The 56012-nt window shown below is 68.3% G+C and carries 58 protein-coding genes and 2 pseudogenes (1 of these 60 running past the window's edge); 37 read left to right on the top strand and 23 right to left on the bottom strand.

Features of this window, described 5'->3' with window-relative positions; genetic code table 11:
• From V5A19_RS06255 to V5A19_RS06240, 4 genes and pseudogenes are all read left to right on the top strand, one after another.
• Positions 1–1040, top strand: the 3' end of a protein-coding gene (locus tag V5A19_RS06255) for an FAD-dependent oxidoreductase (protein WP_332318418.1). It extends 1648 nt beyond the left edge of the window; the window shows 1040 of its 2688 coding nt (coding positions 1649–2688); its start codon lies beyond the left edge, outside the window; its stop codon occupies positions 1038–1040.
• Positions 1041–1212: 172 nt separating this feature from the next.
• Positions 1213–1713 (top strand): Crp/Fnr family transcriptional regulator, encoded by a 501-nt coding sequence (locus tag V5A19_RS06250; protein WP_332318417.1) that lies wholly within the window; start codon positions 1213–1215, stop codon positions 1711–1713.
• Between the two features lie 54 nt (positions 1714–1767).
• Positions 1768–3252 (top strand): conjugal transfer protein TraF, encoded by a 1485-nt coding sequence (traF, locus tag V5A19_RS06245; RefSeq protein ID WP_332318416.1) that lies wholly within the window; start codon positions 1768–1770, stop codon positions 3250–3252.
• A 110-nt stretch (positions 3253–3362) separates the two neighbouring features.
• Positions 3363–3782 (top strand): annotated as a pseudogene (locus tag V5A19_RS06240) (peroxiredoxin); the annotation flags it as partial.
• Positions 3783–3812: 30 nt separating this feature from the next.
• Here V5A19_RS06240 and V5A19_RS06235 read toward each other — a convergent pair.
• Both V5A19_RS06235 and V5A19_RS06230 read right to left on the bottom strand, forming a co-directional pair.
• Positions 3813–4589 carry an ABC transporter permease gene (locus tag V5A19_RS06235; RefSeq protein WP_332318415.1) on the bottom strand — a complete coding sequence of 259 codons (777 nt, stop codon included), beginning with the start codon at positions 4587–4589 and terminating at the stop codon, positions 3813–3815.
• A 205-nt stretch (positions 4590–4794) separates the two neighbouring features.
• Positions 4795–5652, bottom strand: a complete 858-nt coding sequence (locus tag V5A19_RS06230) for an ATP-binding cassette domain-containing protein (RefSeq protein WP_443081427.1) — start codon at positions 5650–5652, stop codon at positions 4795–4797.
• Positions 5653–5847: 195 nt separating this feature from the next.
• On the opposite strand from V5A19_RS06230, the gene V5A19_RS06225 reads away from it, so the two are divergent.
• Positions 5848–7140: a TraB/GumN family protein gene (locus tag V5A19_RS06225; protein WP_332318413.1), complete on the top strand. Its 1293-nt coding sequence runs from the start codon at positions 5848–5850 to the stop codon at positions 7138–7140.
• A 118-nt stretch (positions 7141–7258) separates the two neighbouring features.
• On the opposite strand, the gene V5A19_RS06220 is transcribed toward V5A19_RS06225, so the two are convergent.
• From V5A19_RS06220 to V5A19_RS06190, 7 genes are all read right to left on the bottom strand, one after another.
• Positions 7259–8425 carry a GNAT family N-acetyltransferase gene (locus V5A19_RS06220; protein WP_332318412.1) on the bottom strand — a complete coding sequence of 389 codons (1167 nt, stop codon included), beginning with the start codon at positions 8423–8425 and terminating at the stop codon, positions 7259–7261.
• A 197-nt stretch (positions 8426–8622) separates the two neighbouring features.
• The gene (locus V5A19_RS06215) at positions 8623–9345 is read right to left on the bottom strand and encodes a lysophospholipid acyltransferase family protein (protein WP_332318411.1); all 723 of its coding nucleotides are present in this window, start codon (positions 9343–9345) and stop codon (positions 8623–8625) included.
• Complete coding sequence (gene gmhB, locus V5A19_RS06210; protein WP_332318410.1) at positions 9342–9896, bottom strand: D-glycero-beta-D-manno-heptose 1,7-bisphosphate 7-phosphatase; 555 nt, start codon at positions 9894–9896, stop codon at positions 9342–9344. Before gmhB ends, V5A19_RS06215 begins: the two co-directional genes overlap by 4 nt.
• Complete coding sequence (gene glyS, locus V5A19_RS06205; protein WP_332327738.1) at positions 9893–12088, bottom strand: glycine--tRNA ligase subunit beta; 2196 nt, start codon at positions 12086–12088, stop codon at positions 9893–9895. Before glyS ends, gmhB begins: the two co-directional genes overlap by 4 nt.
• Positions 12085–12963, bottom strand: a complete 879-nt coding sequence (gene glyQ / locus V5A19_RS06200) for a glycine--tRNA ligase subunit alpha (RefSeq protein WP_332318408.1) — start codon at positions 12961–12963, stop codon at positions 12085–12087. The genes glyS and glyQ overlap by 4 nt, the downstream gene beginning before the upstream one ends.
• Before the next feature lie 292 nt (positions 12964–13255).
• Positions 13256–14197, bottom strand: a complete 942-nt coding sequence (locus V5A19_RS06195) for a prenyltransferase (RefSeq protein WP_332318407.1) — start codon at positions 14195–14197, stop codon at positions 13256–13258.
• 152 nt (positions 14198–14349) lie between these two features.
• Positions 14350–16605: a primosomal protein N' gene (locus V5A19_RS06190; RefSeq protein WP_332318406.1), complete on the bottom strand. Its 2256-nt coding sequence runs from the start codon at positions 16603–16605 to the stop codon at positions 14350–14352.
• Between the two features lie 66 nt (positions 16606–16671).
• Between V5A19_RS06190 and V5A19_RS06185 the strand changes: the two genes are divergently transcribed.
• Entirely contained in the window at positions 16672–17262 is a 591-nt protein-coding gene (locus tag V5A19_RS06185; RefSeq protein WP_332318405.1) for a DUF1054 family protein, read from the top strand.
• Positions 17263–17372: 110 nt separating this feature from the next.
• Complete coding sequence (locus tag V5A19_RS06180) at positions 17373–18746, top strand: glutamate--cysteine ligase (RefSeq protein WP_332318404.1); 1374 nt, start codon at positions 17373–17375, stop codon at positions 18744–18746.
• A gap of 52 nt (positions 18747–18798) precedes the next feature.
• Here V5A19_RS06180 and dinB read toward each other — a convergent pair whose 3' ends face one another.
• Positions 18799–19875, bottom strand: a complete 1077-nt coding sequence (dinB, locus tag V5A19_RS06175) for a DNA polymerase IV (protein ID WP_332318403.1) — start codon at positions 19873–19875, stop codon at positions 18799–18801.
• Between the two features lie 87 nt (positions 19876–19962).
• On the opposite strand from dinB, the gene rimI reads away from it, so the two are divergent.
• Positions 19963–20829, top strand: a complete 867-nt coding sequence (gene rimI / locus V5A19_RS06170; RefSeq protein ID WP_332318402.1) for a ribosomal protein S18-alanine N-acetyltransferase — start codon at positions 19963–19965, stop codon at positions 20827–20829.
• Between the two features lie 345 nt (positions 20830–21174).
• Here rimI and V5A19_RS06165 read toward each other — a convergent pair whose 3' ends face one another.
• Entirely contained in the window at positions 21175–21837 is a 663-nt protein-coding gene (locus V5A19_RS06165) for a class I SAM-dependent methyltransferase (RefSeq protein ID WP_332318401.1), read from the bottom strand.
• Between the two features lie 113 nt (positions 21838–21950).
• Between V5A19_RS06165 and V5A19_RS06160 the strand changes: the two genes are divergently transcribed.
• The 3 genes from V5A19_RS06160 (at position 21951) to V5A19_RS06150 (ending at position 24438) form a co-directional block, all read left to right on the top strand.
• The gene (locus V5A19_RS06160) at positions 21951–22685 is read left to right on the top strand and encodes a TIGR04219 family outer membrane beta-barrel protein (protein WP_332318400.1); all 735 of its coding nucleotides are present in this window, start codon (positions 21951–21953) and stop codon (positions 22683–22685) included.
• A gap of 44 nt (positions 22686–22729) precedes the next feature.
• Complete coding sequence (locus tag V5A19_RS06155) at positions 22730–23587, top strand: patatin-like phospholipase family protein (RefSeq protein ID WP_332318399.1); 858 nt, start codon at positions 22730–22732, stop codon at positions 23585–23587.
• 131 nt (positions 23588–23718) lie between these two features.
• Entirely contained in the window at positions 23719–24438 is a 720-nt protein-coding gene (locus V5A19_RS06150; RefSeq protein WP_332318398.1) for a hypothetical protein, read from the top strand.
• Positions 24439–24555: 117 nt separating this feature from the next.
• Here V5A19_RS06150 and V5A19_RS06145 read toward each other — a convergent pair whose 3' ends face one another.
• The gene (locus V5A19_RS06145) at positions 24556–24693 is read right to left on the bottom strand and encodes a hypothetical protein (protein WP_332318397.1); all 138 of its coding nucleotides are present in this window, start codon (positions 24691–24693) and stop codon (positions 24556–24558) included.
• A gap of 103 nt (positions 24694–24796) precedes the next feature.
• Here V5A19_RS06145 and V5A19_RS06140 point away from each other — a divergent pair, with 103 nt between their 5' ends.
• Positions 24797–26080, top strand: a complete 1284-nt coding sequence (locus V5A19_RS06140) for an aminopeptidase P N-terminal domain-containing protein (RefSeq protein ID WP_332318396.1) — start codon at positions 24797–24799, stop codon at positions 26078–26080.
• 155 nt (positions 26081–26235) lie between these two features.
• Here the strand turns inward: V5A19_RS06140 and V5A19_RS06135 are convergent, their stop codons facing one another.
• From V5A19_RS06135 to V5A19_RS06115, 5 genes are all read right to left on the bottom strand, one after another.
• Positions 26236–26367: a hypothetical protein gene (locus V5A19_RS06135; RefSeq protein WP_332318395.1), complete on the bottom strand. Its 132-nt coding sequence runs from the start codon at positions 26365–26367 to the stop codon at positions 26236–26238.
• A 509-nt stretch (positions 26368–26876) separates the two neighbouring features.
• On the bottom strand, positions 26877–27740 hold the full coding sequence (locus tag V5A19_RS06130) for an excisionase family DNA-binding protein (protein WP_332318394.1): 864 nt from the start codon (positions 27738–27740) through the stop codon (positions 26877–26879).
• 156 nt (positions 27741–27896) lie between these two features.
• Positions 27897–29267 carry an NAD(P)(+) transhydrogenase (Re/Si-specific) subunit beta gene (locus V5A19_RS06125; protein ID WP_332318393.1) on the bottom strand — a complete coding sequence of 457 codons (1371 nt, stop codon included), beginning with the start codon at positions 29265–29267 and terminating at the stop codon, positions 27897–27899.
• On the bottom strand, positions 29264–29569 hold the full coding sequence (locus V5A19_RS06120; protein ID WP_332318392.1) for an NAD(P) transhydrogenase subunit alpha: 306 nt from the start codon (positions 29567–29569) through the stop codon (positions 29264–29266). Before V5A19_RS06120 ends, V5A19_RS06125 begins: the two co-directional genes overlap by 4 nt.
• Positions 29566–30699, bottom strand: coding sequence for a Re/Si-specific NAD(P)(+) transhydrogenase subunit alpha (locus tag V5A19_RS06115; protein ID WP_332318391.1), 1134 nt, complete (start codon positions 30697–30699; stop codon positions 29566–29568). Before V5A19_RS06115 ends, V5A19_RS06120 begins: the two co-directional genes overlap by 4 nt.
• A 159-nt stretch (positions 30700–30858) precedes the next feature.
• On the opposite strand from V5A19_RS06115, the gene V5A19_RS06110 reads away from it, so the two are divergent.
• The gene (locus tag V5A19_RS06110; RefSeq protein WP_332318390.1) at positions 30859–31293 is read left to right on the top strand and encodes a hypothetical protein; all 435 of its coding nucleotides are present in this window, start codon (positions 30859–30861) and stop codon (positions 31291–31293) included.
• Between the two features lie 24 nt (positions 31294–31317).
• On the opposite strand, the gene V5A19_RS06105 is transcribed toward V5A19_RS06110, so the two are convergent.
• Positions 31318–34821, bottom strand: a complete 3504-nt coding sequence (locus V5A19_RS06105) for a hypothetical protein (RefSeq protein WP_332318389.1) — start codon at positions 34819–34821, stop codon at positions 31318–31320.
• A 142-nt stretch (positions 34822–34963) separates the two neighbouring features.
• On the opposite strand from V5A19_RS06105, the gene V5A19_RS06100 reads away from it, so the two are divergent.
• Positions 34964–35629, top strand: a complete 666-nt coding sequence (locus tag V5A19_RS06100) for a SagB/ThcOx family dehydrogenase (RefSeq protein ID WP_332318388.1) — start codon at positions 34964–34966, stop codon at positions 35627–35629.
• A 7-nt stretch (positions 35630–35636) separates the two neighbouring features.
• Here V5A19_RS06100 and V5A19_RS06095 read toward each other — a convergent pair whose 3' ends face one another.
• Positions 35637–35876, bottom strand: a complete 240-nt coding sequence (locus V5A19_RS06095; protein ID WP_332318387.1) for an SHOCT domain-containing protein — start codon at positions 35874–35876, stop codon at positions 35637–35639.
• A gap of 211 nt (positions 35877–36087) precedes the next feature.
• Between V5A19_RS06095 and V5A19_RS06090 the strand changes: the two genes are divergently transcribed.
• The 9 genes and pseudogenes from V5A19_RS06090 (at position 36088) to V5A19_RS06045 (ending at position 44392) form a co-directional block, all read left to right on the top strand.
• Positions 36088–36480, top strand: coding sequence for a hypothetical protein (locus tag V5A19_RS06090; protein WP_332318386.1), 393 nt, complete (start codon positions 36088–36090; stop codon positions 36478–36480).
• 175 nt (positions 36481–36655) lie between these two features.
• Positions 36656–38464: a copper resistance system multicopper oxidase gene (locus V5A19_RS06085; RefSeq protein WP_332318385.1), complete on the top strand. Its 1809-nt coding sequence runs from the start codon at positions 36656–36658 to the stop codon at positions 38462–38464.
• A gap of 19 nt (positions 38465–38483) precedes the next feature.
• A complete protein-coding gene (locus V5A19_RS06080) occupies positions 38484–39272 on the top strand; it encodes a copper resistance protein B (RefSeq protein WP_332318384.1) in 789 nt (262 codons plus the stop codon).
• Positions 39273–39329: 57 nt separating this feature from the next.
• Positions 39330–39566, top strand: a complete 237-nt coding sequence (locus tag V5A19_RS06075; protein ID WP_332318383.1) for an SHOCT domain-containing protein — start codon at positions 39330–39332, stop codon at positions 39564–39566.
• Positions 39567–39632: 66 nt separating this feature from the next.
• On the top strand, positions 39633–39821 hold the full coding sequence (locus tag V5A19_RS06070; RefSeq protein WP_332318382.1) for a hypothetical protein: 189 nt from the start codon (positions 39633–39635) through the stop codon (positions 39819–39821).
• A 271-nt stretch (positions 39822–40092) separates the two neighbouring features.
• Positions 40093–40896, top strand: coding sequence for a YVTN family beta-propeller repeat protein (locus tag V5A19_RS06065; RefSeq protein WP_332318381.1), 804 nt, complete (start codon positions 40093–40095; stop codon positions 40894–40896).
• 301 nt (positions 40897–41197) lie between these two features.
• Positions 41198–43272: pseudogene (locus V5A19_RS14325) on the top strand (copper-translocating P-type ATPase).
• A 27-nt stretch (positions 43273–43299) separates the two neighbouring features.
• Positions 43300–43689, top strand: coding sequence for a DUF302 domain-containing protein (locus tag V5A19_RS06050; protein WP_332318379.1), 390 nt, complete (start codon positions 43300–43302; stop codon positions 43687–43689).
• Positions 43690–43789: 100 nt separating this feature from the next.
• Positions 43790–44392 (top strand): Spy/CpxP family protein refolding chaperone, encoded by a 603-nt coding sequence (locus tag V5A19_RS06045; RefSeq protein WP_332318378.1) that lies wholly within the window; start codon positions 43790–43792, stop codon positions 44390–44392.
• Between the two features lie 43 nt (positions 44393–44435).
• Here the strand turns inward: V5A19_RS06045 and V5A19_RS06040 are convergent, their stop codons facing one another.
• Positions 44436–45128 carry an ArsR/SmtB family transcription factor gene (locus V5A19_RS06040; RefSeq protein WP_332318377.1) on the bottom strand — a complete coding sequence of 231 codons (693 nt, stop codon included), beginning with the start codon at positions 45126–45128 and terminating at the stop codon, positions 44436–44438.
• Between the two features lie 96 nt (positions 45129–45224).
• Here V5A19_RS06040 and V5A19_RS06035 point away from each other — a divergent pair, with 96 nt between their 5' ends.
• The 6 genes from V5A19_RS06035 to V5A19_RS06010 all read left to right on the top strand — a co-directional run bounded on the left by V5A19_RS06035 (position 45225) and on the right by V5A19_RS06010 (position 49662).
• Positions 45225–46091 carry a sterol desaturase family protein gene (locus tag V5A19_RS06035; RefSeq protein ID WP_443081426.1) on the top strand — a complete coding sequence of 289 codons (867 nt, stop codon included), beginning with the start codon at positions 45225–45227 and terminating at the stop codon, positions 46089–46091.
• Positions 46081–47085, top strand: a complete 1005-nt coding sequence (locus tag V5A19_RS06030) for a VTT domain-containing protein (protein WP_332318375.1) — start codon at positions 46081–46083, stop codon at positions 47083–47085. The genes V5A19_RS06035 and V5A19_RS06030 overlap by 11 nt, the downstream gene beginning before the upstream one ends.
• On the top strand, positions 47048–47479 hold the full coding sequence (locus V5A19_RS06025) for a DsrE family protein (RefSeq protein ID WP_332318435.1): 432 nt from the start codon (positions 47048–47050) through the stop codon (positions 47477–47479). The genes V5A19_RS06030 and V5A19_RS06025 overlap by 38 nt, the downstream gene beginning before the upstream one ends.
• A gap of 47 nt (positions 47480–47526) precedes the next feature.
• Positions 47527–48081, top strand: coding sequence for a rhodanese-like domain-containing protein (locus V5A19_RS06020; RefSeq protein ID WP_332318374.1), 555 nt, complete (start codon positions 47527–47529; stop codon positions 48079–48081).
• Positions 48082–48318: 237 nt separating this feature from the next.
• Positions 48319–48810 carry a DsrE family protein gene (locus V5A19_RS06015; RefSeq protein WP_332318434.1) on the top strand — a complete coding sequence of 164 codons (492 nt, stop codon included), beginning with the start codon at positions 48319–48321 and terminating at the stop codon, positions 48808–48810.
• 117 nt (positions 48811–48927) lie between these two features.
• Entirely contained in the window at positions 48928–49662 is a 735-nt protein-coding gene (locus V5A19_RS06010) for a hypothetical protein (protein WP_332318372.1), read from the top strand.
• Here V5A19_RS06010 and V5A19_RS14320 read toward each other — a convergent pair.
• Positions 49553–49831 (bottom strand): sensor histidine kinase, encoded by a 279-nt coding sequence (locus tag V5A19_RS14320; RefSeq protein ID WP_443081425.1) that lies wholly within the window; start codon positions 49829–49831, stop codon positions 49553–49555. The two genes, V5A19_RS06010 and V5A19_RS14320, sit on opposite strands and share 110 nt — an antisense overlap.
• 60 nt (positions 49832–49891) lie before the next feature.
• Here V5A19_RS14320 and V5A19_RS06005 point away from each other — a divergent pair, with 60 nt between their 5' ends.
• The 8 genes from V5A19_RS06005 (at position 49892) to V5A19_RS05970 (ending at position 55280) form a co-directional block, all read left to right on the top strand.
• Positions 49892–50062, top strand: a complete 171-nt coding sequence (locus tag V5A19_RS06005) for a hypothetical protein (RefSeq protein ID WP_332318371.1) — start codon at positions 49892–49894, stop codon at positions 50060–50062.
• 246 nt (positions 50063–50308) lie between these two features.
• On the top strand, positions 50309–51454 hold the full coding sequence (locus tag V5A19_RS06000; RefSeq protein ID WP_332318370.1) for an efflux RND transporter periplasmic adaptor subunit: 1146 nt from the start codon (positions 50309–50311) through the stop codon (positions 51452–51454).
• Positions 51455–52648, top strand: a complete 1194-nt coding sequence (locus V5A19_RS05995; protein ID WP_332318369.1) for an ABC transporter permease — start codon at positions 51455–51457, stop codon at positions 52646–52648.
• A gap of 4 nt (positions 52649–52652) precedes the next feature.
• Positions 52653–53420, top strand: a complete 768-nt coding sequence (locus V5A19_RS05990; protein ID WP_332327737.1) for an ABC transporter ATP-binding protein — start codon at positions 52653–52655, stop codon at positions 53418–53420.
• Positions 53417–53791, top strand: a complete 375-nt coding sequence (locus V5A19_RS05985) for a sulfite exporter TauE/SafE family protein (protein WP_332318367.1) — start codon at positions 53417–53419, stop codon at positions 53789–53791. Before V5A19_RS05990 ends, V5A19_RS05985 begins: the two co-directional genes overlap by 4 nt.
• 92 nt (positions 53792–53883) lie before the next feature.
• Positions 53884–54165, top strand: coding sequence for a TSUP family transporter (locus V5A19_RS05980; protein WP_332318433.1), 282 nt, complete (start codon positions 53884–53886; stop codon positions 54163–54165).
• Between the two features lie 87 nt (positions 54166–54252).
• A complete protein-coding gene (locus tag V5A19_RS05975; protein WP_332318366.1) occupies positions 54253–54672 on the top strand; it encodes a hypothetical protein in 420 nt (139 codons plus the stop codon).
• Entirely contained in the window at positions 54669–55280 is a 612-nt protein-coding gene (locus V5A19_RS05970; RefSeq protein WP_332318365.1) for a class I SAM-dependent methyltransferase, read from the top strand. The genes V5A19_RS05975 and V5A19_RS05970 overlap by 4 nt, the downstream gene beginning before the upstream one ends.
• A gap of 4 nt (positions 55281–55284) precedes the next feature.
• On the opposite strand, the gene V5A19_RS05965 is transcribed toward V5A19_RS05970, so the two are convergent.
• Both V5A19_RS05965 and merB read right to left on the bottom strand, forming a co-directional pair.
• Positions 55285–55713, bottom strand: a complete 429-nt coding sequence (locus V5A19_RS05965) for a MerR family DNA-binding protein (protein ID WP_443081424.1) — start codon at positions 55711–55713, stop codon at positions 55285–55287.
• Positions 55680–56012, bottom strand: a 333-nt coding sequence (gene merB / locus V5A19_RS05960; protein ID WP_332318363.1) for an organomercurial lyase, incomplete at its 5' end; no start/stop codon positions are given. The genes V5A19_RS05965 and merB, both read right to left, overlap by 34 nt.

Raw genomic sequence — 56012 nt, 5'->3', positions numbered from 1 at the left:
CCGAGGGCAACGAGCAGACCCTCACCTTCGGCGCCGCCATCATCGCCACCGGCGCACCGCCGTTCGTGCCACCCATTCCGGGCGCGGATCTGGACGGCGTGGAGACCTCCAACACCATCTGGGACCTGGCCGAGCCGCCCAAGCGCCTGGCGGTCCTGGGCGCCGGCGCCATCGGCCTGGAGATGGCCCAGATCTTCCGCGATTTCGGCGCCAAGGTCACCACCTTCGAAGTCCAAAACCGGGTCCTGCCGGAGGTCGATGGCGAGGTGGCCAAGGAGCTGGGCAAGCTGCTCGAGGACGAAGACGACCTGACTCTCCACTTGGGCAGCAAAGTGACCAAGATCGAGGGGGCACCCGGCAACCTTACCGTCCATTTCTCCGACAGCGAGGGCAAGGACCACCAGGTGACCGTGGACCGCGTCCTCATGGCCACTGGCAAGCGGCCCCAGCTGGACGGTCTGGGCCTGGAGGCCGCGGGGGTAGATACCGAGGACGGCTTCATCCAGGTGGACGCCCGCGGCGCCACCTCCGCCGGCCATATTTTCGCCGTGGGCGACGTCGTACCGGGGCTGATGCTTGCCCACACCGCCGCCACCCAGGGCCGCATAGCCGCTTCCAACCTTTTGGGCGAGCGCACCAAGTACGACCAGGCACGGGACTGCGGCGTCATCTTCACCCGCCCCGAGTCAGCCTTTGCCGGGCTGACCGAGGAGCAGGCCAAGGAGCGCGGCTTCGATCCGGTGGCCGCCAAAACCCTAGTCAAGATCGATGCCATGGCCATGATCGAGGGCGAGGAAGACGGCCTTATCAAGATGGTGGTGGACAAGACCACCCACCGGATCCTGGGCGTTCATATCCTCGCCGACCACGCCGATACCCTGCTCGGCGAGGCTGTGATGATGGTTTCCGGGCGCCTCACGGTGGATCAGGTCGCCGAGGCCATCCATCCCCACCCCACCCAGACCGAGCTGTTCGGCGACCTCGCGCGGCGCCTGCTAGGCCGTTTGAAGCGGGCGGCCAAGAAAAAGGCCAGGGCGTAGTGTAGGTTACCTCGCCTAGGCCGAAACATTTCACACGGGCGGGGCTACCCCGTCCGTTATCTTTTGATAGGGTGGAAACGCGCTAGCTGCCAACATGGTACTAATAGGCCTTCCTTGCCCAACGTACCTTGGCGGCGGCCTCCAAAAGACGCTTTAACGGGAGTTGTTGGCGATGACCGGGAACCAGAAAATCGAGCTCCAGGACTTCCTCAAGCACCAGCATATCTGTCAGTCCATGACCCTGCAGGAGATTGACACCCTACTGGATTTCCTCGCCTACGAGGAATTCGACCGGGACGAGGTCATCGCCGAGATCGGCCAAGTGGGCGAGAACCTCTATTTGGTGGTCTCCGGGGAGGTCAAGCTGGAGCATCAGGACAGCCAGGGCAACGAGGTGGAGTCTGGGCGTCTGTACGATGGCGAACTCGCCGGAGAGATGTCCTTCTTCGACAAGCAGCCGCGCTCGGTGCGCATGACCTCCGGCCCCGGCACCACCAAGGTGCTCAGGCTGTCACGGGAGATGTACAAGCGCCTGCGGGTGGAGCATCCCTACATTGCGGTGAACCTGCTCGAGCACGCCCTGATCAGTCTCGACCACCTCTTCCGGCGCATCAGCAGCGAATACAGCCAGGTCACCGAGTACATCGTGGGCGCCGGTACGGCCAAGAGCTAGCTTGGATCGGATCAGCAGCGCCCCAACGAGTGTTACCGCCACGGGGAGTTCGCTTTGAGCCAGCCCGAACGCCGTCTCCGCCACATTCTCCTTGGCGCTACCGCGGTGGCGGCTTTCGCCATCGCCACCCCGGCAACCGCCCTGGACAGCTTTTTCGTGGGCGGGCGAGGTCAGGCCATGGGCGGCGCGCTAACTGCCGCCACCGACGACCGCAACGCCCAGTACTACAACCCGGCCGCCTTCGGCTTTTTCGGTATACGGGGCGCCACCGGCGACCAGCTCGCCGTGGACAACAACAATCTTGGCCGGAAGGACTGGGGCGTGGGCCTTGACGGCGGCGGCGGCTATCGGCTCCACGGCAAGGCCGCCTATTATGTGGACCGTCTCGCCGGCGCTGACCTGAACACCCTTACCGACGGCATCAAGAACCAGAGTGAGTTGGAGCGCGTAGTCCAGTTGACTAACGACTTGGCCGGCATCGACGACCCGGGTAACGCCTTCAGCGCCGACGCCACCGCCGGGACCGCCCTGCGCTTCGGCAACTGGGGTCTAGGGGTCCGCGGCATGGCTCAAGCCACTGGACGGGTCGATCAATTGGATTCCAGCAATTTAGGTATCTCTGGTTCCTTTGATCCCTCCTCTGAGTATTCGGGCAGTACTAGTCCCGGCCGGGATGTTCTCACCCAGAATCAATACGACACCATAAAAAATACTAGCGGGTGGGATACCGGCGATGCGGACGCCATAGATGATCTACTTAAAAACTCGAACGTCCAGGTTGATTCCAAAAACCTGGACCAAGCCGTTAAGCTCCTTTCCGATGCCCGATCAGGCACTGGCAACCTTAACCAAAATGATACCCAAGTCACCTTCCGCGGCTTCGGCGTCATGGAGGTGCCGCTGACCTACGGCTACGCCATCAACGAGACCTGGTCGGTGGGCGGCAATCTCAAGTTCATGAAAGGCCGTGTCTACGGCAACCAGGTTGTCATCTTCGACGACGACTCCGACGACGTCGTCGCCAAGACCGACGAGCGCTACGAGGAGACCACCAACGTCGGCGTGGACGTCGGCATCATGGGCCGCTGGGAGATGTTCCAGGTCGGTTTCATGGGGCGCAATCTCAACAGCCCCTCCTTCGATGGCTTCCGCGATCCGGAAACCAATTACAAATACGACGATGTCACCCTGGACCCCCAGGCCCGCGCCGGGTTTGCCTTCATCCCCTTCAACACCCTGACCCTGGAGGTGGACTACGAACTCACCGCCCAGGAGACGGTGCGCAACAACTACGAAACCCAGTACCTCTCCGCCGGCCTCGAGTGGGACGCTTTCCGCTTCCTGGCACTGCGCGCCGGCAGCTACAACAACATGGCCGAGGACGACATCGGCACCGTGTACACCGCCGGGCTGGGCCTGAACCTGTGGGCCGTCCGCCTGGACGTTGCCGGCGCCATGTCTGCTGACGAGACCACTGTGGACGGCGAGGACCGGCCCCGGGAGGCCCGGGCCACCGCTGAGCTCAGCGTCGACTTCTAGTTATCCTGACCAACCCGCTTGCAGGGCCCGCCACGCGGCGGGCCCGGTTCATTGATGCGGGAAGGTCCAGCCCATGGCCGAAGGGCTAACCGTAGCCCCCCGATTTTGAGCTTGAAGCCACCCGAGACGGCACTTTGCGCCTATCCGACCTCAAGGGTCAGGTCTTGGTGGTCTATTTCTATTCGAAGGCCAGCACCCAGGGCCAGGAGCTCCGGGACCTCTGCCCCCCGCTTAAGGGGCTCGGCGCCGAGATCATCGGCATCTCCCGCGACTCGTTGAGGCGCCACACCAGTGTCGCCGCCGAGCACGACATGCGCTTCCCGCTGGCTGTCGATCCCGACGAGACCGCCTGCGCCGCCTACGGGGTGCTCAAGGAGAAGACCAACAGGCAGGGCAAGACGGTCCACGGCGTGGTGCGCTCCACCTGCGTTATCGGCGGCGCGGGCATGATCCGTATCGGCGGCTACGGGGTGAAGGCCCAGGGCCCCGCCGCCGAGGTCCTGGAAAGGGGGATGGACCGGGACGGGTAGGAACGTATGCCTCCCCTCTATGCCATTGCCCTAAACCAGCAGCCGTCGCCGCAGCCGGGCGACCGCCAGCTGATAGGCCCCCACCAGGTAGAGGCCCAGAACCAGAAGGTGGAGAGCAATGGTGTCGGGCAGCTGGCCTGCCAGGATGGGCCGCACCAGCTCCACCCCGTGGACCAGGGGCAGGAAGTGGATGGCGGTCTGGAGCCAGGAGGGCAGCGTGCCCACCGGGTAGAACACCCCGGAGAACAGGAACATGGGCGTTATGAAAAGGGTAAAGTAGTACAGGAAGAAGTCGTAGGACGGCGCCAGGCTGGTGATGAGCATGGCCAACGCGCCAAAAGCAAGCCCGATGAGGATCACCACCGGCAGGACCGTCAGGGTGACCGGGTCCATAGGGATGGCCCCCAGCGCCAGGGCCACCACGAACAGAGTGACCCCGGAAATCAGGCTCTTGGTAGCGCACCAGGCAACCTCCCCGGCCACCACCTCCGGCAGCTGCAGCGGCGTGGCCAGCATGGCGCCGTAGGTGTCCTGGCGCGTCATGCGGGTGTAGGCGGCGTACAGGCCCTCGAAGCTGGCGGTGTTCATGGCCGTGGCGCACAGGATACCCGAGGCCAGATAGACCATGTAGGGCATGTCCGCCATGCCTTCGATGTAACGTCCCAAACCGTAGCCCAGGCCCAGCAGGTACAGCAGCGGCTCGCCGAAGTTGCCCAGCAGCGAAGGCCAAGCGTAGCGCCGCCATACCCGCACATTGCGAAGCCAGACGGCGATGAACCGGGGATGGGGAATAGCTAGCTGGAGCATGGCATTGCCGTGAGGAAGGAGGCGTGAGGGGTGAGGCGCAACGGCCCAAAACGCCTACCCACCGAGGCACTCCCCGTAACCATTAGCATGCTAATCATATTCCGGATCGGCTTATAGCCTGGATTTCGTGGGTATCTGTGCCTATCTGGGTCATCTGCGGATGGGCCGTTCTCACCGTTGCACCTCACTCCTCAGCCTTCACTCCTTACTCTTCAGCAAGCTCGTGGCCGGTAAGGCGTAGGAAGACGTCCTCTAGGTTGGCCAGCCGGTGGAAGTGGGTGTTCTGGCCGGCGGCGTGCAGCCGATCCAGCACCAGTTCCGGCTCTGCCGTGTACAGGTAGGCGGTATCGCCAGCATGGACCGTCCGCACAGCGGCCAGATCGCCAACCTCGGGTACGCCGGCCTGCTCCATGGGGACCTCGATAACGTGGGGCTCCACGTGGCGGGCCACCAGATTGGTAGGGCTGCCCTGGTCCATGATGCGGCCGGCATCCATGACCACTAGACGGTCGCACAACCGGGCCGCCTCCTCCATATAGTGGGTGGTCAGAAGCAGGGTTCGCCCCTCCTCCCGCAGCCGCCGCAGCTGCTGCCACACCAGCCGCCGGGCCTGGGGGTCGAGACCGGTGGTGGGCTCGTCCAGAACCACCAGCTCCGGGTCGTTGATCAAGGCTCGGGCCAGCGATAGGCGACGCTGCATGCCCCCGGAGAGGGCCTCTATTGGAGCCTCGCGCCGTTTTCCCAGCTGGAAGAAGTCCAGCAGGCGATCGATGCGCTCCGCCACCACGCGCCCCTTGAGCCCGAAATAGCTGGCGTAGACCCGAAGGTTGGCCGCTACCGTCAGGTCCACATCCAGGTTGTCGCTCTGGGGCACCACCCCGCAGCGGGAGCGCACGGAGCGCACGGCGGCGGGGATGGGCTCGCCCAGGACGCTCAAGCTGCCCGCGGTGATGGGTGAGAGCCCCAGGATCATGCGGATGCTGGTGCTCTTGCCGGCGCCGTTAGGCCCGAGCACCCCGAAGCACTCGCCCCGGCGCACCTCCAGGTCGATGCCGTCGACCACCGTGTTGCCGTGGTAACGCTTGGTGAGCCCCCCAGCCCGGACCGCTGGCCGCCGAGTACCTCTTTCCCCTGCGGGGCTGCCGGGTCGCTCGGGGGCTTGGGCTTGAGGGGCATTGGCGGAGATTTCCGACACGGTTAGGCGATTCCTTTTCGCTCCGGTACCATTGCGGGACACTGACCTCGCTCGGCAACACAGATGCCCAAGGCTATCAGTAACAACACCCCCTCCGACGCTTCCGACCAGGAGACTCCCCCCGGGCCCACGGAGACCGTGACCATCGGCGACACCCGGGTCACCCTCCTGGGCACCGCACACGTCTCCCGCACCAGCGCCGAGGAGGTAGCGCGGTTCCTTGCCAGCGGCGACTACGACGCCGTGGCGGTGGAGCTGTGCCCTTCGCGCTACCGGACCCTGACCCAGCCCGACTCCTGGGGCGAGACCGACCTGTTCCGGGTCATCCGGGAGGGGCGTGCAGGCACCCTGGCCGCCCACCTGGCGGTTTCCGCCTACCAGCAGCGTCTCGCGGAGCAGCTGGGCGTGGACCCAGGCGCCGAGATGCGGGCCGCTATCGATGCGGCCGATGAGCAAGCCGTGCCGCTGTGGCTCATCGACCGGGAGGTGGGCATCACCCTCAAGCGCCTCCTTTGGGGCGTGCCCTGGACCCACCGCCTGGCGCTGGTGGGCGGCCTGCTCACCAGCTTCCTGTCGCGGGAGAAGGTCACCGAGGACGACATCGAGCGCCTCAAGGAAGGCGACGTCCTGGAGAGCACCTTCGGCGAGTTCGCCGAGCACTCGCCACGGCTCTACAACCACCTGGTGGGGGAGCGGGACCGCTTCATGGCGGCCCGGCTGCGCCAGGAGGTGGCCGCTTCCCGCCGCTCCGGTTCTTTCGATCAAGGCGTTGGGGATGGGGTGGAAACCGGCAACCGCGACCACGTGCTGGCGGTGGTGGGTGCCGGCCACCTCGCCGGCATGGTTGACGAGCTCAGCCGCAGCGATGCCGCCGACCCGGCAACCACCATCGACGAGCTCAACCAGATGCCGCCCCGACGCCGCTGGCTTCGGGCCATCCCCTGGCTGGTGGTGGCGGCCGTGGCGGTAGCCTTCGTCATGGGTTTCCGGCAAAGCGCCGAGTTGGGCTTCCGCCTCATGGGCGAATGGGTGGTCATCAACGGCGCCCTGAGCGCCCTCGGCGCCGCCATTGCCGGGGCCCACGTGCTGACCGTGGCGGGCGCCTTCGTCGCCGCCCCCATCACCAGCCTCAACCCCACCGTGGGCGCCGGCATGGTGGTGGCCGCCATCGAAACCGGCCTCCGCCGGCCGCGTGTGACCGATTTCGACAGCCTGCGCTCCGACATCACCCACCTAAAGGGCTGGTGGCGCAATCGGGTGGCGCGCATCCTGCTGGTGTTCATCATGTCCACCATGGGCTCGGCCATCGGCACCTACCTGGCCGGCTTCCGCATCATCGAGCAGCTGGTCCGCTGACCACCCTCAAGACCCGGAGCCCACCGCAGGAGCGGCCGCCTCGCCACGATCGATGCCTAGCTGCGACCGGGTCGCGGCGGGGGGCCGGTCCTACAAAGCAGGCCTCCCGCCTTTTCGGCTACTCGCCGGCCTCGCCGACACCGACCTTGACCCCCTCCTTGAACGGCAGGTGCCCGGCCACCTGGCGGGCGTAGGACGTCACTTGCGGACGCTCGCGGTCCAGAAAGTTGGCTACCGCATCAAGCAGGCCGGGATGGCGGATCCAGTGGGCGCTATTGGTCACGGTGGGGACGAAGCCGCGCTTGATCTTGTGCTCGCCCTGGGCGCCGCCCTCGAAGCGCTCCAGACCGTGGGCGATGGCGTAGTCGATGCCCTGATAGAAGCACAGCTCGAAGTGCAGGAAGTCGTGCTCCTCGCGCGCGCTCCAGTAGCGCCCAAACAGGGCGTAGTCGGAGCGCAGGTTGAGCGCGGAGGCCACCATTTCGCCGTCGCGCTCGGCACTGATTAGCACCACCCGGTCGCCCAGGGCCCGCCCCAGGTGCTCGAAGAAGGGCCGATTTAGATAGGCCGGGGCGCCGCGCATCTCGGTGGTCATGGCATAGCCCTCATGGAAGGCCGCCCACTGCTCGGGGCCAATCTCGCCACCGTGGCGCACCACGATGTTAAAGCCCAGGTCCGCCGCCCGCCGCCGCTCCTTGCGGGTCTGCTTGCGCTTGCTCGAGGAGAAATCGGCCAGGAAGGCCTCAAAGTCGGTGTAAACGCGGTTGCGCCAGTGGAACTGGACATCCCGGCGGCCCATGTAGCCGGTGGCCTCCAGGGCGGCCTGATCTCCTTGGTCGGGGAACAGCCACTGGATAGCGCCGCACTGGTAACGCCCGGCCAGCTCGTCGGCGGCGGTGAGCAGGCGCTCACGAACTTCGGTGGCGTTGGCCTCCGCATGAACCAAAAGCCGGGAGCCGCTCACCGGCGAAAAGGGCACCGCCGCCACCAGCTTGGGGTAATAAGGCAGGCCGTTGCGCTGAGCGGCACCGGCCCAGCCCCAGTCGAACACGAACTCGCCGAAGGAGTGGTCCTTGAGGTAAAGCGGCGCCGCCCCCACCAGCCGCCCCGCATGGTCTCGCACCGCCACCGGCACCGGGTGCCACCCGGTGCCCCGGCCGACGCAGCCGGTCCGCTCCAGGCCGGCCAGAAAGGCATGGCTCAGGAAGGGATCGGACCCCGCGAGGGCATCCCACTCGGCCGGTTCGAAGTCGGTGACACCGTTGGCGAACTGGGTATCGGACATGGGATCCCTGGGTTCGGACCGGATGGTGCAGGCTACGCCTTACCAAAGAGAACAGAAGTTTTGTCAGGGTAGCCGCCCGAGGCCGGAGGCAGATCGCTCCGGGGAACCCTGCCCTGCGGGCATCCCCAAGTCGCTTTTTGCCTCGGCCGCTTCGGGAAACTTTACTTCTGTTTCCAATTAGAAATAGGCGAACGGACTCAGCAGGCGGTGCGGTCCAGTTCCCGCTGCTGCGCCTCGATCCAGTCCCGGACACGGCGGTTCAGCTCGGCAGCGGACAGACCCTCCGGGTCAATGCTCGGACCGATGCGCAGGGTGATGGTTCCGGGATACTTGCGCCAGTCGGAGCGGGGCCAGCAAAGCCCAGAGTTGAGCGCCACCGGGACCACCGGCACCCCGGCAGCCACCGCTAGGCGGGCGCCGCCCTGGGCGTACTTGCCGGTCTCGCCCGGGGGCATGCGGGTGCCCTCGGGGAAGAGCACCACCCAGCGGCCGCCCGCCAGATGCTCCCGCCCCAGAGTCTCCACCTGCCTCAAGGCCTCGCGGGTGGAATCGCGTTCGATGCCGATCTCCTGCAGGGCCTTGAGGGACCAGCCGTAGAAGGGGATGCGGAAAAGGACCCGCTTGAGCACCCAGGACAGGTGCGCGGGGAAGACCGTCCGGAAGGCGATGGTCTCCCAGGCGGACTGGTGCTTGGACAGGATAACGGCGGGCCCGGGCGGCAGGTTGGCCATCCCCTCCACCCGGTGACGGACCCCGCAGGTAAGGCGCAGCCAGAACAGGACCGTGTGGCACCAGCCCCGGGCAATGCTTTCGCGAACGGCAAAGGGCAAGGGCCAAACAGCCAGCAGGGGGATGGCGAACAGCGGCGTGACCACGCCCAGGCCAACGTAGAACAGCGCCGAGCGGATACCGGCCATCATGCCGATGCGGCCTCCAGAAGGCTGTCAACGAAGGCGGGCAGATCGGCATGGACCACCGTGCCGGGCGGCAGCCCCCGGCTCTCGGTTGCCGCCCCCTTGCCGGTGCGCACCAGCACCGGTTCGGCCCCGGCGGCCAGCGCGGCCTGAAGGTCCCGTTCGGCATCGCCGACGAAGGGGACATCGGTCAGCTCGCACCCGAGATCCTCGGCCGCCTGATGGAGCAGGCCCGGAAGCGGCTTCCGACAGCCACAGGCGTCGGCATCCACGTGCGGACAGAAGAAGACCCCGTCGATGCGGCCGCCGGCATCGCCGGCCTCGGCCGTCATGCGGCCGTGAATCCGCTCCAGATCCTCGGGGGACAAGATGCCCTGGCCGAGGCCCGACTGGTTGGTAACCACCGCCACACGGATGCCGGCCGCCCTCAGCCGGGCCAAGGCCTCGGGGACCCCGTCCAGCCATACCCACTCATCCGGGGACCGGACATGGTCCGGCCTGTCTTCGTTGAGGACGCCGTCGCGGTCCACCAAGACGCAGGGCGGCAGACGGCTCATCCGGGCAGGTGGGACAGGTCCGCCACGCTTCGGGCGGCGGCGTGGATGGTCTTGAGGAGGGCGAGGCGGTTGCGGCGGACAGCGTCGTCGGCGGCCATCACCAGCACCTCGTCGAAGAACCGGTCCGCGGGTCCGCGCAGCTCAGCGAGGGCCAGCAGGGCGGTGGTGTAGTCGCCGCCGGCGACGGCGTCCTCGAAGCGGGCGCGCACGCCCTCGAAAGCCTCGGCCAGGGCGGTTTCCGCCGCTTCGGTGAAGGCCCCGGGATCGAAGGCATCGGGGACGGCTTCCTCCGCCTTGCGCAGGATGTTGCCGATGCGCTTGTTGGCGCTGATCAGGGCTTCGGCGTCGGGATGGGCCAGCAGCGCCAGCAGCCCCTTGAGCCGCAGGTGGGCATCAAAGGGGTCGGTGGGCCGCAGGCTGAGCACAGCGGCCACGCGGCTCTTGTCCGGATGGCATTCGGACGTGCCGTGCTCTCTGGCAACCTCCCGGCTTTCGCTGATGACGTCCCAGTAGGCGAAAGAACCCTTCTCCTCCGTCACCGCCTCCACGTACATGGGGGCCAGGCGCTCGTTGAGGAAGTCCAGCACGGCATCGGCCACCTCGTCCTCGGCCCGCTCCATGCGGCCATCGAAGGCGCGGTAGGCGCGGCGGATGAGCTCGGGCAGTTCCAGGTGGATACGGCCCTCGATGGCCATTCGCTGGATGCCGATGGCGGCCCGCCGCAGGGCGAAGGGGTCCTTGCTGCCGGTGGGCTCCAGGCCGATGCCGAAGCAGCCCACCATGGTGTCCAGGCGGTCGGCGATGGCCAGGGCAGTGCCGGTGCCGGTCGCCGGCAGGTCGTCTTCGGCATGGCCGGGACGGTACTGCTCGGCCAGGGCGGCGGCCACCTGCGGGTCCTCACCATCCTCGGCGGCGTAGTAGCCGCCCATGAGCCCCTGGAGGGTATCGAACTCGTCCACCATGTCGGTGAGCAGGTCGGCCTTGGCCAGCCAGCCGGCACGCTCGGTCAGCGCGGCCACCGAGGGGTCGAAGGCCTCGCTCACAGCCGGGGCCAGCAGGGCCAGGCGCTCGGCCTTGTCGTACAGGGTCCCCAGCTTGGCCTGGAACACCACGTGCTTGAGATCACCCACCCGGTCGGCGAGCGGGCGCCGGCGGTCCTCGGCCCAGAAGAAGCGGGCATCCTCCAGCCGCGCCCGCAGGACGCGCTCGTGGCCGGCCCGCAGGGCGGCCTTATCCTTGGAGTCGATGTTGGCCACGGCCACGAAGGCGGCCATAAGGTTGCCGTCGGTGTCCTCCACGGGGAAGAACTTCTGGTGCTTCTCCATGGAGGTCTCCGGGACCTCCCGGGGCAGCTCCAGGAAATTGGGGTCGAACCCTCCGGTGAAGGCCACCGGCCACTCCACCAGCCCGGTCACCTCGTCCAGCAGGCCGGCCACCGCCGGGCTATCGGGAAGGGCGCCGCCGGCAGTCTGAGCCTGGGATTCCACCCCCTTCTTAATTTCCCCGTACCGCTCAGTAGCATTTGCCACGACAAAATTTTCCCGCAGAAGCCCGGTGTAGCCGCCCTCGTCCGCCTCGTGCAGGTGCACGGGGTCCGGGGCGTGGTAGCGGTGCCCCCGGGTGAAGCGGTCCGAGGCGATGCCGCTCAACTCGAAGGGCACCACGTCGCCGCCGAAAAGGGCCAGGACCCAGTGCACCGGCCGGGCGAAGCCCCACTCTTGATCGCCCCAGCGCATGCGCTTGGGCACCGGCAGGTCGTGGATCACCTGGGGCAGCACCTCGGCTAGCACCGCGGGGGCCTCGCGCCCGCTTTGGTGCTCGGTGAAGAACAGGTACTCGCCCTGCTCCGTATGCCGGCGCTCCAGCTCGCTGGCGTCCACGCCGAAGCGGCCGGCGAAGCCGCTGGCCGCCTTGGTGGGCACGCCGTTGCCATCGAAGGCGGCGGAAACCGGCGGGCCCCGGTGCTCCACCTCGCGGTCGGGCTGGCGCTCGGCCACGGCCGGGAAGAACACCGCCAGGCGGCGGGGGGTGGTGTAAACGGAGTCCTGGCTCTCTTCCAGAAGATCGCTATCGGCCAGTGCAGCGTCCAAGCGGAGGCGGAGATCCTCCGCCAGGCGCTCCTGCATCCCCGCCGGCAGCTCCTCGACGCCGATCTCCAGCAGCAGGGCCCGGGAAGTGAACGCCTCGCTCATGCCGAGCCCTCCTTGAGCAGCGGGTAGCCCTGCCGCTCACGCTCGGTCAGATAGCCCTCGGCGCAGCCCTTGGCCAGGTCGCGCACCCGAGCGATGTAGCGGGCGCGCTCGGTGACGCTGATGGCGTGGCGGGCGTCGAGCATGTTGAACACGTGCGAGCTCTTCAGGCACTGGTCGTAGGCCGGCAGTGCCAGGCCCGCCTCCAGCAGGCGGGTGCATTCGGTCTCGAAGGCGGTGAACTGGTGGAACAGCAGGTCGGTGTCGGCGGCCTCGAAGTTGTAGCGGGAGAACTCCACCTCGTTCTGGTGCGACACCTCGCCGTAGGACAGGTCCTCGCTCCAGGCCAGATCGAACACCGACTCCACCGCCTGCAGGTACATGGCGATGCGTTCCAGGCCGTAGGTGAGCTCGCCGGTCACCGGCCGGCAATCAAAGCCCCCCGCCTGCTGGAAATAGGTGAACTGGGCGATCTCCATGCCGTTGAGCCACACCTCCCAGCCCAGGCCCCAGGCGCCCAGGGTGGGCGACTCCCAGTCGTCCTCCACGAAGCGGATGTCGTGCACCAGCGGGTCCACGCCAAGGGCCTTGAGGGAGCCCAGGAACTGCTCCTGGATGGCCAGCGGCGAGGGCTTGAGCACCACCTGGAACTGGTAGTAGTACTGCAGGCGGTTGGGGTTGTCGCCGTAGCGGCCGTCGGTGGGCCGGCGGGAGGGCTGAACGTAGGCGGCCCGCCACGGCTCGGGCCCCAGGGAGCGCAGGAAGGTGGCGGGGTGGAAGGTGCCCGCGCCCACCTCGATATCAATGGGCTGCTGGATGACGCAGCCCTGCTCGGCCCAGTAGCGCTCCAGGGCGAAGATCAGCTGCTGGAAGGTCAAGGTCCGGCGATCCTTAGGATAAGGCTCAGGGGGGATTCGTAATCGACTGAGATGGACGAAGTTTGCCGGCTAACCGGGCGAGCGTCAACGCGGCGGCCGGGGCAGGGACCGGCTGTGGCAGCGGCGAAAGCCGCGACCCTGGGCGCGGCACGGCGTCGGTGCTCTCGCACCTCCCACAATGCGTTGCGGAATGGCGGCAGTGGTACCGGCCGCGATCACCTGCCCCCCGGGGCTCTCCTTCGCCAGATCGCTTCGGTAAACGCCGCCCCGACAGCGACCGGGAGCCTCTTGCCTACCCCGCCACCGCCAGAACCCCGGCCAAAAGCACGCCGAGCTCCACCAGGGCACTTATGGATCGGCGGATGGCCGGCTCCAGGAAAGCCGGCACCTCGGCGAACCGGATCAGCCGCAGCCAGGCCCGGGAAGCGGGCCACAGCGACACCAGGGCGAGCAGGGCCAATGGCGGCAGGGTGCCCGCAGCCACCGCCGCCACCAACCCCCCATGGGCCCCGAGCGCGATGGCGCCATACAGCCAGCGGGCCCGCCGCGGCCCCAGCCTGACCACCCAGTGGCGCTTGCCGGCAGCGGCGTCGGCGCGGTGGTCGGGGAACTGGTTCACGAACAGCAGGTTCATGGCCACCAGCCCGAATGGCACCCCGGCTGCCAGGGGCGTCCAGGCGAACGCCTGCCGCTGCACCCAGTCGGCGCCCAGCGGGACCAGGACCCCGAAGCCCACGGCCACCGCCACCTCGCCAAAGCCCCGTCCGACCAGGTTCACACCCCGGGCCGAATAGGCCCATCCCAATACCAGGCCGGCCAGACCGATCCCGAGCAGCCCCGGACCCGCCACCGCCACCAGCGCCCCACCGATCAGCGAGCCCATCGCCAGCAGGCCCCAGCCGAACCGGCCCATCTGGCGCGGTGACCACACGCCGTTCTGGATGAAGCGGCTGCCCCCGGTGAATGGGAAGATGCGGTCGTGGTTGAGCTCGTCGCTACCACCGAGAGCGTCGTAATAGTCGTTGAGGACATTGATCCCGGCATGGACCACCATCGCGCCGACCACGGTCAGCACCGCCGTCGCCGGCCCAATGGCGACGCCGTCGTAGGCCGCCGTCGCCAGCCCCAGCAGGGCCGCCAGGGCGCTGGCGGAAAGGAAGGCCGGGCGGGTGGCCAGGACCAGCCGCAGGAGGGGGTTGGTCAGGGTCTGGGGTGTGGGCTCGGTGAAAGGCATGGTTTCACGTAATTAAGGATTAAGTAGTTAAGTAATCAAGTTGGAGGCGATTCCGATGCGAGGGATTTCTGCCCAGCGAAACCGCACTTTACCACCTTACGGCTTTTTTCCGGTTCCAACTTACCCACTTAACTACTTAATTACTTAACACTTCAGAATAAATCCCCCGGATCCACATCCAGCGACCAGCGCAGCCCCTGGCCGGCGCGGATGCCTTCCAGGGCCGGGGCCCAGGGGCCCAGGGCGCGGTGGAGGCGGGTCCGGTCCGGGCCGGTGACCAGCAGCTGGGCGCGGTACAGGCCCTGGAGCCGCTCAACCGGGGCCGGCGCCGGACCCAGGAAGGCGACGCCGTCCACCCCCAGCCCCTCGCCCAGATCGCGGGCCTGCTCCAGGAAGGCGCGGGGGGCATCGGCATCGGGGGCCTCCGCGCGCAGCAGGGCGAGCGGGGCGAAGGGTGGCAGGCAGGCGGCCCGGCGCTCTTCCAACTCCTCGGCGGCGAAGGCGGCGTAGTCGTGGGCCTTGAAGTGCTCGAACATGGGGTGGTCGGGGTGGTAGGTCTGCACCCATACCCGGCCCGGGCGCTCGGCGCGGCCGGCCCGCCCGGCCACCTGCAGGATCTGCTGGAACAGCCGCTCGCGGGCCCGGAAGTCGGCGGAGTACAGGCCACCGTCGGCGGCCACCACGCCTACCAGGGTCACGCCGGGGAAATGGTGGCCCTTGACCACCATCTGGGTGCCCACCACCACCTGGGCCCGGCCCTCGGCGATGGCGTCCAGCTTGGCCTCCAGGGCCCCCTTGCGGCTGGTGGTGTCGCGATCCACCCGGACCCGGCGGACATCCGGCAAGCGCGCTGCCAGGGCGTTTTCCAGTTGCTCCACGCCCACTCCCATGGTCTGCAGGTCGGGGTTGCCGCAGTCGGGCTGCTGGCACTGCACGGGGATGGCGCTGCTGTGGCCGCACATGTGGCAAAGCAGCATGCGCCGGCTCTGATGGAGCGTCAGGGGCCGGTCGCAATGGGGGCATTCCCGGGTCCAGCCGCAAGAGGGGCACATCAGCACCGGGGCGTAACCGCGGCGGTTGAGGAATAGCAGGGCCTGCTCGCCGCGCTCGGCCACCGCGGCAATCTCGCGCAGCAAGGCGGGCGCTAGCCCGCCCTCGGCACCGACCCCCCGCATGTCGATCAGCCCCACCTGGGGCAAGCTAGCGCCGCCGGCGCGGTCCGGCAGGTGGAGCCTGCGGTAGCGGCCCCGGTCGGCGTTGTACAGGCTTTCCAGGCTGGGGGTGGCCGAGCCCAGGACCACCGGGACCTGTTCGCGGTCGCCGCGGACCAAGGCGAGGTCCCGGCCATGGTAGCGGAAGCCTTCCTGCTGCTTGAAGCTGGGGTCGTGCTCCTCGTCCACCACGATCAGGCCGGGCCGCGGCAAAGGGGTGAAAACGGCGGAGCGAGTGCCAATCACCACCTGGGCCTCGCCAGAGCGGGCGGCCTCCCACCCGGCCAGGCGCTCGCCCTCGGCCAGTCCCGAATGCAAGACCGCCAGACGGGCGCCCAGGCGGTGCCGGAAGCGGGTCAGAAGCTGGGGCGTCAGGCTAATCTCCGGCACCAGCACCAGGGCCTGGTCGCCGCGCTCCAGGAGGGGCTCGATGGCCTGGAGGTAGACCTCGGTCTTGCCGCTGCCGGTTATTCCCTCCAGCAGGAACGGCGCGAATCCCTCCGCCGCGCGGATGGCCGCCACCGCCTCGGACTGGGCCGGATTCAGGTTCGGACCAGGCTCCGGGGCCACCTCCGGGTCGGCCACCCTCGCCCCCGCTTCCGGGGCCACCCAGCCCCGCTCATGCAACCGCTTCAGCGGGTCCCGCAGGTTGGGTGCGACAGTGCGCAGCTCGGCCTCGGACTGGTGCCCTTCCATCAGGGACTGAAGCAGGTCGCGCTGGCGCGGGGCGCGCCTCAGGCTGGCCGGATTCACCGCCCGGCCGGCGTCGCTAATCCGCCATAGACGCGGCGGCTCGGGCAGCCGGCTGCCCTTGGCCAGGGGGCCAGGCAAGGCCGCGGCGAAGACCTCGCCTTCGGGATGGTGGTAGTAGGCCGCCGCCCAGCGGATTAGGTGCCACAGGGCCGTCGGCCACAGGGGATCTTGGTCCAGCACCTGATCGACCGGGCGCAACCTTGCCGGATCCACTTCGGGGGTGGTGGGCGTATCCACCACAACACCAATGCGGTGGTGGCCACGGAAGGGCACACGCACCCGGGTCCCTGGCTGCGGTAGATCCCCTTCCGTCGGCGGCAGGTAGTCGAATAGGCGCCGCAAGGGGACAGGCACGGCCACCCGCAAAAAACCGCCGATTGCGCCCTGGCCCGCAGGCTTTAGGGCGGCCTCCGCCTTGTCCGAGTGGTCAACGGGGTGATTCATGGTAGGCTACCGGGCGCGCGCGAGGCGCGGACAAAAGAATCCGAGTGATAAGCAGGAGATTTGGGCATGGCCCTATTTTCCCAGGACGACCTGGCGGTGTTCACCATACCCGGGTTCGACGAGCGCATGCAGGCCATCCGCGAGCGCATCCATCCCAAGTTGGCCCAGCTCGGCGACGATATCATCGAGCCCCTGTCGCAGAAGGCCGGGGAGCCCCTGTATCCCCACGTGGCGAAGCATGCACGACGCAGCGTCAATCCACCCGAGGATACCTGGGTAGCCTTCGGACCGGAAAAGCGGGGCTACAAGAAGCACCCCTATATCGGGGTAGCGGTCAGCCAGTTCGGGGGCCATACCCAGGTGGTAGCCAAGCCCGAGACTTGGGCCACCGACCGACCCGCCATGGCCGACCGCCTGGACGCCAAACGGCCCCCCATGCGGCTCGCCAACTTCCAGGACTGGCGATTCCAGTCGGCGCCCGCCGAGCAGCAAGCCGACGACGCCTTCTGGGATGCTCGCCTCCACAAGATGCGGCTCAAGACCGGGGGTTTGGACCTCGGCCGCACCCTACCGGCGAGCAAGTCGGTCCCGGACTCCTTGCTTGCCGAGCTCGACGATTTCGTCACCCTGTACCGCATCCTGCGCGGCATGGAATAGCCGAACCGCCGGCCGGTTTGCTGCCCGAAGCCGGCGCGCGGCAGAATGTACGTTCGGCCGCGCGCCGTCATCCCCCAGCCGGACCCGCCTTGCATCAGAAAAGGACCGTTTTGACCAGCCAGCCACCCGCAAGCCCCGACCTCGGCGAGGTCGTCACCCACCGGGACCAGCTCGTGCGCTACCTGGAGGCGGGCAGCAAGCCCCGCGAGGACTGGCGCATCGGCACCGAGCACGAGAAGTTCGGGTTCTACACCGATAACCTGCGCCCCCTGGCCTTCGACGGCGAGCGCGGCATCGAAAGCGTGCTCAAGGGCCTGACCCGCTTCGGCTGGACGCCTATGACCGAGGCCGGCGGGACCATCGGGCTCAAGATGGACAAGGGCTCGGTGACCGTGGAGCCGGGTGGTCAGGTGGAGCTCTCCGGCGAGCCGCTGGACTCCATCCACGCCACCTGCAAGGAGGTCAACGAGCACCTCAAGGAAGTCAAGGAGGTGGCCGATCCCCTGGGAGCAGCCTTCCTGGGCGTGGGCTTCCAGCCCAAATGGCGCTTGGCGGACATCCCCCGGATGCCCAAGGAGCGCTACCGCATCATGACCGAGTACATGCCCACCCGGGGCAAGCACGCCCTAGAGATGATGTACCGCACGGCCACGGTGCAGGCCAACCTGGACTTCGGCTCCGAGACGGACATGGTCAAGAAGTTCCGGGTGGGGCTGGCCCTGCAGCCCATCGCCACCGCCCTGTTCGCCAACTCGCCGTTCACCGAGGGCCGGCCCAACGGCTACCTAAGCTACCGCTCCCACGTGTGGATGCACACCGATCCCGACCGCTGCGGCGACCTACCCTTCGTGTTCGAGTCGGGCATGGGCTTCGAGCGCTACGTGGATTACGCCTTGGATGTGCCCATGCTCTTGGTGGTGCGCGACGGTCACGCCTTGGACGCGGCCGGGGCGTCCTTCCGCGACTTCCTGGCCGGCCGGCTGCCGGCCCTGCCCGGCGAGCGGCCCTCCCTGGGCGACTGGGAAACCCACCTCACCACCCTCTTCCCCGAGGTGCGGCTCAAGCATTTCCTGGAAATGCGCGGCGCCGACGGCGGTCCCTGGAGCCGGTTGTGCGCCCTGCCGGCGCTATGGAAAGGCCTCCTGTACGACGACACCGCGCTGGACGCCGCCTGGGACCTGGTCAAGGGTTGGACCGCGGCGGAGCGCTGGGACCTGCGCGCCAAGGTTCCCGAGCAGGCGCTGCATGCCGACGTCCGCGGCCGCTCGGTCCACGACCTGGCACGCGAGGTGCTGACCATTGCCGAGGACGGCCTACGCCGACTCGATCGCCGCAACGCCAGCAATCAGGACGAGCGCATCTTCCTCGCCGACCTGTTCGAGGTGGTGGACCAGGGCCGCACGCCGGCCGAGGTTCTCCTGGATGAATACGAGAACCGCTGGCGCCGGGACATCGATCCCCTGTTCCACGAGCACTGCTACTGAGGGTCGGGATCCGGCGTCGGAGCCAGCCGGGCTTTGGCCAACAGCCGCGGCCTTACCCGAACAGGCCCAGTTGCTCACCGCTGGCACCCGCCTCGGTCAGGTTCGCCACCGTGACCCCCAGCAGACGCACCGGCTGATCCATGGCGTCGGTCCGGCGCAAAAGCCGCCGGGCCCAGCCGGCCAGCTCCTCCGTGTCCGCTACCGGCTGGCCCAATGTCTGGCTGCGGGTAACGGTTCGGTAGTCCCCGTAGCGCACCTTCACGGTCACCGTGCGCCCCGTTTGGCCCCGTTGGGCCAGCCGGTCGTAGACGTGGGCAGCCATGGACCCCAGCACCCGGTCCATCGCCACCAAGGCGGTGATATCCGTTTGGAAGGTGTCCTCAACCCCCAGGCTCTTGCGCTCGCGAGGCAGGCCGACCGGCCGCGGATCGATGCCGTGGGCGAAATCGTGCAGCGTGGCTCCGAACTGCCCCAGTACCCCGGCCAGCTCTTCCCGCCCCCGCCGGCGGAGGTCGGCCACGCTGTCGATGCCCTGTTTGATCAGCACCCGCTCGGTGGCCGGGCCGACGCCGTGGAGCTTGCGCACCGGCAGGGGCGCCAGGAACGCCGCCACCTCCTTGGGCGGCACCACGGTGAGGCCGTCGGGCTTGTCCCAGTCGCTGGCGATCTTGGCCACCAGCCGGCTGCTGGAGACGCCGATGCTGACCGCCAGGCCGGTCTCGGCCCCCACCCGCTCGCGGATGGCCGCGGCTACCGCTGTCGCGGAATCGTAGGGCGCCAGATGATCGCTGATGTCCAGGTAGGCCTCGTCGAGCGAGGCCGGCTCCACCACCGGGGTGAATTCCAGGAAAATGGCCATGATCCGATCCGACTCCCGGCGGTAGCGCTCCAGGTCCGGTCGCAGGAAAACGGCGTGGGGGCACAGTCTCCGGGCCGTGGCGGCGGGCTGGGCGGAGTGGATGCCGTAGGCGCGGGCGGCGTAGTTGGCCGTGGAGACCACGCCGCGACCGTGGGGATCGCCGCCGATGACCAGGGGCACCTCCGTCAGATGCGGCTCGTCGCGCATGTGGACGGCTGCGAAGAAGCTGTCCATGTCGCAGTGGAGAATGCGGCGCTGGCGGCCATCCATGCCTGCCCGCTCCCGGGTTCGAATGATGCAGGGGCCCTTCCCTGCTAGAGTGGGCTTTCTGCCGGTGGGCCTTCGGCGGAGGGGGGTATGTCCGAATTCCGGCTCAAGCGCGTCTACGATCCGGCAGCCCCGGAGGACGGCCGGCGCGTGCTGGTGGAGCGGCTCTGGCCGCGGGGAATGCGCAAGGCCGATGCCGCCCTCGACGATTGGCTCTGGGACATCGCGCCCTCTAGGGATCTGCGCCGTTGGTACGGGCATGACCCGGCCAAATGGCCCCAATTCCGCCGCCGCTATCGTGAGGAGCTTGCCATCCACACAGGCCTCCTGGCCAAGCTGCAGGCCGATGCCGGGGAAGGGCCGGTGACCCTTCTGTTCGCCGCCCATGACCGCCAACGCAACAGCGCCGCGGTCCTCAAGGAGGTCCTGGACGAGGGCTGGGGGCATGGCGGGAGGGCCCCGACCCAGAGCCAGGAGCCCCGCCAGGGAGCAGAGCAACCCCGCTTCCGTGCCATGACGGAGTCGGACCTGGCCACCATCCTGGAGCTCGAATCCGGCTGCCATCCCGACCCCTGGACCATCGACATGCTGCAAACCAGCCTGCGCCAGGGCCATCACTGTCGGGTGATGGAGCTGGACGGCGCCGTCCTGGGCCACGCCGTGCTGCAGGTGGTCGCCGGCGACGCCGAGCTCCTCGACCTTTGCATCGGCGCGGGCATTCGCGGCCAGGGATGGGGACGGCTTTTCCTGCGTCATCTGATCCGGGAGGCAAGCGAAGCCGGGGCGTGCCACTTGTTTCTGGAGGTCCGGGCCTCCAACGAGGCCGCCATCCGGGTCTATTCCGGAGAAGGCTTCCACCAGGTGGGCCGGCGCCCCCGCTATTACGTCTTGCCCGACGGCCGCGAGGACGCCCTGGTCATGGCCCGCTACATCGGCGACGGCGAGCAGACTCTCTAAGAAGGGCCGCTCGATGAGTCAGGTCTCGAGAGTGAGGCGTGAGGTGTAGAAGCAACGGCGACGGAGCGATCCGCAGATGCCACGGATGAACGCAGATGGTGAGGCTAGCGCGGCTGTTCCCTGACCGCCTCGATCGGCTTGACTTCGGTAAAGCTGTACATCCGCGCCATCTGCGGATAAAGCCTTTGACGGCGCTGTTTCTCCTCACTCCTCACTCCTCACTCCTCACTCCTCACTCCTCACTCCTCACTCCTCACTCCTCACGCCCAACCCGCGGAAGCCGGCACCGGCATTCCGGGGCATCCCTTCCCGAGAGGGGCTGAGGGCGCCAGGCCATGGGAAGCGCTACACGGTCCCCTGAACCAGCAGGTGGCGATTGCTGACCACCTCCACCGCCAGGCCATCCAGGCCCGCCTGCGCTAGCTGGTTACTCACCTCGTCGGGGGTAAAGGCAGCCAGAAGCGAATTATAGAAATCCCTACGCAGCTGCTCGGGCTCGCCCTCGGCATACCGGGCGACCAGGTCGGTGGCGTCCTCGGCGGCATCCGGTCGCTGCAGATCCATGACGTAAACCGCCGTACCTTTCCGGGTGACCCGCTTGATGGTCTGCCACAGCGTCTCGGGCTGGTGCAGGTGGTGCAGGAGGCTGTTGGAGACCACCGCGTTGAAGGGCATGGCCGGCGGCTCCAGGTCCTGAACGGTGCTGGTCACCAGCATGATCCGCCCTTCCTCCTCGGTGCCGGACAACGTTTCCCCGGCCAGGTCGATCATGGCTTGGGAGCCGTCCACCGCCTGGACCAGCGCACTCGGGAAGACTCGGGCCAAACGCAGGGGAATATCGCCGGGCCCGCATCCCAAGTCCAGGATAAAGGGGCTTCCCCCCAGCCAGGGGAAGGCCTGCCGGAACCCGTCCACGAAAGCGGTGTTGACCTGTTCGAAATCGGCCCGGGCATAGGCCCCGGCCTGTTCGGCCTCATCCATGAGCTCGGGCTCGGGGGTTCGCTCCATGCCGTCGCCTCCCCTGCCGGCATTCCGGGCCTTGGCATCACCGCTAGCCCGGGAAACCGGTTGATCTGTTAGGCTATTTTTAACTATATCGTGCCAAGGAAGGGGAGCCCACCATGCCAATCCTGCGCACCGCCGTCGTTACCGCTTCCGCCGGCCTGCTGTTCGCCGGCAGCGCCCACGCCCTGCCCCTGGCCGACATCGAGGTGGGCGCCCGTTACTGGCAGGCCGATCCCAGTGGCGACGTTGCCTATCAGGGCGACGATTTCGACGTGGCCGACGATCTTGATTTCGACAAGGAGGGCGCTCCCAACCTGTACGCCCGCGCCGCCCTGCCCTTTATTACCGTGGACGCCGAGTACACCGACCTGTCCTACGACGGCAATATCCAGCAAACCGTATCCACGTCGCAGTGGGGCGGCCAACAGGTGACCGCCAACGGCAGCTCCAGCTTCGACGCCACCCTCCTGCACGCCGGCGCCATGTTCAACGTGCCGCTGCCGATCGTGGACATCGGGCTGGGCCTGGGCGCCACCAAGGTCGATGCCGAGGCCGAGCTTCAAACCCAAGCGGGGAAGGAAACCGGAAGCGCGGACGTCACCCTGCCCGTGGCCAAGGCCGAGGCCCGCATCAACTTCCCCGCGCTGCCCCTTAACGCCGGCATCCGCGCCAACGGCATCGGCTACGACGGCGACAGCTACCGCGACATCACTGCCGAGGTGGGCTACGTCCTCGGCTTTCTCCAGATCAAGGCGGGCTATCGCCAGATCGCCGTGGACTACGACAGCAACGACCTGGAAGTGGATGCCGACTTCAGCGGGCCCTTCGCCGGCGTGCACCTGGCCTTCTGAAGGCTGAGTCCGGGGCCGGCCTCACCAACGCCAAGGAAGGGGCCGTGTTGGCCAATGAACCCCATAACGGTAGCCCGCCGGGCATCACCCTGGCCCTTGGCGGCGGGGGCGCCCGCGGGCTGGCCCATGCCGGGGTATTGCGCCTGCTCAGCGAGCACGGCATTACCGTCAAGGGGGTGGTGGGAACCAGCATCGGCGCCGAGATCGGGGCCTTCTATGGCGCCGGCCTCGGCTCCGAACGGATCGAGGCCATGGCCCGCGAAATAGACTGGATGGCCACGGTCAAGTTTTTCCTGCCCACTCTGGACAGCGGCGGCCTGACCTCCGGCGGCAACATTACCGCCTACCTCCGGAGCTATCTGGGCGAAGCAACTTTTGGCGACTGCCGGCCACCGCTTCGGGCCATTGCCACCAACATGCAAAACGGCCAAGAGGTGGTCCTGAGCGAGGGATCGCTGGTGGACGCGGTCCGGGCCAGTGTCGCCCTTCCCGGAATCATCTCGCCCCACAGCATCGGCGGCGCGCTCCTCGGCGATGGCGGCCTGGTCAATCCACTGGCGGTGGATGTGGCGCGCGAGGTCTTCGGCGGCCCCGTGGTCGCGGTGGCCGTGCATCCCGGGGCCCAGGAGGCCGACGAGGACGGCGAGTCCGAGCCGTTCCGCGACCCGTTGGAGGAGCAGGAAAGCCCGGCGCTCATGGAGAACCTTCGCCGGGCCGTTCAGATCACCCAGGCCCAGTTGGTGCGCTACCGGCTTGCGGCCAGTCCGCCCGACCTGCTGCTCAAACCGGTGGTTCCCAACATGGGCGTGCTGGAATTCTACCGGGGCAACGAGGCCTTCGAGGCCGGCGTGCGGGAAGCGCAGGCGAGCCTGGCTCAGCTCCGTGCGCTGGCGTCGATTTAACCGGCGCTTATACGGATTCCCCCCTCAATCCGCGGCGGGATATGGCACAATTCCCCGCGAACCGGTCGGCACCTCCCGGGGTCCCCGGTTCTCCTACCACCGAATCCGAAAAACGGTCGAGAGCTCTTCCCATGATTTTCGATAGCAGCATGGCCACCGCCCGCAACCGCTTCGCCCATGCCGGCGGGCAGATCAAGGAAGCCTACGAGAATTCCGATCTGGCAACCGGGGAGCAGGTCACCCCCACCGACCTCGTGGATGCCCTGGAGCAGCTACTGGAGATCCTGGAGCGCAATCCGGTGGACGATCCCACCGAGGCCATGCGCGAAGAAGGCGAGACCGCCAAGATCGGCAACCATGTTATGAACTTCCTGCAGGACCTTGGGGTCTATAGCGACCGCTTGGAGCTGCCCGAGACCACCAAGGAGCTGCAGGAGGTGGCCATCGCCGTCGCCATGTGGCTGGCTTCCTGGGAAGCCCCCATCCGCACCATCGACATGGTGGTCAACGGCCTGGGCCAGCTGGCCAACGACACTGGTGATCGTGAAGAGCTCCGGCGAATCCTTGAGATGATGGAGCGCACGGCGGAGTACGCCGGGCCGGAGATCAAGGCGGACCTGGAGACCACCAACCCCTACCGGGCTTGGCGCATCCTCCTGCTCAATACCGCCATCGTGGCGGTGCGGGCCCAGTACCTAGAGGGCGTCCGGCGCTCCTTCGAGCGCCTGAAACGGGGACTGCCAGAAGACGCCGAGGCCTTCTTCGCGGAAGCCGCCAATCAGGCCGAGGAGGGGGATTACGATCCGGAGGTGGTCGAGCTGGTACGCAGCTACACCGCCGGCGATCAGTAGATGCGGTCATCGACCGCGACTTGGTGGCAGGTTCCCGCGATGGTCGCGGTCGAGGACCGCTACCGTACCTCTTTTGCCGATCCGGGAGCACCGGGCCCGGCCAATCACGATGCGGACCTAGATGATGTCGGCCAGGACCAGCACCGCCCAGATCACCAAGAAGGCGCCAAGAATGCGGGTCGCCAGCTTGGGCGGCACCACCACGGCGGCCACGCCAGCGACCAAGGCGAGCAGCGGCTCCAGTTGGATATACACGGTGTCCCCTCCTTTTTTGATGGGCTGGAGGTTGCATGGTACGTCACCTCTCCGGGCCCCGCCATGATTGCCCTCCTGCCGTTACGACCATAGGTAGCCCGCCATGAATCAGGCCGTACACGCCCAGCGCCGCGAACGCCTCATGGAACGCATGGAAGGCGGCGTCGCCATTCTTCCCAATGCCTCGGTGAGGCTGCGCAACCGGGATGTGGAATACCCGTTCCGACCCAACTCCGACTTCCTCTACCTGACCGGCTTCAGCGAGCCGGACGCAGTGGCGGTGCTGGTTCCGGACCACCCCCAGCACCGCTACCTGCTGTTCGTGCCACCGCGGGATCCCGCCAAGGAGGTGTGGACCGGCAGGCGCACCGGCACCGAGGGGGCCGAGCGGCATTTCGGCGCGGACAAAGCCTATACGCTGGACGACCTCGACCGGGTGGTGCCGGAACTGCTCGCCGACCGCGACCAGCTGTACGTCCACTTCGGCCGGGAGAAGTCCTTCGACGACAAGGTCACCCGCTGGCTCAATGCCACCCGCGCCAAGGAGCGCCAGGGGGTGCGTGCCCCGGAGGTGCTGGTGGACGTGGAGGACATGATCCACGAGAGGCGGCTGATCAAAACGCCCGAGGAGCTCGAGCGCATGCGGGAGGCGGCGCGCATCTCCGCCGAGGCCCACCGCCGCGCCCAAGAGGTGACCCGGCCGGGCATGGCCGAGTACCAGGTTCAGGCGGAGATGGAGTACCTGTTCCACTACCACGGCGCCGAGCGCGTCGCCTATCCGTCCATCGTCGCCGGGGGCACCAACGCCTGCATCCTCCACTATACCGAGAACCGGAGCGAGCTAGGCGACGGCGACCTCCTGCTCATTGACGCGGGCTGCGAAGTGGAAGGCTACGCCGCCGACATCACCCGCACCTTCCCGGTGGGCGATACCGTGAGCGAGGGCCGCAGGCAGGTCTGGGACATCGTCGCCAGCGCCCAGCGGGCGGCCATCGACAAGGTTCGGGCGGGGAACACCTTCGACGCCTACCATCAGGCGGCCCTGCGTGTCCTGGTACAGGGCATGGTCGATCTGGGCCTGCTGGAGGGCGACGTCGACGGCCTCATCGAGCGCGGCGAATACCGCGATTTCTATATGCACCGCACCGGCCACTGGCTGGGTCTGGACGTCCACGACGTCGGCCGCTACAAGGTGGGCGGCGACCACTGGCGGACGCTGGAGCCGGGCATGACCCTCACGGTGGAGCCAGGCATGTACATTCCCCCCGATGCCGAGGACGTTCCTGCCGAGCTGCGGGGTACGGGTGTCCGCATTGAAGACGATGTTTTGGTAACCACGGACGCCCCGGAAGTGCTTACCCAGGCCGCGCCCAAGGAGCGCCCCTAGGCCCGCCTGCCCGGGCAGCCAAACTGGGCCTAGACGTTCTTATGGGGCTGGGAAGAGGGGTCCCAACCTGCTCAAGGGGATTATCTGGTCTGACCGCCCCCCTTCAGGGCATTGCCGACCTCTGCCACCGCGCTCTGGCTAATGCTGCGCAGTAGCTACGGATTGACCCGTCGCTTGGCCACCAGGATCAGTCGGGATTGGCTGTCGATGTCTCGGCTTACCACATACCTTTCCTGGTCCTGGACAAAGACAACCTCATTGCTGCCCTGCGCCACGGCGCTGGCCACGGTGCTTCCAAGATCTCCCAGCCAGGACCCCGCAGGGCGACGCGCCTCTCCGGCAAATCCCTTCGGTTGCTGGTCCCGATGCTTCCCCGTCCTCTCGCGCTACCGGAACGCCCCTGGAAGCGGTCTGATGGCTAACCAGGCGTTCAGGCAAACCTTCCGAGCGGCGAACTCCGCTGCGCTTACTTCTCTACAGGCTTTTCTCCCATCCCTAAACCGCGAACGTGTAACCTCCTGTGCGCTCGCCGGCACCGGTTGCACCGCGCCTCATGGCCCGTACCACTTACCAACCCATGCGGGGGACTCTGCTGACCACCCGACGGCCTATGCATGTTTTGAAAGTTTTTTATTGGCGCAAAGGTCTACGGGGTATCAATTAAAAACGCTAACGGGAAAAGCAGGGGAGAGGGGGCTAGGTTATGCACCAAGGAACGGTGCTAACGAGGCCCCTTCAAGGCAGGCGCCAAGGGGGCCCGTTTGGCGGAAGAGGCGTAAGACGGTCTGGGAACGGCCTACACGGGCAAACCACGGACCAGCCCAGCGAGCTCTGGCATAGACTCGGCGAAACGGGCCGGTTCCGGCGGGCGATGGCCGGAACAGTGGCAGGCCGGACCGCCGGCCACCAAAATCGGCGGCTCCCCCGCTTGGGCCAATGCCGTCAGGGTTGTCTCGACCTCGTTGTCCACGCCGCGGCGGCCTTCCACGGCCCCGAGGGCCAACCAGGCCAGACGGGCTTGCTGGTCCACCACGGCCCGGGTAAGCACACCAGGCGGAACAAACGCCCCCAGATTGAGGGTCCGCCAACCCTCGGCTGCGATCACGGTTGCGGCCATTAGGGAGGGCAGGGTGTAGGGATCCGTGGCATGCGCCCCGCCCACCGCCACGGGTGCCTCAGGGGCTGGGTCGGGCAACAAGGCACGCAAGCGGTCAAGGATCTGGGTGCAGATATCCACCGCACGATGCTCGATGTATATCCCCGCCTGGTCGTACTGCCATAGCTCACCCAGCGCGCGCATGGCGGGGGCCATAACCTCATCGACGAGTCTGGCAACCGAGTCACCGGCGACGAACCGCTGAATTACCAGCCGCTGAGCCTCCGCAGCCCGCCCTTCCTGCAGGGCGGCATGAAAGACCCCATCAATGGCACCGCCGGCCTCAGCCCCCGCTTCGGCTTCCGCGAGGCCCAACAGATCCGGCCGGAGTAAGGGATAACCCTGCTGCCGAACGAAGGCCAGGGCGTCGTTGCGAGGAATCCGGCGATGCCCCCCGAAGGTTCGAATAGCGTTGACGGTGCCTTCATCCACCCACCTTTTCAGGGAGGACTCGCTGACACCGATGGCCCGGGCCAGTTCTTTCGGCGACAGGGTGTTCTGCATAATGGGTCCGGAACACCTTGGGGTCTGGCGGGCACACTACGGTAACCGGCGGCTTCTGAGGAGCGGCTAGGCTGTCCGCACCCTTGTGCTGAGGCGGTCGAAACCCGGGCCTTGCCCTTAGGCAGGCTACAGCGTAGGCAGGGCGAGACGGCCCCCTCAGACCTGCTTGAGGGCCGCCACTAGATCGCCGGCCCCTTCCTGGGCATCGCGGAACAGAATGCGGGTATTGTCGGCAGTGAACAGGGGATTCTCCACCCCCGAAAAGCCGGCGCCTCGGCCCCGCTTAATTGCAAGGACGTTCTTGGCCTGGTCGACATTGAGGATGGGCATGCCGTAGATGGGGCTATCCGGGACGTTACGCGCCGAAGGGTTGACCACGTCGTTGGCACCGATGACCAGGGCCACATCCGCCCGTTCAAACTCGGGGTTGACGGTCTCCAGATCAGCGACCTTGTCGTAGGGCACCCCGGCCTCCGCCAGCAGCACGTTCATGTGCCCGGGCATGCGGCCGGCGACAGGGTGGATGGCGAAGGTGACCTCCACACCGCGCTCTTCGAGGCGCTTCACCAGCTCCCAAACCTTGTGCTGGGCCTGGGCCACTGCCATGCCGTAACCGGGCACGATGATCACCTTGCGGGCATACCCCAGCAAGATGCCGGCATCCACCGGCTCGATCCCCTTGAGCAGGCCACCGCTGCCCTCGGCGGCGGTGGTCGCCGCCGCCGAGCGAAAGCCGGCCGCCACCACCTGGAGTAGGGACCGGTGCATGGCCCGGGCCATGAGCTGAGTGAGAAGGGACCCCGCCGCGCCCACCACCGTACCGGCGATGATCATGGCCGGGTTGTCCAGCAGGAACCCCTCGAAGGCTACCGCCAAGCCGGTGGCAGCGTTGTACAGCGAGATCACCACCGGCATGTCGGCGCCGCCGATGGGCAGGGTGAGCAGTACCCCCAGGGCCAGCCCGGCGGCGAAAAAAGCCGCCACTACCCAGCCGGGCACCGGCAACAGCGCAACCAGCACCCCGCCTAGACCCAGTGCGGCCAGCACCAGCAAGGCATTGACCGCCGGCATGCCGGCAAACCGGAACGGCCGGCGCATCCAGCCCTGCAGCTTAGCGAAGGCCACGCCGCTGCCGGCGAAAGAGACGGTGCCGATCAGGGCACCCAGGAGACCGAGCACCAGGGGCGCGCCTGCGACCGTGCCCTGGCCGGCCATCTCCACAGCCGCAATGGCGGCAGCAGCCCCGCCGCCCATGCCGTTAAACAGGGCCACCCCCTGTGGCATGGCGGTCATGGGCACCTGTCGTCCGTAAACGGCCGCCAGGGCGCCGCCCAGGACCAGGGCCATGAGCATGAGGCCCAGGTTCCGGGTACCAGTATCCAGAAAGGTCACCGCAACCGCGATGACCATGCCGACCCCCACCCAGATGAGGCCCGGATGGGCCGTTCGCGGTGAGCTCATGCCGCGCAGACCCAGGATGAGCAGGACCGCCGCTACCAGATAGCCGCCGGCAACCACCCCACTCATCGGTCGTCCTCCCCGCCGGCGTTCTGGCTGGAGCGAAACATGCGCAGCATGCGCTCGGTTACTACGTAGCCGCCCACGGCGTTCATGGCGGCCAACAGCACGGCCAAAAAGCCCAGGGCCTGGCCCAGCGGGGCTTCAGCGTGGCTGAGGGCCACCATGGCCCCAACCAGGACGATGCCATGGGCGAAGTTGGAGCCTGCCATAAGGGGTGTATGCAGGGTCTCGGGTACCCGGCTGATGATCTCGTAGCCTGTAATGGCGGCCAGCAGAAAGATGTATAGGGCCGTGATGCCGTCGCTCATGAGCCTTCTCCTTCCACCCGGGCGCGCACGGCGTCCGGGACAATTCGACCGTTGCGGGTCAGCGCGGTTCGGGCGACCACCTCGTCCTCCCAATCGGGATGGAACTGGCCGTCACGGATAAGTCCGTCCAGGAAATTCGCCAGGTTGCGGGCGTACATCTCGCTAGCGTGCACCGGCAGCTGGCTGGGGATGTTACTGGGGCCAATGATGGTCACGCCCTCATGGGTCATGACCTCCCCGGCGCGGGTGCATTCGCAATTCCCGCCGGTCTCGGCCGCCAGGTCGACGATCACCGACCCCGGCCGCATGGCCGTTACGTCCGCCTCGCGCACCAGGAGCGGGGCGCGCTTGCCGGGGATGGCCGCTGTGGTGATGACCGCATCCATATCGGCCAAGTGCTCGGACAGCATCTCCTGCTCGGCTCGCTTCTCGTCGGCGCTAAGCTCGCGAGCGTAGCCGCCCTCGCCGCCGGCAGCCACCTCCGAGCGCAGGAACTTCGCGCCCAGGGATTCCACCTGTTCCGCCGTCTCCGGGCGCACGTCGTAGGCGGAGACCACCGCACCCAAGCGACGGGCAGTGGCGATGGCCTGAAGCCCGGAGACACCGGCGCCCACCACCAAGACCTTGGCCGGGCGCACGGTCCCGGCCGCAGTGGTGAGCATGGGGAAGAAGCGCGGGACCTGATCGGCGGCGATCAGGGCCCCCTTGTAGCCGGCAATGTTGGCCTGAGAGGACAGCGCGTCCATGGACTGAGCGCGGGAGATGCGGGGGACTTGTTCCATGGCGAAGGCGGTGACTCCCTTGTCCCGCAACCGGGCTACTCGCTCGGGATCCCCGAAGGGGTCGAGAAGACCCACTAGGGCCGTCTCGGAACCAAGCCGATCGATTTCTTCCAGGGTCGGCGGCTGCACCTTGAGGACCACGTCCGCCTCACCGAACAGGTCGGCGGGCTCCGCCACCATGCGCACACCGTGATAGTCGCCATCAAAGAAGTAAGCGCCGACTCCGGCACCAGGCTCCATGCGGATCTCGGCGCCCCTTCCGGTCAGCTGCTCGGCCACCGCCGGCACCAGAGCCACTCGGGACTCCCCGGCTACGGTTTCGCGCGGCACAGCAATGCGTACGCTCATGGACAGCTCCTGACGACGAAGCGAGAGACAATCTCTCTCAAATTGGGACAACGCCGGAGCGATGTCCGCTCACGTGGGGTGAGCCCCCAGCCGTGCGCTCTTCTGCCATCGCCCCGGGTAGTATAGGCTGCCAGCCCGCGCGCTCTTAAGGAAGCTTCCATGGCCAATGGTCCGCACTGCCCGGTTTGTAGCATGGCGGCGGATCCGGATGCCAGCACCCTGGAATACCGCCACATGCACTTCGCCTTCTGCTCCGAACCGTGCCGGGAGCACTTTCGGCGCAACCCCGAATCCTACCTGGAGTTGCGGCCTCCGCCGCGTCCAAGCGGGGGCGTCAAACAGCGCCGCCTGCGCCTGGGCCAACGCCTGACAGGCGACGAGAGCGAGACCCTGCGGGACCTGCTTGAAGGCATGATGGGGATAACCTCAGTGGAAATCCGCGGCGACCGGGTAGCCATCACCTACCAGCGCGACCAGACCAGCGACGACCGGCTGGAGGAGGAGCTGGTGGAGGCCGGCGACCGTCTGGGACAGGGCTGGGCCGACCGCCTGCGCCGGGCCTTCCGCCATTTCGAGGAGGAGAGCGGCGGCTGAGATACCGTCCCACGCGTTCCCCCCTCAATCGCCGCCCTCCTTCAATAGATGGCCCAGCCACATAGTCGCCATGCTGTCCGGCAAGCGGTTCTGGGACTGCCGCGCCCACAGGTTGGGCAGATCGATTTCGAGCAGGGGCTGGTCCTGCTCGGCGCAGGAGAACACCGTGCGGGTGCGCTCGCCGGTTTCCGGGTCCACGTGCCACTGCAAGCACTGCGAGCATACCCCCTTGAGCATGCACTGCATGGGGCTGCCGGCGGTGCCCTGGACCGTCACTTTCGGGTCGAAATACCCCGCCAGGGCACCGTCGACGGCCATGGCCTGCTGCATTCCGTACAGCAGCCCCGTCGAGCCCATCACCAGCACCTCGTCCACTTCGTCCAAACCGATACCGGTAACCGCCTCGGGCCCCAGCTCGCCGTCGCCGTAGCGGCGAACGAGGTCCACAGCGTCGGGAGTAACCACACTGATGTCCTGGGGCCGACTGGCCGTCACCGCCTCCCCGGAGGCAGTGGCCCACACGATCTGGTCGGTGGCCGCCTCCAGCTGGGCCTGATGGTAGGGCTCCTCGGCGCTGCGGAAGGCGCCGAAGTACACCACCCGGTTGCCGGCCGCGCGCAGGGCCGGGCCCAGGGAGAGCATGACCGCGGCGCCCCAGCGTCCAGCCACCACCATGACCGTCTTGCCCGTGCCCATCTCCGTGGGCGCCCCGGTGGGCCCCATGAGCACCAGCGGATCCCCGGGCGAGAAGCGCTCGGCCAGGCGGCCGCCGATGCCGCCCTTGAGCACGAACAGCCGCAGCATGTCGCCTTCCACCCCGGCCCCGGACACGGTCTGCAGGGGCATCTGCAGCCGCGTGCCGTCGGCCACCTCGCTGTGGGCCTCGAAGGTCTGCATGCGGAAGAACTGCCCCGGCCGGTAGTTGCGCGCCGCCAGCGGCGCGGTCACGCGCAGCTCCACCACCGCCGGATGACTGCTGTCGACGCTGGCCACCCGGGGCGTCAGCAGGTAGGCCATGCGCTCCCGGAAGGCCCGGTAGGCGTCCCCGTCGGTATCGGCGGCCGGCTGCTCGCCGAGCGCCCGCAGCACGTGGGGATAGCTGCGCAGGCCCGAGGCCACCGCCTTGACCACCGAACCGGCGAAGCCCGGGTGGGTATCGCCCAGAAAGCTCATGAAGCGATGGTCATGGGCGTAGGAGGTGAACGGCCCGAACTCGGCGTCCTTGCAGTGCTCGGGGGTATCCACCGCCTGCAGCTCGCCGCGGTGCTGGACGTGGGGCCGGTAGTGGTCGCCGTCGAGGTCGGCGGTGCCCGGGTGCTCGCGCTCGTAGATGGTGTTGGGCACGGTGCCGGCGGCCACCAGGATGGCGCGGGCCGGCAGCGCCACGTCCTCGGCCACGTTCTTGGGCCGGCCCTCGGCGTCCCGCCGGCGCCGGCACTGCAGGGTGGTCACGTGGCCGTGGTCGTCGAGCACGGCGTTCACCGGCTCCAGGCCCTCGGCGTAGTAGATGCCCTCCTCCAGGGCCTTGGCCACCTCCTCGTGGTTGCGCTGGTAGGCCGGCGACTCGCTCAGGCGCCGGCGGTAGGCGATGGTCACCCCGCCCCATTGGCGGATCAGGGGTAGAAAGTCCGGAGCACGGGCCTCTGCCTCGGCCTGGCGCCGCTCCTCCCGCACGGCCCGGCCGTGCTCCAGGAATTCCTCCAGGACCTCGGCGCTCTCGGCGTCCAGATTGGCCCGGACGGCCTCCTCGCCCAGGACCTCGCTCAGCCGCTCGTGGCGGTCCAGGGCCTTCTCCACCTGCTTGATGTAGTAGGCCTGGAGCTCGGTGGCGGTATCGATGGCGGTCAGGCCGCCGCCGATGACCACCGCCGGCAGACGCACCTGCAGGTTGGCCAGGCTGTCGTGCTTGGCCGCGCCGGTGAGCTGCAGGGCCATGAGGAAGTCGTTGGCCTGGCGCATGCCCTTGGCCAGGCTGTTGCCCACCGGGACGACCCTGGGCAAGCCCGCCCCGGAGGCATTGGCCACGTGGTGGAAGCCCAGCCGCCAGGCATCTTCCAAAGTGACCGTGCCGCCCAGGCGCACGCCGCCGAACACCTGGAAGGTGGGCCGGCGCGCCAGGGTCAGGTAGATCAGCTTGAGGAAGTTCTTGTCCCAGCGCACCGTGATGCCGTACTCGGCGACGCCGCCGAAGCCGTAGTTGGTGCGGCTGTCCAGCGGCTCCTCCAACTGGTGGTAGTCGCGAATGGGCTCGTCAACCTGCTCCTGCGGCAGCGGCTCGATCTTGAGGCCGTCGATGCCCACCACGGCGCAGCCGGCCTGGGTCAGGTGGTGGGCCAGGGTGAAGCCGGCCGGCCCCATGCCCGAGACCAGGACCTTGCGGCCGTTGAAGGCAGCGGTGACGTACTGCTCCTGGCGCAGGGGATTCCAGCGCGTGAGCAGATCAAAGACCTCCACCCCCCAGGGCAGGTCGAGGACATCCGTCAGAACACGCGTCTCGATCTGCGGGATGTCCACCGGCTCCTGCTTCTGGTAGATGCACGCCTTCATGCAGTCGTTGCAGATGCGGTGACCGGTGGCCGGCACCATGGGGTTGTCCACCATGACCACCGCCAGCGGCGCGATGGTGTGGCCATCGCGCTTGAGCGCGTGCATCTCGGAGATCTTCTCGTCCAGCGGACAACCGTGGAGGATGTTGTCGTTGGGGCTGACCTTGAAGCCCAGCTCCGGCTCGCCCTTCTTCTCCGGGAAGCCCATGGAGCAGAAGTCGCCGTCGTGGTCGTGGCAGAAGACGCAGTAGTTGACCGCGTTCTGGACCTCGCGCGCCGAGGCGCGCGGGTCGGTGAGGGCGAAGCCGTCGCGTAGGCGGAAGGGACCGGGCGATTCCACCGCGCTGTCGGGGCCGTCGGCGGCCGCCTGCACGCTGACCAGCTCGTCGGGGTCCACCTTGGCCGGCTGATCGAAGGCCGACCAGCCGGCGGTGGCGGCCAGGCCGTCTTCGGTCTCGCGCGCCCGCACCGCCCAGCGCGCCAGCTTGTCCAGCGCCTCCTTGTTGGCGCGCTTGTCCGCCAGCCAGGCCACCGTCAGCTCGCCCACCGCCAGCTCGCGGTCGGGGCACTCGATGCCTTGGACGGCGAGCTGCTCGTCCAGCCAGGCATCCAGGACCTCGAAATCCTCGGCCACCTCGCCCCAAAGGCGACGGGCCCGCTTCCAGACCACGTCCTGCTGGAAGGCAGCCACCGGATTGTGGGCAGCGGTGGCGTGGCCGACCTCGGCGGTGGCTTCCTCGATACCGAACAAGGCGGTGACGAAGGCCTCCACATGGGGTCCCAGGTCGATCAGAAGCTGGCTGTAGGCCAGGTTCTCGGGAAGGTCGCCGGCGGCACGGAAGGCGTTCAGGCGCTCCAGGAGGCCGCCGTCGCGCTCGCCCAGGAAGGTCCGGAAGCGCTCGTCGAGGCGATGCAGGCCCTCGGCGCGGCGCAGGTCGGCATAACTCAGGCCATCGAACTGGACGGGATCGGCGCTAGGCAAGGGATTACCTCGGAAGTCGGATCGGGAATAGGGTCAACCTTTGATCAGGACCCCGGCAAGGGGAGATCGGTTCCATGCGCCGTTTGCAAAGCCGCCCCTGGTGGGCAAGGGTGGAGGAAGGCGGCACCACGGAGACCAGACCATGGCACCACGGCTCGGCCTCGCCGGAATGACACTGGCGCTTGGACTGGCGGCCACCGGCACCGCCCAGGCGGGGAGCCTCACCCTTCCGGCGCCGGACACCGGAACCGGCCTCTCTGTCACCGAAGCCCTGGACCAACGCCACTCGGTGCGGGATTTCCGGGAAGGTCCCATTTCGCTGGCGAACGCAGGCCAGATCCTATGGGCGGCCCAGGGCACAAACCGCCCTGAAGGCCGAACCGCCCCCTCGGCGGGGGGCCTGTACCCCCTCACCGTCTACCTGGTCGCCGGGGCGGTGGCCGATCTCCCCGCGGGGATCTACCGGTTCCTCCCGGAAGGTCATCGCCTGGAGCGAGTGGCCGAGGGCGATCAGCGGGACCGGCTGGCGCGGGCGGCTCGGGGCCAGACCTGGGTCCGCGGGGCGCCGGCGGTTCTGGTCATCACCGCCGTCTACGCCCGGACCACCGGCAAGTACGGTAACCGCGGCCGCCGCTACGTCCATATCGAGGTGGGCCACGCCGGCCAGAACGTCTACCTCCAGGCCGAGGCTCTGGGGCTGGGGACCGTGATGGTGGGGGCCTTCGCCGACGCCGCGGTGGCCCGGATCCTGGGATTGGAAGAGAAGGCGGTCCCCCTGGCCCTCATGCCCATCGGTCGTCCAGGATAGGCCCGCTCTACCCCTCCAGATCCTCCCGCTTCTGAAGGTACTCGTCACGGTCGATCTCGCCCTTGGCGTAGCGCTCCTCCAGGACCTCCAGGGCCCGCTTGCGGCCACTGCCCGCTGACCCGGGTGGATTGCCGGAGGAAGCCAGCAGGCGCACCAGCGCCGCGATGGCGAGGACCAGCAGGATCCCGAACAGGATCATGAAGATCCCGCCGCCGCCCCACATCCAGAAGCCGTCATGCTGATACATGGAGGAACCTTTCTTTGCGTCGGCCCGGGGATGGCCCAGGCGGTCCAAACCGGCGTTCCTCCATTAAGGCACAACGGCGGCGCCGGACCAAGCGAACGCCGACCGGCCAGCGGGTGCTGACCCACTTGAAAGGAACCGATGCGGGCCCCAATCTGTCTTACCGTTAAAGCACCCCAGAGTCCCTGGGGCACAACCTGAAAGACCAAGCGTGGTGAGCAGCCGCCACCGACACCCCTGGATCCGCACCCTGGTCGCCCTCTGGACCCTGCTCTGGATGGTGCTGACGATACCGTGCGTCATGGCCGGCCCCCTGGACAGCACCGCCCCCCCTTCCGGGGGCTCCGAGAGCGCCGCGGAGCATACCGCGCCCGAGACCCCCGATGACTCCGGCGGGCTGGTTTGCCTCCACGACTGCAGCCAGTCCACCCAGGGCCACACCCTGGAGGCGACCCCGTCCGGGTCCCCGTCGCCCGCCCTGGCCGGGCCTAGCTTCGGGAGCCCCCTAGCCGCTCCCACCCCGGTCCGGATTCCCCGGGACCGCGTCAGCGCCCCGCCGCATCCCCGAGCCGCAACCTACCTGCTTAACCAGACCTTCCTTATTTAACCGTCAACCCGAGCGCCGTCGACGCCTCGGGCCACCGGCTTGGTGTGTCCGGAGCTCGCGGGGCACCAATCCGCTGCGACCGTCCACCGCCCGACCAAGCACCGGCCACCGCGCCGGATCCGGTCGAGCATCCTGACGGCAAGTGCTTTGGTTTTCCTTAACCAGGAGAGGCTCAATGAGCAAGCAATACGACCCATCCCCCTTCAACCGGCGCCGGTTCCTGCAGAGCATGGCCGCCATGGGCCTGCTTACCGGGGTCCAGGGGCTGTTCCCGGCGTTCGCCTGGAACCAGACCGGCAACCCCGAGGCGCCCCGGCGACGCGAGGGCGATACCGACATCATCGACATCACCATCGAACGCCAGGAGATCGAGATCGCCGGCGGCACCGCCGAGGCCATCACCATGAACGGCACCGTGCCCGGCCCCATCATCCGGCTGCAGGAAGGGCGCAACGCGGTGCTGCGTGTCCACAACAAGCTGGCGGAGTCCACCTCCATCCACTGGCACGGCATCCTGCTGCCGTTCGAGATGGACGGCGTGCCCGGGGTGACCTTCCCCGGCATCGCCCCCGGGGAGACCTTCGAGGCCCGCTTCCCGGTCAAGCAGAGCGGCACCTACTGGTACCACAGCCACACCGGCCTGCAGGAGCAGCTCGGCCAGTACGGCGCCCTGGTCATCGACCCCGCCGAGGCCGTCCCCAAGACGCCCGCCTACGACCGCGACTACTCGGTGGTCCTGTCCGATTGGACCTTCGAAGATCCAGACGATGTCTTCCGCAAGCTCAAGGTGGCCGAGGGCTACTACAACTACCAAAAGCGCACCGTCGGGGACTTCTTCCAGGACGTTGCCGACAAGGGCTGGAGCAAGGCCCGGATGGAGCGCGGCATGTGGGGGCAGATGCGCATGAGCGCCCGCGACATGCTGGACGTCACCGGCGCCACCTATACCTACCTGATCAACGGGCTGGGCCCGGAAGGCAACTGGACCGGGCTGTTCAACGCCGGCGAGCGCGTGCGGCTGCGGGTGATCAATGCCTCGGCCATGAGCTTCTTCGACGTGCGCATCCCGGGCCTGAAGATGACCGTCATCGAGGCCGATGGCCAGCCGGTGGAGCCGGTGGCCGTGGACGAATTCCGCATCGGCGTGGCCGAGACCTACGACGTCATCGTCGAGCCCGAGGGCGAGCAGGCCTACACCCTGGTCGCCGAGGCCATGGACCGTTCCGGCATGGGCCGCGCCACGCTCGCCCCCCAAGCCGGCATGGCGGCCGAGGTGCCCGAGCTGCGCCCGGTGCCCGAGCGCGGCCTGTCGGACATGGGCATGGGGATGGACCACATGGCCATGGACGGCGACTCCATGGAGGGGGACTCCATGAACGACTCCGGCATGGAAGGCGACGGCATGGACCACGGCAGCATGAGCGGCGGGCAGGGCCATGACGGGTGGCCGCTGGCCGGACGCAATATCGGCCACGCCCCCGACAAGCACGGACCCGGCGCCGCCATGGTGGCCATGAACCCGCAGTATCGCCTGGACGACCCCGGTGTGGGGCTGCAGGGCACCGACCACAAGGTCCTGGTCTACAACGACTTGCGGGCCCGGCGTCCCTATCCGGACCGCCGGGAGCCGGAGCGGGAGATCGAGCTCCACCTCACCGGCAACATGGAGCGCTACATGTGGTCCTTCGACGGCGACAAGTTCAGCGAGGTGGACAGCCCCATCCAATTCGGCCGGGACGAGCGCCTGCGGCTGATCATGGTCAACGACACCATGATGGACCACCCCATCCACCTCCACGGCATGTGGATGGAGCTGGAGAACCGCCACGGCGAGTATCGCCCGCGCAAGCACACCATCGTGATGAAGCCGGGGGAGATGCTGTCGGCCCGGATCACCCCGGACGCGCCGGGGTACTGGTTCTTCCACTGCCACCTGCTCTACCACATGAAGGCCGGGATGGCCCGCGTCGTTCAAGTCGCCTAACCGGATCGGAGAGACCATCATGACTCGCAATACCACGACGACACCCTTCGCCGTCCTGGCCTTCGCCGGCTTCCTGGTCACGCTGCCGGGCAGCGCCGTCGCCGACGGCCAGGCCGAATACGCCGAGAAGCGCGGCTGGGAGGCGCCGATCCACGACGACTACCAGGGCCGTCTGCTGTTCGACCGTCTCGAATACGCCGCCGGCGACGACGAGGACACCCTCAACTACGAGTTCATCGGCTGGTACGGGGGCGACACCAACCGCCTGTGGCTAGAGGGCGAGGGCGAGGACGTCATCGACCCCGGCGGCGAAGGCGGTCACCTGGAGACCCTGGACCTGCTCTACGGTCGCCTGATCTCGGCCTTCTGGGACATCCAGGCGGGTGTGAGCTACGAGCGGGAGTACGGTCCCGGACCGGACCACGACCGCGCCTTCGCGGTCCTAGGCATCCAGGGCCTGGCTCCCTATTGGTTCGAGACCGATGCCAACCTGCGGGTTTCCGAGGACGGTGACGCCTCGGCCGACCTAGAGCTCGAGTACGACTGGCTGCTGTCTCAGCGCACCGTGCTCCAGCCCCGCTTCGAGACCGCCTACGCCTTCTCCGAGGCGGCGGATTTCGGCGTCGGCAAGGGCCTGACCAACGTCAAGCTGGGCCTGCGCCTGCGCTACGAGATCCGGCGGGAGTTCGCTCCCTATGTGGGGGTCTCCTGGAACCGCAAGCTGGGCGACACGGCCGACCTGGCCGAGGCCGAGGGCAACGACGACAGCCGCCTGACCGCGCTGGCCGGCATCCGGATGTGGTTCTGAGCTCAACCGACACCGGGGGCCCGCGCGGCGGCCCCCCTTCCCTGATAGGAGGAGCGCATGATGGGTAACGGCGGATTCGGCATGGGATTTGGCGGGCCGTTGATCTGGATCCTGGTGATCGTGGTCCTGGTGGCCCTGGTCCCCTGGGTGGTCCGGCAGGGCTCCCAGAATTCGGCCGCGGGAGGCGGTGGCGCCGGCTCCAACCGGGCCCTGGAGGTGCTCAAAGAACGCTACGCCCGCGGCGAGATCGACCGCGAGGAATACCAGCGTAAACGGACCGACCTGGAGGAATGAGCCAACCGTCCTCCCGGCGGGCGAACCCAAACCCGACGAACCCAGCAACAATCGAGGGGAACCCTCATGACGCATAAACCATCTGCCAAGCGCCTGCTTGTTGGCCTACTCGGGGTCGTGGGCGCAGTCGGCCTGAGCGCCTGCGCCGGCATGCACACCGAGACCCCGGAGGCGAACAGCCCGCGACCGGCCCAGACCTACGCCACCCTGCAAGGCGCCGATGCGGTAGCCGACCTGGGCGCCGGCGCCACCTAGCCGGCGGGCAAGGGCATGACCTACATCACCGTGGGGCCCGACGAGCGCTGGGTTCCAGTGCCCCGCCCCAGAAGTGCGTAGGGGTTCTGAGCGATCTGCGCCGGTCCAGAGCAAGGCGCGCCGACGAAGGCGGGCTCCCTGCCCGTCGAGGAGGCGCAACACAGCGCTGGGCCGGCGCAGACGCTCCCTCCGGGCGAGCCGCGATGGCGGACGGCGCGGCGTCAGCGCTCCTGGACGGGCAACCAGCCCGCCGGCGTCGCGCTTCCTTGCGGTGCCCGCCATCCCGGCTCGCAGAACCCCTGCGCACTTCTGGGGCGGGGCACCAGCCACGGCCAGTGCCGAGAACCGGGTCTACGTCTACAACGCCCGCAAGGGCGGCGCGCTGCGCAAAACCATCCCGGTGGGCAACAGCCCCAAGGGGGTCAAGATCGGTCCCGGGGGTGATTACGCCCTGGTTGCCAACGAGGGCTCGGACAGCGTCAGCGTCATCGACCTGGGCCGGATGGCGGTGACCAAGGAGATCACCGTGGGCGACACGCCCCACAACAGCGTATTCACACCCGACGGCTCGCGCGCCTACGTGACCCTCCAGGGCGAGAAGTCGGTGGCGGTCCTCGACATGGCTCGGCTGGCCAAGACCGGCGAGCTGCCCGCGGGCGAGTCGCCGCACAACGTCGATATCGGGCCTGACGGCGAGCGCCTTTACGTGGCCAACATCGGCTCCCGGGATCTGACGGTCACCGACATCGCCGGTGGCGAGGTGGTGGCGCGCATTCCGCTGAGCCCGCCGCACTACGGCGTGGATGTCACGCCGGACGGGCGTTACTTGCTCGCCACCGGCGTCGGCCGCTCGGTGGTCAATGTCATCGACGCGGACAGCCTCGAGCGCATCAAGCAGATCGAGGTGGGCCAGGGGCCCCATGGTGTGCGGGCCGCCGCCGGCGGCCGGTACGCCTATGTGGCCGTCACGGGGCCCGATGAGGTGGCGGTGATCGACCTCCAGGAGCTGGAGGTGGTCAAAACCGTCAAGCCCGGCAAGAGTCCCTTCTGGCTGGCCCATGTCGGCAACCCCTGAACGTGGAAAGTCCGGCTGGCTCAGGAAAAGGGCCGCCGATCCGAATGGGCTGCTGTAGGAACGCTCACCGAGCGCGACCTATGGGGCCCTATCCACAGGTCGCGGCTGATGGCCGCTCCTACATGCCTTTGGCCATAAGGGGCTTTCTCGGCCAGTTCAGGGGCCTTCGCCATTGCATTGCCTTCTCGCCTGGCCCAATGTCGAAACAAGGTTCTTAAACCATGCAAGCCACTGCGCCGGCCATGGTAGCGGCCTCTGAGGCTAACCTTACCGCCACTTTTGCCCCGCTTCGGAGAGCCCCATGAACCCAACGGCACATAACGACCATACCCAGCACTCTCACGGCCAGGGGGAGCATGGCGGTCACGGGCACGGCGGTCACGGCCATGAAGGCCACAATCACGGCGCCATGATCGCCGACTTCCGCCGCCGGTTCTGGGTGTCGCTGGCGCTGACCGTGCCCATCCTGGCCCTGTCGCCCATGATCCAGGGCTTCATGGGCCTGGAGCAGGCGCTGGCCTTCGCCGGCGACCGCTACGTGCTGTTCGCCCTGTCGGCGGCGGTGTTCTTCTACGGCGGCTGGCCCTTCCTAACCGGCCTGGCCTCGGAGCTGGGCCAGCGCCAGCCAGGGATGATGACCCTGATCGCCCTTGCCATCTCGGTGGCCTTCGTCTACTCCTCCGCCGTGGTGTTCGGCCTGACCGGCCGGGTGTTCTTCTGGGAGCTGGCCACCTTGGTGGACGTCATGCTCCTGGGCCACTGGATCGAGATGCGCTCGGTGATGGGCGCCTCGGGGGCCCTGGAGGCCCTGGTGAAGCTCATGCCGGCCACCGCCCACCGCCTGGGCGAATCCGGGGACACCGAGGAGGTTTCGGTGGAGGAGCTGAGCCCCGGCAACCGGGTACTGGTCCGGCCGGGCGAGAAGATCCCCACCGACGGCGAGATCGTCGACGGCAAATCGAGCCTCAACGAGTCCATGCTCACGGGCGAGTCCCGGCCGGTGAGCAAGGGCCCGGGCGACGAGGTGATCGGCGGGGCGGTCAACGGCGAGGGCGCGCTCACCCTGGAAATCCGCAAGACCGGCGCGGACACCTACCTGTCCCAGGTCATCGAAATGGTGCGCCAGGCCAGGAGTCGCGCTCGCGCACCCAGAACCTGGCCAACCGGGCTGCCGCTTGGCTCACCTACATCGCCCTGACCGTGGGTGCGGTGACCCTGGCGGTTTGGCTGGCCGCGGGCTTCGCCTTCGACTTCTCCCTGGAGCGCATGGTCACGGTGATGGTCATCACCTGCCCGCACGCCCTTGGACTGGCCGTGCCCTTGGTGGTGGCGGTGTCCACCACCAAGGCCGCCAGCAACGGCCTCCTCATCCGCGACCGCTCCGCCTTCGAGCGGGCCAGGGACGTCGACGCCATCGTCTTCGACAAGACCGGCACCCTCACCGAAGGCCGCTTCGGGGTCAGCGAGGTGGTGGCCCTGGATAACCTGGGCGAGGACGAAGTCCTGGGGCTGGCGGCGGCACTGGAGCGGCAGTCCGAGCACCCCATCGCCCGCGGCATCCATGAAAGCGCCCAGGACCGAGACCTGTCGGTGCCCAAGGCCGCCGATTTCCAGAGCCTGCCCGGGGAAGGCGTCGAGGCCCGGGTGGACGGCGCCGACGTGCGCGTGGTCAGTCCCGGCACCATCGAGCGCCAGGGCCTGGCGATGGCCAGCGACCGCCCCGGCGAGCTGGCCGCCCAGGGCAAGACCGTGGTCTACGTGGTTCGCAACGGCGAGGCTGTGGGCGCCGTCGCCCTGGCCGACATCGTCCGCGAGGAATCGCGCGAGGCCATCGACCGCCTCAAGGCCATGGGTATCCAGTGCATGATGCTCACCGGCGATTCCGAGCAGGTGGCCCGGACGGTAGCGACCGAATTGGGCCTGGACGACTACTTCGCCGAGGTGCTGCCGGATCAGAAGGCAGCCCAAATCCGGGAGGTGAAGGAGCGCGGCCTGGCCGTGGCCATGGTGGGCGACGGCGTGAACGACGCCCCCGCCCTGGTGGAGGCGGACGTGGGCATCGCCATCGGCGCCGGCACCGACGTCGCCGTGGAGTCCGCAGACATCGTCCTGGTCAACTCCGATCCGCGCGACGTGGCCGCGGTCACCGAGCTGTCCGCCGCCACCTACCGCAAGATGATCCAGAACCTGTGGTGGGCCGCCGGCTACAACATCGTCGCCATCCCGCTCGCCGCCGGCGTGCTCTACGGGGTCGGCTTCCTGCTGCCGCCGGCGGCCGGCGCGGCGGTGATGTCGGTGTCCACCATCATCGTCGCCATCAACGCCAAGCTGCTGGAGCGGTTCCGGCCCAAGGGGGCCGCCGTCGAGGCGGCCTGACCATCAATCAAAAGGGAGGGTTTTCCTATGTACGGCTTCTCTACCCAGCTGAATACGACCTTTGCCGACGCCCGCGAGCGGGTGACCGAGGCCCTGCAGGCCGAGGGCTTCGGCGTCCTCACCGAGATCGACGTGGCCGACAAGCTGCACGAAAAGGTGGGCGCCGACCTGCGGCCCTATACCATCCTGGGTGCCTGCAACCCGCCGCTGGCGTACCAGGCGGTCCAGGCGGACCCCGACATCGGCATGCTGCTGCCGTGCAACGTCATCGTCCGCGAGGAGCCCGACGGCAGTCAGACGGTGGGCTTCATGGATCCCCAGGCCGTGATGAACCTCACCGACAATCCGGACATCGCCAAGGTAGCCGGCGAGGTCCGGGACCGATTAGACCGGGTGCGGGAGGCCTTGGCCAAGTGAGCTGCAAATGCCGGCCGTCCGTTTCAGGGGGGCGGATGGCGGGCTCGAGGTGCCACCCCCTACGGCCTCATCTTTTCCAATGGCAAAAAGGAGAAACGCCATGAACCGAGGCATTCGCAATATCGGCATGGTAGTGGGCACCCTGGCCGCCCTGGCCCTGGCGGGTCCGGCCAGCGCCGAGGAGCAGGACATGCCCATGATGAAGCAGGGCCACTCCGGCATGATGGGCGGCGGCATGGGCGGCCAAGGCCACATGAGCGGCATGATGGGTCAAGGTCAGGGCATGATGGGGGGCGGCATGATGGGCCCCGGCATGATGTCCGGCGGCATGGGCATGATGGGTCCTGGGCCCATGGCCCGGCTCGACCTGGACAGGAACCAGGTCGAGCAGATGAATGAGATTCACAAGGAGATGGCATCCAAGTGCGCCGACCGGATGGGCGACATGCGTCTCCGGCGCTGGGAGCTGTCCCAGGAGCTAGCCAAGGATGAGCCCAGCGCCCAGAAGGTGGGCAAGCTGTTCCTTCAGGTCCGGAAGAACCGCCAGCAGTTCATGCAGGAGCGCAAGGAGGGGATGCAACAGATGATGCAGAACCTCTCCGAGGAGCAGCGCGAACAGATGCAGGAGAGGATGCAGAACATGCGTCAGATGCGCATGGGCGGGGACAGCGGCAGCGGCAACATGCCCATGCATAACCGCTAACCGCTGCCTAGGCAGGCATGGGGCGCCGGCGGGACCTCCGGAGCTAGACTTCTCCCTCCGAGTCCGAATCGCCCTCCGGTCCTTCTTCCACTGGATGCCCCTCGGCCTTCCACTCCGGAAAACCGTACTCCAGGCGCCGGGCCTGGTAGCCCTGCTCCCGCAGCCGGGCCACCGCCTCGTAGGCCAGGACGCAGTAGGGCCCGCGGCAATAGGCCACCACCTCCTGGTCCTTCGGCAGCCCTTCCAGGCGCTCCCCAAGCTCCTGCAGGGGCACGTTGGCAGCTCCCGGCAGGTGGCCGTCCTCGTACTCCTCCGCCGGACGCACATCGAGCACGGTCACATCCCCCTCCTGGGCCCGCTCCAGGAGCTCCTCGGCGGCTAGGGGATCCATGCGGTCCTTGGTGGCGAGGTTGGAGCGGATGAGCTGCTCCACCTCGGCCAGGTTGCGCTCGCCGACCCGCCGCAAGGCCTCCAACAGCTCCACCACCTCATCGCCAGCGGCCTGGTAATAGACGTACAGCCCCTCCTTGCGGGTGGTCACCAGACCGGCCCGGCGCAGCTGCTGGAGGTGCTGGGAGGCGTTGGCCACCGACAGCCCCGAGACCTGGGCCAGGGCCTCCACGCTGCGCTCCCCCTGGGCCAGGTACTCGAGCAGCTCCAGCCGATTGGGATTGGACAGGGCCTTGCCCACGCGCGCGAACTGCTCGGAAAGCTGGTGCTTGAAGTCGCTGCTCATGGCCGTTCCACTATTTGACTAACCAATTGAACAAGGATAGGTTATTTGCCGTCTAAACATAACCCCAAGCTAAACACCGCCCAAGGTCCCGACACCATGACCGTCTCGGAGCTGATATTCGCCTATGAGGCCCAGATCCGCCTAGGCATCTTCATCGGCGTCCTGGTGCTTTTCGGCCTGCTGGAGGCTGCCAACCCCCGACGCAAGCGCAACCTGAGGCGTGGCGTGCGCTGGCTCAATAACCTGGGCCTGGTGGCCCTGAACACCGTGGTACTGCGGCTGTTGTTCCCGGCCGCGGCGGTGGGCGCCGCGGTGATGGCCGAACAGCAAGGCTGGGGCCTGCTCAATCAGTGGCCCGTTCCCTATGCGGTGGCCGTGGCCGCCACGGTGATTGCCATGGACCTGATCGTCTACCTGCAGCACGTGATGTTCCACGCGGTCCCAGCGCTGTGGCGCCTGCACCGGGTCCATCATGCCGATCTCGACTTCGACCTCACCACCGGCCTGCGCTTTCACCCCATCGAGATCATCCTGTCCATGGTGCTCAAGCTGGGCGCGGTGACGGCGCTGGGGGCCCCCGCCCTGGGCGTTCTGATCTTCGAGGTCCTGCTCAACGCCACGGCGATATTCAACCATTCCAACCTCCGCCTGCCCCGCGGCCTCGACCGGGTGCTGCGCTGGATCGTGGTGACCCCGGACATGCATCGGGTCCACCACTCGGTCGAGGGCGACGAGACCAACAGCAACTTCGGCTTCAACCTGCCCTGGTGGGACCGGCTGCTGGGCACCTACCGCGACCAGCCCCGCAAGGGCCACGAGGGCATGGCCATCGGCATCCACAGCGTCGCCCAGCCGCGCACGGCCGAGTGGCTCGACGGCATGCTGGTGACCATCCCGTTCCGGGGCGGCACGCCCGAGTACCCCATCAACCAGCGCTTCAAGGAGAAAACCGATGACGCCTAGACGCCTGCGCTGGGTCCTGGGGCTGCTGCTGATCGCCGTGATCGGGGTGGGGCTAGTCTACCGCGGCCGCATCGACCCCGGCGATATCGAGGCCTGGATCCAGGGAGCGGGAGCGCTGGCGCCGCTGCTGTTCCTGGGGATCTACATCCTCGGGGCGGTGGCCTTCATTCCTGGGTCGGTCCTGACCCTGGCCGGAGGGGCCCTGTTCGGACCGGTCCTGGGGACGGCCGTGAATCTGGCCGGGGCCACTGTCGGCGGCACCCTGGCCTTTTTGATCGCCCGCTACCTGGCCTCGGACTGGGCGGCGGCCAAGGCCGGCGGCCGGCTCAAGCAGCTCAAGGAAGGGGTGGAGGCAGAGGGCTGGCGGTTCGTGGCCTTCACCCGGCTGGTGCCGCTATTCCCCTTCAATCTGCTCAACTACGCCCTGGGGCTGACCCGCATCGGGGTGGTGCCTTACGTGGTGGCCACCCTAGTGTGCATGGCCCCCGGGGCGCTGGCCTACACCTATCTGGGCTACGTCGGCCGGGAGGCGGCGAGCGGCGCCGAGGGCCTGATCCAGAAGGGCCTGATCGGCCTGGCCCTGCTGGCGGTGGCTGCGTTCCTGCCGCGGCTGGTGGCCAGGCTGCGGCGGCGGCCCATGCTTGATCCGGAAGATGTGGAGCGCCGGCGCCAGGCCGGCGAGGACCTGGTACTGCTGGACGTGCGCTCGCCGGAGGAGCTCACCGGGGAGCTGGGCCAGGTCCGGGGGATCCGCAACATCCCCGTCGACGAGCTGGAGGACCGCCTCGACGAGCTCGCCGAGGCCACCGAGCAGCCCATCGCCGTGCTGTGCAAGACGGATCGGCGCTCGGCCAAGGCCGCCGACATCCTCGCCCGCAACGGCTTCGCCGACGTCCACGTGGTGCGTGGCGGCATGACCGCCTGGAACCGGGTGGGCCTGCCGGTGGCCGGCGGCGATTCCAATCACCACCACCCCGAGGAGGCAGCCGGATGACCCAGGCCACCCTCGTCACCGTCCAGACCGATCCCGCCGCCGACCCCGGCCCGGTTTCGCCGATCTAAGCTACTACGGGGGGGCGCCTTTAGGCGCACACCCCGGGGCCACCGGGGAGGCCCTGCGCTTCGCCGGCGCCGCCCTGGCCGAGGGCCACGCCGTCCGGGTCCACCTGCTGCGGGGCGCAGTCGCCCTCGCCGCGGAGGGCGCCCATCCCGAGCAGGGCGAGCTGATGGCCGAGCTCATGGCGGCCGATATGGCCGTCTCCGCCTGCGGCAAGGCTCTCGACGAGCTCGGCGTCACTGACGCCGATCTGCGCCCCGGCATCGAGCGCGGCTCCATGAAGGCCCTGGCCGCCTGGACCGCCGAAAGCGACAGCGTGCTCTCGTTCTGACCGGCCCCGACATTCATCCGTTTAACCCACCAACGAGGGGACCGTCCATGTCCGTTCCGAACGCTTCCCGCCGCGCCGCAACCGGCCTCCTGTTCCTCGGCGGCCTGACCCTGGCCGCGCCAGCAGCGGCCAAGGATGCCGTGGAATCGGCACTGTCCGAGCACTTCGCCTTCGAGGCCTACAGCGACGGCAACGTCCGGCCTGAGCAGATCACCCCGGACCTGTGGGACCGCTTCGTCATCGTCGACACCCGCGACGCCGGTCAGTACGAGGAGAACCACATTCCCGGGGCCATCCACGTGGAATGGCGCACGGTCCTCGACAACCGCGACCGTCTGCCCAAGGACAAGCCCCTCCTGCTGTACTGCAACACCTCCAGCCTGTCGGCGCAGGCTGCGCTGGCGCTCAAGCTCGTGGGCTACACCAACGTCAAGGTCCTGGCCGGCGGCTTCGACGCCTGGAAGGCCAAGGCGGCTTCGAGGCGTACAAGGAGTTGGAATAAGCCGGCACACCCATCAGCGCAACCGCCTCATCCGCCCCGGCTCAGGAAGGCGGTAGCAAGCGAGGGGATTGACAGGCCCTACTACCTATTTTTCAATTAACTTCTTTAAAATTGGCTCTCCGGTTCGGTCAGGAAGTATGCCGGAAGTCGGGCTCGAGTCCTGTGGGAGCGGCCATTGGCCGCGACAGGAAGGGCCTGCCATCCGGGTCGGGGCTGGTAGCCCCTCCCACAACCGCCATCCATCCCTGAATGAGGCGGATAGGCCGTTTTTGAAAAAGCACGCATGCATGGCCAGTTGCCTCGCCCCCTCGACCCCCAACCAGTGAAAGGGTCCGTGATGCGCGCTCTCCTGCCGTTTGCCTTCGCTTTGCTCTTGGTAACCGTGCCCCTGACCGGCACCGCCCAGCCCACCAATGCCCGCGCCCTTGAGGGGGTGGAGGACGGCAAGGTGGTGTGGAACATCACCCTGTCCAAGCCCCGCCCGCTTGCCCTCCAGATGAAGGTCCTCCACCAGACCTACAAGGACCTCAAGGAGGCGGACCTGGACCCGAAGATGGTCCTCGCCTTCCACGGGCGCAATGTCCACTACCTGACCGAGGATCTGTCCGAGATCCCGCTGGACATCGAGGAGCCGGTGAAGGACTTCCGGGCCAACCTGGAAAACCTCCTCGGCCTCGACGGAGTCCGGGTGGAGGCCTGTGCCCTCGCCAACCAGGCCTTCGGTGTGGACAATGACGCCATTCAGGAGGAGGTCGCAGTAGTGGCCAACAGCTACGCCTCCTTCATCGGTTATCAGAAGAAGGGCTACGCCATCATCGGCATCCACTGATCGTGGGCGGAACCGGTCCGCGGCCCCCATGCCCACTCTGGAAGCCTCCCGCCCGAGGCTCGCGCCACCGGCGAGGAGCACCGGGCCGGGCTGAGGGATCACCACCGGGGGCGAGCAGTGCCGAGTGGTAACCACCCCAAGGCCGGCAACGGCACCCTGCCCGTCCCCGACGGCATGGATCCGGGCGCGCATTCGGCGGGAGGCGGCCTGCCCGCCGACTGGCCCTCCCCGCGCTACCACGAGCTGGTGGCCGAAATGGGCCAGTACATCGGCCGGGAGGTCTACCTCTCGGGATTCTCCTTCCCCGGTGGCTTCGTCAAGGAGGGCCAGCCCTACCTGCTGCAGGAGGTGGTCGCCTACCCGACGCCCGGGGACCACCCCCATCCCGCCAAGCGGGCCTATCCCTACATGCTGGTCCTAGAGTCGGTGCCCCCGCCCGGGGCGGATGACCGCTACTGGCGGGCCAGCCACTTCCACGGCGGGGCGGTGAACCTGGCCCACGTGGCCGCCTTCACCACCACCGCCTTTCCCGAGGCTCCGGACCAGTTCCTGTTCGCCAATCTCCAGCTCCTGGCCCAATACCACGGGGTGACCCCGCGCCATCTGCTGGCTGCAGGCACGGTGCCGGCAGCGGCCGTCGCCGACCCGGGGACGGATCCGCAGCGCCTGGCTCCCCCCGACGGTGGCGAGCCCGGGGACCGGGGCCGCTGCGCGGAATGGCGCCGAGGCCAGCAGGCGGGACTTAACCGGCCGCATCCGGCAGGGGCAGCCGGAGGGTCACGCTCAGCCCGCGCCGTTGTCGGTTCGCCACCTCCAGGCGGCCGCCGTGGGCCTCTATCACCCGGCGCGTGACCGCCAGCCCCAGGCCGAATCCCGCCTGACCTTCCGCCTCCCCGCCCCGGCTGAAGGCCTCCAGGAGCCGGGCCGTCTCCCCCTCCGCCATGCCCGGCCCTTCGTCCGTTATGCGCGCCGCCGCCTTCCGGAAGGACCGGGGGCGAGATCCGGCAGGCCATGCAGGCATGGCACCTAGGAGGAAACCGTCCGATCCTTCGCGGGTCAACAGGGCGAGCCCCTGCCCGCCGTGCGCCGGGCGGCGGAGACGGGCGACCGTACCCGGGTCCTCCTCCGCCTGAGCGAGGCGGTGACCAGCTGCAATAACTGTCACAATGCCTTCCGGCTGGTGGAGTGGCCGCGGGATCGCCACTACGACATGCCCGAGCCCGTGGCGCCGCCGGAAGGCGCGGGCGGATAGCCGGGGACAGGCGTCGGGGCCAGTGGCCCCTCCCACAACCGCTTTTGGTCCGGGGGCACCGCCTCACCTGTCGGAGGGGCTTTTAGCCCGACCCGGTGTGAAGGGCTCGTTGACCGCGATCATTGACCCCTTTTACGAGGGGCGCCACCTTGGGCTTCCTCGGCCTCCCCCAGTGGGACGGATTGCCTGTTTCCTGAGCATCGATCCGGACGCCATTCCGCCGATCGAAAAGGCAGCGCATACCCCATGACCACCCGCCATGCCGTTCGCTGGTCGCTGGCCGGCCTGGCCGTGGCCCTGCTCGCCGCGGGCACGGTCTACTTCGTCGTCCTGCGTCCCGTTTTCGTACCGGTGGTGGCCGCCGAGCCCGGCGAGCTGCGCCCCACGCTGGGGGTACCGGGTACCGTGGAGGCGCGCCTGGAGTATACCGTGGGCGCCCGGATCGCCAGCGAGGTCGAGGCGATCCACGTTGACCAGCGGGACCGGGTGGCGCCGGGCCAGCCCCTGGTGGCGCTCGATGACCGCGAGCTGCGCGCCGCCGTCCGCCAGGCCGAGGCTTCCCTGGCCGCTGCCCGCAAGCAGGCGGAAGCCGCCCGCAGCGCCGTGGACAAGGCGCGGGCGGAGCTGGAACGGGCCCGCCGGGACCACCGGCGCAACCGGGAATCGGACGAGTTCGTCTCGGCCAAGGATCTGGACGCCAGCGAGACCGCCCTGCGCTCGGCCCGGGCGGCCCGGGAAGGGGCCCGGGCCGATCTCGCCGCCCGCGAGGCCGAGGTGGCCCGGGCCGAGGCCGCCCTGGAAGAGGCCCGCACCCGGCTGGGCCATGCGCGGGTCACCGCTCAGAGGCCCGCCCTGGTCATCGAGCGGCAGGCGGAGCCCGGGGAGGCCGTGCAGCCCGGAACGCCCCTGCTGCGGGTGATCGACCCGGATACCCTGTGGGTCACCGCGCGGGTGGACGAGACGGTGGTGGGCCGGGTGGCCGAGGGCCAGCCGGCCCGGATCCGCCTGCGCTCGGGGGCGGAGCTGGCGGGGGAGGTAGCCCGGGTGGAGCCCCTGTCCGACCCCGCCACCCGTGAGCTGGCGGTGGACATCGCCTTCCGGGAGCCCCCGGAGCGGATCATCCTGAACGAGGAGGCCCGGGTCACCATCCGCACGGAGACCGTTTCCGGCCTTGTCGTCCCGGCCTCGGCCATTGTCTACCGGGCCGGCCAGGCCCATGTTCTGATCACGGTCGACGGCCGCGCCCGCCTTCGACCTGTAAAGCTAGCGGCTACCGAGGGGGATCGGGCCCTGGTGCGCGAAGGCCTGGAGGCGGGCGCCCGGATCATCACCGCCCCCGGGTCAGTGGCGGCCGGGGACCGGGTCGCGCCCTCGTCCGGCGAGGGCGGCTGAATGGACCTCGCCGTCCGCGACGCCCGTCAGCACCTGGGCAAATTCCTCGCCACCACGGTGGGGGTGGGCCTACTGGTGGCCATCGTGCTCATCATGAACGGCATCTTCCGAGGCAACATCGCCGACGGCCTGTGGCTGGCCAGCCACTCCGGGGCGGACCTGTGGGTGGTGCAGCGCGACCGGGGCGGGCCCTTCAACGAATCCTCCCGCATCCCCGAGGACCTCAAGCACAGCGTCCAGGCCACCCCCGGCGTGGCCCGGGCCGATCCCTTCATCAGCTACGGCGTGCAGCGGGAGCTGGCCGGCGAGGAGCGCCAGTTCACCATCGTGGGCTACGAGGTCTTCGGCGGCATGGGCGGGCCCGACCGGATCACCGCCGGCCGCCCCATCCGGGCCACCCATTACGAGGTGGTGGCCAATGTCGACCTCGGCTTGTCCGTGGGGGATTCCATCCATCTCGGGATCCACGATTACACCGTGGTGGGCCTCACCGACCAGGGCGTGGATACGGGCGGCAACCCAGTGCTGTACTTGGCCCTGCCCGACGCCCAGAGAGTCCTCTACCGCATCGACAATCGGGCCCGGGAAGCGCAAGAAGCGCGGGATCGGGACCGGCTGGCGGAGGCGGGCTACCGCGGCGCGGAAGCGGAGCGCCTCCTTGCCCTGCTGGGGGATTCCACCAGCACCATCAGCGCGGTTCTGGTGGAGCTTGCCCCGGCGGCGGGCCCCAGCCGGGTGGCCGCCCACATCGAGGACTGGCTCTACCAGAGCGTCTATTCCACAGCCGAGCAGCGCGCCCTGCTCATGCAGGGCCGGCTGCAATCCATGACCGCCGTCCTGGGCGTCTTCCGCAGCCTTCTGATCGGCGTCGCCATCGTCATCATTGCCCTGCTGCTGTACGTGCTGACCCTGGACAAGCTGCGGGCCATCGCCACCCTCAAGCTCATGGGCGCCGGCAACTGGGTGATCGTCCGGCTCACCCTGGAGCAGTCCCTGGTCATCACGGTGGCCAGCTTCGGCCTGGCCTACGGACTGGTCCTGGCGATCAAGGACGACTTCCCGCGCCGCCTGGTGCTGCTGCCCGCGGACACCGCCACCACCTTCGCCATCCTGTTCGTCGGCGGGGTGCTGGCCAGCCTGGTGGGCATCCGCAAGGCCCTGCGCACGCCGCCTGCAGCGGCCCTGGCGGGCTAGCCCCATGACCCCCCCGGCCCCACAAGGCCCCGGTTCCGGCGAGCCGGCCGCAGAAACGATCCTGACGGTTACCGGTGTCGACAAGGTCTTCGGCAGCGGCGAGCTGGCGGTTACCGCCCTGCGGGATGTCTCTTTCGCGGTGCAGCCAGGCGAGCTCATGGCCCTGCTCGGCCCGAGCGGCTCGGGCAAGAGCACTCTGCTGCTGTGCGTCAGCCTGGTGGAGGAGCCCACCGCCGGGACCATCACCATCGGCGGCACCACCCTCTACGACGGCGGCTGGACCGGCTTGGATCTGCGCGCCTTCCGGCGCCGCAACATCGGCTTCATCTTCCAGGGGTCCAACCTGATCCCCTTCCTGAGCGCGCGCGAGAACATCGAGCTGGCCCTGGAGCTCAACCGGGTGCCGCGGAGCCGGGCCCGGAAGCGGGCGGGGGAGCTGCTGGACTACCTGGAGATCGGTCACCGCGCGGAGGCGCTACCCGCGGCCATGTCGGGCGGTGAGCAGCAACGGGTGGCCATCGGCCGGGCCCTGGCCAACGAGCCGCCGCTGATCCTGGCCGACGAGCCCACCGCCTCCCTGGACACCGAGCGCGGCTTCCGGGTCATGGGGCTGCTCAAGGACATCGCCCGCGACAGCCGCTCGGCGGTGATCGCCGTCACCCACGACGAGCGCATGATCGAGGGCTTTGACACCATCCGCCGCCTGGCCGACGGCCGCCTCACGGAGGACGCCGCCGGCCCGCGGGCGTCGGGGGAAGGGAAGGGCGGGTGACGGCGATCGCGGCGGCTGGCGGGGCGATCTTCCTGCTTGCCGCTGCGTTCTCCATGCTCGGCCTGGGCGGGGCCATCCTGTACGTGCCCCTGTTGGTGGGCCTGGGCTTCGACCTCAAGGCCGTCGCCATCCCCACCGCCCTGTGGCTGAACGGGGTCACGGTGCTGTCGGCGGCCCTGTATTACCTCCGCGCCGGACTGGCCGACCTCCGGGGTGGCTGGCCCATGGCCGTCGCCGCCATGCTGGGGGCCCCGCTGGGCGCCGGTTTGACCGGCGTGGCTCCCGAGCGGGCCCTGCTGGAACTGTTCGCCCTAGCGCTGGTGGTGGCCGCGGTCCACATGGGACGGCCGGGCGCCGATACCCGACCCTAAGATCAGGTGCCGGGCCGTCGCCATCCCGCCCTTATGGCGGCGATCGGCTTCCCCGTGGGGGTCGTCGCCGGTCTGCTGGGCATCGGCGGAGGCTGACAGCCCTCCTGGCCGCCGGCTACGGCGCCAAGCGGGCGGCGCCCACCACCGCGCTGGTGGGCGTCCTGCCCTCCTTCGCCGGGTTCGCCGGACACGCCCTCCGGGTCAAGCTAGACCCCCTGCTGATGCTTGGCGCCACCGCTGCCGTCATCGCCGGAAGCCAGCTGGGCCCCCGGATCATGCACCGCCGCCTGTCTTCCCGAGCGGTTCGGCTCAGTTTCGCCCTCCTGCTGCTGGGGGTGGCGGCCCGGATGGCCCTGGAGGCCTGGAGCGGCTGAAGGGTACCGTTGACGGAACCCCCCATCTATAGTATTCAACAGGTTGATTGAATTTAATCTTCCCATACCTGCACCCGGGGATCCCCAGTGAGCTCGACCCGATCCGCCCGCCTCGCCACCCGCTGCGTCCACGCCGGCGAAGCCGATGAGGCCCACGGCAGCCCGCACACGCCGCTGTACACCACCACCTTCGGCTTCCCGGACACCGGGGCCGTGCTCGACGCGGTGGAGGGGCGCAGCATCGCCAGCCTCTACACCGGCAAGGGTATGAACCCCACCATCCGGGCCCTGGAGACCAAGCTGGCCAGCCGGGAGGAGGCAGAAGGGGCGGCCCTGGTCTTTGTCGAGACCCCCACAAACCCGGCCCTGTGGGAGGAATTCATTCTCGCCGACAGGTTGCGAAGGCACTCGGGGCCTGGATGGGATGAGCAAGGCCCGCACCATTGCTGGAAGACAGCGGCTTGGCTGCCCCCTGAGGCGGCCCAGCATGGGAGAGTCCTGGCATGACCCGCAAGGACCACTGGGAGCAAATCTACCGCGACAAGGGCGAAGACGAGGTCTCCTGGCACCAGGAGCAACCCCTGATGTCGGTGCGGCTCATTGAGCGAACGGGGCTAACCCCGGACGAGCCCGTCATCGACGTGGGCGGCGGCGCCTCTCACCTGGTGGACGCCCTGCTAGCACAGGGGTATTCGGACGTGACCGTGCTGGACCTGGCGGCGAGCGCCCTGGATCAGGCCCGGTCCCGCCTGGGCGAGCGCGCGGAGGCGGTGCACTGGATCGAGGCCGATGCCACCACCTGGCAGCCGGAGCGCACCTACCGCCTGTGGCATGACCGGGCAGTGTTCCACTTCCTCACCGAGTCGGCCGATCGCGCCGCCTACCTGGCCAACCTGGAGGCCGCCGTCCCCGCGGGCGGCTTTGCCGTCATTGCCACCTTCGGCCCGGAGGGGCCGCAGCGCTGCAGCGGCTTGCCGGTGGTTCGCTACTCGCCGGCGTCCCTGCAGGCCACCCTGGGGACCGGGTTCGAGCAAGTGGCCGTGGAGGCGGAGGAGCACCGCACCCCCGGCGGCCAGCCCCAGCAGTTCGTGGGCTGCCTCTTCCGGCGGGTCTAGGGCCTCATTCGGCGGGGTCGGACAGCGCCGCCACCAGGGCGCACCCGGCCTGCTCGCCACGGTGACAGCGGCGCTCCAGCTCCCCCAGCTCGGCCTCCATGGCCGCCAGGTCGCGGATGCGGGTTTGGATCTCGGCCCGCTTGGCGGCTGCCCGCTCCCGGACCTCATCGCAGGCGCCGTCACCCAGCGCCAACAGCTCGGCCACCTCGCGCAGGGTGAAACCGAGCCGTTGGGCCCGCTGGATGAAGCGCAGACGGGCCACCGCCTCCTCGCCGTAGGTGCGGAAACCGGCCCGGGGCTTCGGCGGCTCGGGCATCAGCCCCCGCCGCTGGTAATAGCGCACGGTCTCCACATTCACCCCCGCCTCCGCGGCCAGCCGGCCGATGGTGCGCTCACCGCTCACGGGCCTTCCTCCCCGAGCAGGGCGGCCCATACCGCCCCCCCCAGGCAATGGCCCTCCTCCAGACCCATCAGGCGCACCCCCGGGCGCTGCCGCTGCCAGCGCTCACCGGCCCGGGAATCCACCAGAAACCGGACGTCGCAGCAGAAGGCGTGGCGGACATCGGCGCGGGCCGCCCCGGGGTCGGGCACCGTAATCGCCAGCCGAATGTCCTCGGGCTCGGCGTCCAGCACCCCTTCCGGGGCCACCCGCAGGCGGATGTCGTCGCCGCTTTCCGGACACAGGCTGGTCACCTCCGCTTCCTCGCCGATGAGCCCGGGCAGGAACAGGGC

It is taken from the genome of Thiohalorhabdus sp. (assembly GCF_036628635.1).
Lineage (GTDB): Bacteria > Pseudomonadota > Gammaproteobacteria > Thiohalorhabdales > Thiohalorhabdaceae > Thiohalorhabdus.
The sequence above is the reverse complement of the archived record's forward strand: the minus strand, read 5'-3'. Positions and strand labels throughout refer to the sequence as shown.

Bases quoted from the DNA above. Each gene is read 5' to 3' on its own strand.
- V5A19_RS05990 (WP_332327737.1), top strand. From the start codon at position 52,653: ATGACCCCCCCGGCCCCACAAGGCCCCGGTTCCGGCGAGCCGGCCGCA.
- V5A19_RS06050 (WP_332318379.1), top strand. From the start codon at position 43,300: ATGTACGGCTTCTCTACCCAGCTGAATACGACCTTTGCCGACGCCCGC.
- V5A19_RS05970 (WP_332318365.1), top strand. From the start codon at position 54,669: ATGACCCGCAAGGACCACTGGGAGCAAATCTACCGCGACAAGGGCGAA.
- V5A19_RS05995 (WP_332318369.1), top strand. From the start codon at position 51,455: ATGGACCTCGCCGTCCGCGACGCCCGTCAGCACCTGGGCAAATTCCTC.
- gmhB (WP_332318410.1), bottom strand. From the start codon at position 9,896: ATGAGCCGTCTGCCGCCCTGCGTCTTGGTGGACCGCGACGGCGTCCTC.
- V5A19_RS06030 (WP_332318375.1), top strand. From the start codon at position 46,081: ATGACGCCTAGACGCCTGCGCTGGGTCCTGGGGCTGCTGCTGATCGCC.
- V5A19_RS06190 (WP_332318406.1), bottom strand. From the start codon at position 16,605: ATGAATCACCCCGTTGACCACTCGGACAAGGCGGAGGCCGCCCTAAAG.
- V5A19_RS06130 (WP_332318394.1), bottom strand. From the start codon at position 27,740: ATGCAGAACACCCTGTCGCCGAAAGAACTGGCCCGGGCCATCGGTGTC.
- V5A19_RS06115 (WP_332318391.1), bottom strand. From the start codon at position 30,699: ATGAGCGTACGCATTGCTGTGCCGCGCGAAACCGTAGCCGGGGAGTCC.
- V5A19_RS06015 (WP_332318434.1), top strand. From the start codon at position 48,319: ATGCGCGCTCTCCTGCCGTTTGCCTTCGCTTTGCTCTTGGTAACCGTG.
- glyS (WP_332327738.1), bottom strand. From the start codon at position 12,088: ATGAGCGAGGCGTTCACTTCCCGGGCCCTGCTGCTGGAGATCGGCGTC.
- V5A19_RS06120 (WP_332318392.1), bottom strand. From the start codon at position 29,569: ATGAGCGACGGCATCACGGCCCTATACATCTTTCTGCTGGCCGCCATT.
- V5A19_RS06035 (WP_443081426.1), top strand. From the start codon at position 45,225: ATGACCGTCTCGGAGCTGATATTCGCCTATGAGGCCCAGATCCGCCTA.
- V5A19_RS06100 (WP_332318388.1), top strand. From the start codon at position 34,964: ATGGCACCACGGCTCGGCCTCGCCGGAATGACACTGGCGCTTGGACTG.
- dinB (WP_332318403.1), bottom strand. From the start codon at position 19,875: ATGGATGGCCGCCAGCGCCGCATTCTCCACTGCGACATGGACAGCTTC.
- V5A19_RS06000 (WP_332318370.1), top strand. From the start codon at position 50,309: ATGACCACCCGCCATGCCGTTCGCTGGTCGCTGGCCGGCCTGGCCGTG.
- V5A19_RS06085 (WP_332318385.1), top strand. From the start codon at position 36,656: ATGAGCAAGCAATACGACCCATCCCCCTTCAACCGGCGCCGGTTCCTG.
- V5A19_RS06185 (WP_332318405.1), top strand. From the start codon at position 16,672: ATGGCCCTATTTTCCCAGGACGACCTGGCGGTGTTCACCATACCCGGG.
- V5A19_RS06040 (WP_332318377.1), bottom strand. From the start codon at position 45,128: ATGAGCAGCGACTTCAAGCACCAGCTTTCCGAGCAGTTCGCGCGCGTG.
- V5A19_RS06110 (WP_332318390.1), top strand. From the start codon at position 30,859: ATGGCCAATGGTCCGCACTGCCCGGTTTGTAGCATGGCGGCGGATCCG.
- V5A19_RS06195 (WP_332318407.1), bottom strand. From the start codon at position 14,197: ATGCCTTTCACCGAGCCCACACCCCAGACCCTGACCAACCCCCTCCTG.
- V5A19_RS06080 (WP_332318384.1), top strand. From the start codon at position 38,484: ATGACTCGCAATACCACGACGACACCCTTCGCCGTCCTGGCCTTCGCC.
- V5A19_RS14320 (WP_443081425.1), bottom strand. From the start codon at position 49,831: ATGCCTGCATGGCCTGCCGGATCTCGCCCCCGGTCCTTCCGGAAGGCG.
- V5A19_RS06165 (WP_332318401.1), bottom strand. From the start codon at position 21,837: ATGGAGCGAACCCCCGAGCCCGAGCTCATGGATGAGGCCGAACAGGCC.
- V5A19_RS06225 (WP_332318413.1), top strand. From the start codon at position 5,848: ATGCCCAAGGCTATCAGTAACAACACCCCCTCCGACGCTTCCGACCAG.
- V5A19_RS06220 (WP_332318412.1), bottom strand. From the start codon at position 8,425: ATGTCCGATACCCAGTTCGCCAACGGTGTCACCGACTTCGAACCGGCC.
- V5A19_RS05965 (WP_443081424.1), bottom strand. From the start codon at position 55,713: ATGGGCCGCCCTGCTCGGGGAGGAAGGCCCGTGAGCGGTGAGCGCACC.
- V5A19_RS06250 (WP_332318417.1), top strand. From the start codon at position 1,213: ATGACCGGGAACCAGAAAATCGAGCTCCAGGACTTCCTCAAGCACCAG.
- V5A19_RS06150 (WP_332318398.1), top strand. From the start codon at position 23,719: ATGATTTTCGATAGCAGCATGGCCACCGCCCGCAACCGCTTCGCCCAT.
- V5A19_RS06095 (WP_332318387.1), bottom strand. From the start codon at position 35,876: ATGTATCAGCATGACGGCTTCTGGATGTGGGGCGGCGGCGGGATCTTC.
- V5A19_RS06045 (WP_332318378.1), top strand. From the start codon at position 43,790: ATGAACCGAGGCATTCGCAATATCGGCATGGTAGTGGGCACCCTGGCC.
- V5A19_RS06235 (WP_332318415.1), bottom strand. From the start codon at position 4,589: ATGCTCCAGCTAGCTATTCCCCATCCCCGGTTCATCGCCGTCTGGCTT.
- rimI (WP_332318402.1), top strand. From the start codon at position 19,963: ATGTCCGAATTCCGGCTCAAGCGCGTCTACGATCCGGCAGCCCCGGAG.
- V5A19_RS06020 (WP_332318374.1), top strand. From the start codon at position 47,527: ATGTCCGTTCCGAACGCTTCCCGCCGCGCCGCAACCGGCCTCCTGTTC.
- V5A19_RS06125 (WP_332318393.1), bottom strand. From the start codon at position 29,267: ATGAGTGGGGTGGTTGCCGGCGGCTATCTGGTAGCGGCGGTCCTGCTC.
- V5A19_RS06075 (WP_332318383.1), top strand. From the start codon at position 39,330: ATGATGGGTAACGGCGGATTCGGCATGGGATTTGGCGGGCCGTTGATC.
- V5A19_RS06070 (WP_332318382.1), top strand. From the start codon at position 39,633: ATGACGCATAAACCATCTGCCAAGCGCCTGCTTGTTGGCCTACTCGGG.
- V5A19_RS06215 (WP_332318411.1), bottom strand. From the start codon at position 9,345: ATGATGGCCGGTATCCGCTCGGCGCTGTTCTACGTTGGCCTGGGCGTG.
- V5A19_RS06160 (WP_332318400.1), top strand. From the start codon at position 21,951: ATGCCAATCCTGCGCACCGCCGTCGTTACCGCTTCCGCCGGCCTGCTG.
- V5A19_RS06140 (WP_332318396.1), top strand. From the start codon at position 24,797: ATGAATCAGGCCGTACACGCCCAGCGCCGCGAACGCCTCATGGAACGC.